The sequence below is a fragment of the uncultured Nostoc sp. genome (assembly GCF_964245445.1).
Taxonomy (GTDB): domain Bacteria; phylum Cyanobacteriota; class Cyanobacteriia; order Cyanobacteriales; family Nostocaceae; genus Nostoc.
In genome coordinates, this window is sequence record NZ_CAXTNE010000008.1 from 19,038 (window position 1) to 60,681 (window position 41,644).

The window sequence follows — 41,644 nt, forward strand, 5'->3', positions numbered from 1 at the left end:
TGTGTTTAATTCTTGAATATAAGTTACAACTGCTTGTATATCAGTGTCAAAAGCTTGTTTTTGTGTGACAAAAGCTAGTTTTGGAGTCTCAAAAGCTGGTTTTGGAGTCAGAAACTTAGTTTACAAGTCGCAAAACTTGATTTTTGTAGCTAGAACGAAGGGTGATATTTTATCTGGAAGCGTGGGGAATGTGAAGACTTGAGGAAAAGTGCGATCGGGTTAGTGTATTAAAGCTGAGTTTTCTAGGTAAAAGAGTTTGGATTTTAACCGGATATGCACGCAGACGAACGCGGAGAGATTGACGTTTTAATGCGTGTATATGCGGGTTCCACTGTAATTATTATTCTGTATATTTAAAAATATACAAAATAATCTCCAAAATCTTTTATGTATAAGATAGAAGTCAAGATAAATGGGCAATTTATCAATAATTTTTCTAAGTTTTCTATCTATGATTTAGTTTTTATTGACTTAGAATTTTGGCCGCATTATGTAGATGGAAAAGCAATACAAAGAATATATGGTTATACTATTACTCGTATTCTCAAAGCAACTAATCAGCAATATATCAAAGTTAAGTTTTTAGAATTTGAAGTTGAGGAAGAACAACTTGTTAAGGAAATTATGCAAGACATTTCTAGGTTGAAGAATAAAACATTTATTGGCTTTGAGATAAAAGATAGCGATCTTAAAACGCTGAATAATAGATTAAAAGCTCTATCAATCTACTCGAAAATTAATGAAATAAAGTTATTTGATTTTAGAGATTATTCACGAAAATATGGCTATAAAGGTTTAAATGGTTTGTTGAAACACCTTGAAATTAAAGTAAATAAAAAGATTGACGGTAGTTATTTTCGTAAGAATCCCAGAAAAGTATTTTTACGAAAAAGCGGTTGGATAGATATTTTATTAAATATGTTTGAGTATTGTTTAGAAGATGCCGCAGGTTATTTTGAAATTGTGTCAAATTGGAATAAAAAAAATCCTCTAATAACTGAAGATATGATTAAAAGTGAATCATTAAATTACTCTGAGCTAGAGAATAAACCATCAGTCACACTAATACAGCAGGATGCAGAAATATTTTCTATGCAAAACTTCCAAGCTTCATCAGATCAGCTTCTAGGTAGTTTGACAGTCGCAGATTTGGAAGCTTTAATCGTCAAAATCGTTCAGAAAACTTTTAAAGAAGAGATGCAGAAGTTAAAACATGAGCATTTACCAGATCAAATAACACAGATGAATCATCCACTAAAACTTTTTGTATAAATATTTGCATATATTTTAAAATATAAAACTTTATTTAGCTGTATTCCTTTATAAATTATAAATTTATCAGCCGCGATCGCGCAATTTCTCTTCTACCAATAGGACGTACTTGTATGCTGTGAAGTGAAACAATTGCCACAGTCTCGCCATCTAATGTGACAAATTCAACTTCATATCCTTTGCCACCCTGATGTACTAAAACAACTGTACCTATATCACCCTCTTTTAAACTATATTCTGGGATATCACTAGTCAGAATAACCCTATCAAGTTATTGAATCATTCTTCTCTCCGTTTCAATAGGTATGAAGTAACAAATTTAGGAATAGTTTCCCCTTTTTCAATAAACCAAGCCGAACGAATCATGGGGTTTATAACTTATTCTGCAATTATAAATTAGATTATCAGCCGCGATCGCGCACTTTCTCTTCTACCAATGCATGAAGTAACAAACTTAGGATTTGAGCGTTATATTTATTCTAGACCTCAACTATCCAAAATTAATTTATTATGAAATTTCAAGTAATTTTTACCTTTGATTCCGAATATGAAGGCTATGTTGCTGAGGTTCCTGAACTTCCAGGCTGCGTGAGTCAAGGCAAAACACTAGATGAGGCAGTTGAAAATATTAAAGATGCCATTACGGGATATCTCCACGTCCAAGCTAAACATGGCAAACCTTATATTGTTAAAGAATCGCAAGTATTTATCGGGGAAGTTGTAGTATAAATGGGACGTTTATCAAATATCTCTGGAAAAGAAGCTGTAAAGATTTTTGAAAACTTTGGTTATATATTAGATCACCAAACGGGAAGCCACATGATACTTTGGTGTGAATCAAAACCAACTTTATCAATTCCCAATCATCGGGAATTAGCACCAGGGTTACTTAGAAGTTTGATTCGACAGGCAGGAATTACAGTTGATGAATTTATCGAAAACAAATGAACTCAGATATAAGCATCATTATATTAGTCAAAATAACCCTATAAAATTCTTGAATCATCGCTGTTAATTTTACAGCCTTAGCCAATTATAATATACTTAAGATTTTACATAAGGATAGAACCATGACTAACATTCAAAATATGGTTCGCTTAAACTTAGATTTGTCACCTGAACTAAATCAGATACTAGACGAACTAGCAAATAAAATAGGCACAAGTAAAGGTGATGTTTTACGTCAGGCTATAACCTTGATGCAAATTATGGTTATAGCTAAAGAGGAAACCAAAAAATTAGGAGTCCCAGAAGCAAATCAATTGATAGTGAATGAAATCATCCTCTCATCTGAACAGCAGCCAAAACCTCATCCACTAGACACATTTATGGAAAAGCTTGGCCCTTGGGAAGATGAACGTACTGCTGAGGAAATAGTCAAAGACATTTATGATAGCCGTACTATTTCTAACAATGACATTAGTCTATGACTTATTTACTTGATACCGATACTTGCATTTATTGGATTAAAGATATCAATTCAGTTAGAACTAAAGTTAGAGAAATAGGATGGGAGCAAATTTATATATGTAGCATCACAGTTGCTGAGTTATATTTTGGTGCTTATAATTCTCAACGAGTAGTGGAAAATTTAACTCGTGCAGAAAACTTCATTCAAAACTTACCCGTCGTACCTTTAACTGATTCTGCTCTCAGAAAGTATGGTGAACTAAAGGCAGAATTCCGTAGAATAGGACAAACAATTGCTGAATTTGATTTACTAATTGCTAGTGTTGCAGTTGCAGAAAATTATACTTTAGTAACAAATAATACTCGCCATTACGAACGTATCAATGGATTAAAATTGGAAAACTGGATTATGCCTTAGAAACTCAACATTAGTTAGTCCCGATTATTTGACTGTATGCCATTCTAAATTAGATTATCAGCCGCGATCGCGCAATTTCTCTCTTACCAGAAACCATATTTTTAACCCTATTGAGATATTGCAATTAAATGATATTGATTAACTACTTTTGAAGTCCATATCACTAACTAGGACACTCTGACATATCTCATATACATTGATGTTTATTCGTGATCAGGATTTAGCTGGTAATAGTTAGGAAAAGCATATAATTTGAGATAAATTGTCATTCTATGCTAAATCAACGCTTTTATCACATTGGCTTTGGACAAGACGATTTAGGTTCATCGCCTCCCACCATTGCCCTATTATCTGGCGATCCAGAGCGCTCGCGTCTAATTGCCCAAACTTATTTACAAGATGTGCGCTTGTTGTCAGAGAATCGCGGACTCAATAGCTACATAGGATACTTACCTAATGGTCGTACCATTTTATCAGCTACTAGTGGTATGGGTGCGCCTTCATTAAGTATCATTGTCAATGAGTTAGTACAAGTAGGAATCCGGCAAATTATTCGCATTGGAACTTGTGGTTCCATTCAACCTTATATACCAGTCGGTAGCGTTGTTATTAGCAGTGCAGCATTGTGTCGTCAAGGTGCAGCAAATGATATTGCGCCTGTGGAATATCCAGCCGCAGCCGATCCTTTTCTGACAGTCGCTTTAATTAAAGCTGCGCGAGAATTAAAGGTTGAACATTACATAGGAATTACGGCATCAGTTGATACTTTTTACGAAGGACAAGAACGCACTGATTCAGCGAATTCAAATTTAATGCGATCGCTGCATGGTATTACAGAAGAATATCGGCGATTAAATATCTTAAATTATGAGATGGAATGCGGCACACTATTCAAAATGGCAGGAGTGTATAATTTTGCAGCTGCTGCTGTTTGTGGTGTAGTTGCTGGGCGTACTGTTAGTGAAAATATCATCTTAGAACAAAAGGATATTGCTGTTACAAATGCGATCACAACTGCTGTACATGCAGCAGGAACCCTTGAATAATCACAAATGTATCTTATTTAACTTCTTAGTCTGCTATATTTAATATGCTCTAAATAGTTTTATCATGTCTTTACCTAATCTTTAATTTATCAATTAGTAATTATAGATAGTATGTATTGAGTAAAATGCAATTTTATCTTCTGGAAAAATTTAAATAAACAAAAAAGCACTAATTAACTTAAAATTACAAAAAGTATGTGATTAACATAAACAATGTTTGTCACAAAAACAACAGCCTTTATTTTAAGTTTTTTTGTAATAAAGGTTATAATAACTTGCTTTTCCTATTAAAACTATGGATTTATAGCACCCATTTGTTGCAGCTACTATGATGAATTAAGCTATTAAAAGATATCAGCATAATTGGAGAAAAGTATAACATGAAGAATGCTTGGAGGCGTTGGATTACGACCGTTAACCTAACTGCGATGTCTACGACGGTCTACGCCTACGCACTAATGCCAACGCTGATATTTTTAGCATTCTCTCATCGGGCAACAGCTGACGATCCAGGAGCATGTTACATGATAACCTCCTCTGGTAAAACCGTTGGATTGGGAAGGCTTTGTGGCAATATACCCGTAGCTTCAGAGAACAGAGTTTTTCGAGTCCCAATCAAACGCCGCTTTGGTGGAACTCCTGTGATTGATGTCACCTTCAACGACAAAAAAACCTTTGAAATGATTGTAGATACGGGTTCCAGTGAAACTATTATCACTCAAGGGATGGCGAATACACTTGAACTCCAGCCTACAGGTACAATGCAAGCCCAAATTGCCGATGGTAGCCAAGTAGAATTTCCAACCAGTCAGGTAAAATCTATTGCAGTAGGTGGAGTTACAACCAATAATCTTCAGGTAGCGATCGCACCAAAAGCAAGCATCGGCTTACTGGGTCACGATTTCTTTGGCAGCTATGATATCAAGATTCTGGAAAAAGAGGTCGAATTTCATCACCGCTAATGTCCGCAGCTAAAAACGTAGTATCCTACATTTTGGTATCTATAAAAGGATGGGGTTTCTACCCAAATTTTCCATGACTAAGCTGATTGAATACGAAGAAGCCAGCGACGAAGTACGTGCAGTATATGACGACATCCGCGCTACACGCCAGAATGACTATATCAATAACTTTTGGAAAGCTATAGCCAATCATCCCCCTACTTTGCAACGAACTTGGCAAGCGGTGAAGGAAGTGATGACTGGCCCCGGTGAGATTGATCCACTGATGCGCGAACTAATTTACATCGCCGTGAGTGCGACGAATGGCTGTGAGTATTGCATCGCCTCGCACACAGCAGGGGCGCTGGCCAAGGGTATGAATGATACCATGTTCGGGGAACTCATGGCGATCGCAGCCACTGCCAACATGACCAATCGCCTTGCCAACGGCTATCAAATTCCAGTGGACGAGAAATTTAAGACGTAGGAGTATAGCCTTGTCCATCCCTGCTTAGGGACTTCCAAATAAAAAAATACTCAAAAAACTGGCGAAAAAACTCTCTCCTCCTTATTCCTCTGTGTTCTCTGTGTCTCTGTGGTTCGTTTATTTGGATAATTTATTTCTTGGAAGTCCCTTAAGAAAAGGTTTAGCAGAATAATTTACTATGCCCAAAGTTCAGATTAACGGGATTGATTTGTTCTACGACATTAAGGGAAAGGGTGAGCCTTTGCTATTAATAGCTGGCTTCCTTTGCGATCATACATATTGGTCGCTGATTATGCCATCGCTAGTTTCGCAGTATCAAGTAATTCGCTTAGACAACCGAGGTATGGGGCGAAGTTCTGCTCCGGAAAACCCCTATAGTCTGAAACAGATGGCCAATGACGTTGCAGCATTGCTCGATCACATTGCGATCGATAAGGTGCATTTAGCAGGTCATTCAATGGGTGGCCAGATAGCCCAAGAGTTAGTGTTAGCACATCCTGAAAAGGTAGAAAGTCTGATACTACTTTCGTCCTTGGCAAAGGGTGATGGATTATTTAACAGCATTATCGAGACTTGGGGCGACCTCTGCAAAAATGTAGACTTGAAACTTTATGAAAAAGTCGTATTACCTTGGATATTTACAGATACGTTCTACTCGATTCCTGGGATGATCGAAGGTTTGATTGAATTTGCAATCAGATATCCTTTCCCACCTGCGGCTCATTCACTCTATCATCACAGCCGAGCCATGCTTGACTTTGACACAATAGATCGTCTTCAACAAATTCATTGTCCTACCCTAGTTCTAGTTGGTAAACAAGACATTCTCACCCCGCTAAAGTTTTCCCAGCAACTTGCTCAAGGCATTCCCAACGCTGAACTTTTAGTCCTCAACGATGGGGGTCATGGCTTCTTAATTGAGTCCCCGGATGCTGTGGTTTCAGCTATGCTTAATTTCCTGCGGAAGTTGAAGCCAGTTTACACTATATAATTAATAAAACTGGTTCTACCGCTCCATTTCTGGTTTATCGTTACCCACATTTTTGTAGCACAAAGTGTCGTGCTCACCCGATATCTCGCCCCAAACTTAAGTTCTGGGCTAATAGCTAAAGTCCACTCTAGTGGATTGAAATTTTCCCTCTTACATAAGATAGCCTTCTACATGGCTGAAAATTTTGTATTTAGTCCTCTTGAGAGGACTTTAGCTATTAGCCTTGGAATTTATTCCGAGGCGGGAATAGTAACAAAGCCCAAGATTTAAAAAATGTTAGTAATGACAAAGTATTAAAGGCAGAGTTTAATTTTTGAAAAATAGACAGGCTAATTCAAATATTCAGCGAGTTTCTAATTTAGCAACTCGCGCCTCTAATTTGTTGACTTGTTGCTTCAATTCAACCACCAAAGTTGCAAGCCGATCAAACATCGGATCTTGCTGTGATAAGTTCCTTCTGGAACCAGTTGACTGCCGTGGGGTAAGTGTTGTTCTTGGGGATGGAGACTGGCGGCTTCGACCAAGTTGAGACTCTAACTGATTTAATCGTGACTCGACACGATTTAAGTCCGCTTCCAGGTTGTAGATGCGAGACTCTACTTGCTGGGATGAAGCAGTGTTTCCAAATAACCCACCCCAGAGAATTGTTGCTAAAATCCCGGCAAATATTAGCACTTGGATTTTTTTCATAACAGTCTATTTAGATAGGATGTGTTGGTATGGCTACAGAGTATAAGTCTGTAGTCACTTCACTTATTTATCCTTTACTAAATTAGAAAATAACTTCTGCCAATCGATAGAGTTAACAGTATTATCTCCCTGTTTCACTTCAAATGTGATATTACAAGCTTTTTCTATCTTTAAAGCTTGCACACAAAGTTCTGCTACATCCTCACGGCTAATTTTGCCCTTAATATTATCACCTTGCTCGAATATTAATTCCTTACCTCCTACTTCTTCTGTTAAAGCACAAGGTCTAATAATCGTATAAGGAATTCCGCTTTCTCTTAAACTATCTTCTCCCTTCAACTTCCAAGTTAAAATTCCTCCCAATTGGTCATTTAATTTCACTGCTGGCGGTTCTTCATCTAAATTAATGCCAGGGCGTCCGGGACGAGTTACGCCTGCTGAACTGACGAGGATAAATTGTGGTATTGTCCCACCATAAGCTTTAATTGATTCCAACTGCAAAGCAAAACCACCTGGAGAAAATTTGGGATTCAAAGCGCCATCGTGTTCAAATTTGCTCAACATCAGTTGGAATGAACAAACTCTATTCTGCTCAAGTGGCGGCGCATCTTTGACAGTTTTTGCCCGAAAGACGGGAATCAAATCTGCAAAGGGAATGTGAACATCTATCCAGGTCTTAGCTACGGTATCGAAAGAATAGCTATAGCCAATACCATCCCATTTTGTATCTGTCCGCAGGAATATTTTATAACGCTGACCGTCACCTTTGACGCGCAATTTCACACCTTCGCAATCAGATAAGTTGAAGGGTGGATCAAAATTCTTGGTTCTAATAGAAGCAAATCCGCCAGAGTTAGCTGTGGAGACATTACCAGCAAACAAAGCTGTATTTTCTACTAATTGGATATTACTGGCACTCACGCCACCCATGACAACATCATCCAGCGCGCCCCAGTAATCTTTTAATTCTGCTGATGGCTTGGTGAAATCAAATATCGGTTTTTCGTTTGCTTGGGGTAAATATTTTGCCGCCGCTTGGACTAAGTTTTTAACACCTTGATATTCTACATTTTCTGGGGTGTCGCCAACAATTTCTGGCTGGTAAAATTTAACCCCTTGATAATATTTGGCTCTATCTGCTGTGTCTCCCTCAACTGGTTGCACGCGCACTGCTGTGCAACAAACTACAGCTTGGATATCAGCCATAACTAAAGAAGTTAAAGTTTCTGGTTGGGTGATATCCGCAACTACTAAGTCTATATCATTACCAAGAATTGACCGGGCTTTGTCAATGTCTCGAACTAGGGCGCGAACTTTATAACCTTGTTGGAGTGATCGCTGCACCACTCGTTTACCTACACCACCTGTTGCACCTGCTACTAATATTACACCCACATTTCTTCCTCCATTGGGTCTATCTTGATTATCCTTAGGACGGCCTTGGATTAACTGCTGTACCCAGTTAAAGAAAGGAATTACCTCAAAGTAAGTCAGAGTTTCGATAAACCTGCCTAAATCCCATTGAGAACGATTTTTGTCAGTCATATTTGCGTCCTCATAACTTTCTTAAGTTTAGCCCAATGTTTATTTCTCCAAATCCTCCGGTACTCAGAGCTTGGATAATGCTGAATTGCTTTAATTTAGGGGAAAGGGTACAGGAGATACCTGTAATCTATTCCCTTCAATGAGGAACACTAGCTACAATTAAGCCAAATCTTTGGCATTGCATGCGACGCCAAATAGCCCGTCGTAGACATCGCTCAATCACGTTAGGATACTTAATGAGGTGTTCCTAATCAAACGGTAATTTATTTATGAGCCAACTTGAAGACATTCAAGCTGAGTACGAAAAGTTTCCAGAAGAATTAGAGAGTGTAATTATTAGCACCGTGAACGCACAGTCAATACCCAATGCTAGTTATGCTCCCTTTGTAATAGATGATTCTAAAAACATCTACATTTACGTCAGTGGTCTTTCAACTCATACCAAAAATCTCTATGACAATCCTCATGTTAGTGTCTTGTTTATCGAGGATGAAGCCAAGAGTAATCTAATTTTTGCCCGTCGTCGTTTGAGTTTTGATTGTACGGCAAATTTGATAGAGCGTGAAACTGACAAGTGGAATCAAATTGTTGAGCAATTTCAAGGGCGGTTTGGTCAAATTATCGAGGTTTTGCGCGGCTTGTCTGACTTTCGGATTTTCCAGCTAACTCCAAGTGAAGGTCGTTTTGTAGTTGGTTTTGGGGCAGCCTATCACATTAGTGGTGATAACCTAAATCAAGTTGTTCAGATCACAGGAGATAGTAATCAAAAGCAAGGATGAATTGTATGCGAATTAAATATGAAATAGTTTAGGAAACAAAAAGTTTACTTACTCCGATATTTCTCGGTAAGCTTAACTTTATACCTCGTAATTTTGCCTTCGGGTAAAGTGCCATTAAACTATACTTTTTAATTTTATGCTTCAGTTTCAACCTCCTGGCTTTGGACATAAACTTATCCATACATCCTTGGGGGCAATGGTTTACTATACCCAAACGAATGCACCTTGGGCGTTTTCTGATACTGAAGATTTACCTCCACTACTGTTTCTCCATAACTTTGGTGGTGGGGCGTCTGCGTATGAATGGTCTAAAGTTTACCCGGCTTTTGCCTCTAATTACCACATTTTAGCTCCCGATCTAATCGGCTGGGGAGAATCGGCTCATCCAGTCCGGGATTATAAAATTAGGGATTATCTCAGCACGATCGCAGAGTTTATCATTGAAACTTGTCGTCGACCAGTGACGGTGGTTGCCTCGTCTTTAACAGCCGCTTTTGTTATTCGCCTAGCTATTGTTCAACCCAATTTATTCAAAGCGCTGTTTTTGGTGTCCCCCTCTGGATTTGATGATTTTGGGCAGGGTGCTGGACGCAGACTTCCGCTTTCTGTGATCAATGCGCCTCTGTTGGACAATTTTATTTATATGCTTGGTGCTGAAAATGAAATTGCAGTCCGAAATTTTTTACAAAGTTTTCTGTTTGCCAAGCCACAACGAGTATCTCAAGAAATGGTGGAGGCTTATTTAACCTCTGCACAACAGCCTAATGCCAAATTTGCCGCTTTGTCATTTTTGCGGGGCGATCTTTACTTTGATCTGAGTTTATATATTAAACAACTGACAATTCCCACGGTCATTTTTTGGGGAGAAAAGGCACAATTTACCAGCATCAAATTAGGACGACGCTTGGCAAATTTAAATCCAAGTGCAATTCAAGATTTTTATGCGATCGCAGATGCAGGAGTATTACCTCATTTGGAAATGCCAGAGGTTGTGATTGGTTTATTGCAAAGGTATCTTGGGGGAGTGAGGAGTAGGGAGTGGGGAGCAGGGGGAGCAGGGAAGGCAGGGGGAGAATAACAAATGACAAATGACAAATGACAAATGCCTACTTAGAAATTAACTGTGCATTTAATGCTTTAGCGATGCGATCGCCAGAAGCTTCTAAGTGGGCTAGGGTGTAAATATCAAGACTTTCACTCAGTTGTTTGAGTTTGACATTAATGGCTTTTTGCAGTTGGCGCAATTTATACCAAGCCAGTGTCCGACCATCTTCAGGTGTATCAGTAGTACCCAACATCATCTCTAGCAAAATATTCAGATGTTCCCGTTGCAATGAACGGCGGATGCTAGAAATTGGCTTTGGTTCTCTTGGGGTTAAAACTTCTGTCCAGATGCCTGTTTGCAGGGTGTCGAACAGTTCTGGGATGGAAAGTGCTTCTCCAGGCAGAGTTTTTAATTCTATATCTTGTAAACGATTCAGGCGATCGCTGTCTAACAGCGATCGCAGTACTGCACTTTGGAAACCCAAAATGCGATCGTGAATTGGATAATCAAGGCGGTTGTTAGGTACAGAACTACCCCAGTGTTCCCAGCGCGATGGTGCTAGTTGATTCAACAATTGTGGTGAAAAACTGAAAGCATTCTCAGAAAATACATACTCTTGTAACTTTGTCAATGCTTGACGTTGTTTTAAAAGTGAAACTGGTATAAATGTCCAAGAAGCATCATCACTAGCATGGAGACGCCGAAACGATTGTCCACCGATGTATTTAGAAAGTAAGGTGGCGTTGCGAAAATAATATTTAAGTACTCTATTGAATGAGACGCGCAGGTTACTATAACTTTCTCCAATCGATAGATAACCCTTGTCAAGGCGTTGCCACATAAAACGGGCATTATCCATTTGCCACTGCGAATAAAGTAGCACATCACTACTCATGTCCCAGACATTTGCCAAAGGATTAATGTCCCAGATATCTTCATCAGTTGCATAAGATAATTCTGGTTGAGGCGACACCAGTGCAATCTGCTCCAAAAAAGTTTTTTCTGATTCTGGAATGATTCCCTCAAGTGTTACTGATGGGCTTCTTTTATAACCATACTCAATTGCCCATTCGTCATAGGGCCCAACAACTCCTGGGAAATAGTCACCTTGTTGTATTCCTTGTGGTGCAATATTCACAGGTAGATAGTCCATGATCGAACCCACTAAACCTTTAGTGCGAGTGATTTGAGTATTATTTAATTCTTCGGGCGCTAACATGGTGCTGCCGTGAAAGTTGTGGCGCAAACCGAGAGTATGCCCGACTTCGTGAGCAATGAGAGAACGCAAATATTGATGCACATACTTCTTCATAGTTTCACTACTGGGTGTAGTGTTTGGCAAAATTGACAACACCAACGCCCCCATTGCGGCTTGATCTGAAGACTCCATGCTATAGCAGAAGTCATTGTCTACTAAATGTTGTTCAGGAAAAGCTTTAAAACCTTTTGAGAACATTGCAGATAAATTACCTGGGCATGGGTTTTTGCCCAGTTGAGAAAAATGTCCATCCGTAAAAGATGAATTTGCTTCCATCAGTGCGTGATATTCTTGCTGAATTGAACGCACCATATTGGCATCTACAATAATATCTGCATCCAATATTTCCCCGGTGAGTGGGTTAACGCGTACTGGGCCTCTGGCAAAACCTGCATCTAAAGAATTGAACCAGCGAACAGTGTTGTAATGTACATCTGCGGGTTGCCAATCAGCATCATCTGGCATTTGCTGCACTTCAATAGCATTTTGAAATCCAGCTTTTTCAAACGCTTTGTTCCACATCAAAATACCTTCACGAATCGCATCGCGGTACTCTAGCGGCACAGCATTTTCAATCCAAAACACAATTGGCTTTTTGGGTGGAGATAAGGGGGCGTTAGGATCTGATGGCTCTAGATGCCAACGATTGATGTAACGGACAAATGATTCATGAGCATTATTATTAGATAAATTTTGGAAAGCAGTAATAAAATATCCTACTCTGTCATCTGCAAGTCTAGGAATATAACCAGTGTTTTCTCTAAGCTGAGAAAAACTGTAGTGTACCTTCAGAGTAAGTGCCCTGCTATCGGGTACTGTGACTAAATTTGCTCCTTCTAGTGATGAAAACCCGTAAACAGAATCAACTTCTACATTTTCTGTAAAGCTGTTAACATCACCAAAATAAGACTTTCTTGCATCCAAGTGATAATCAGCCTGCAAAGAGTATTTTAATAAGGTAGTTAAGCCGGGAAAATCCTGCATTAGCAGTTCATCCAGGCTAATTAAAATATTTTTACTGTGTGAATTGATAGTGTATATTTCGAGTGAATAAAGAACTGAGTCGCTAAAAGAACGAGCAAGCGATCGCTGTTCTGGTCTACCTTTTGCGCGGAATTTAACATTACGAACAACAAAGTGCAATCTATTCTTTACTCGTTGGAAATAGAAGATAAAATCAGATAGTGGTAATCCACTATAAATTCCCTTTTCTCCGACGCCAGATTCCAATGTAACTATAGCTAGATAGTCTTTATTTAGCTGCTCTGGTTTAATTTCTAAGTAAATTTTGCCCGAATCGCCACTGCAATAAAGTGTAAAGAGTCCCTCTAGTTTATCTATTCTTTTGACAATCTCATTAAATCGGCAAAAATCTTTTTTTCTACTTTTAGTAAGATTATTGTCAGTACTTGCTAAGTTTTCAACAGTTGGAAGTGCATTTAATTGTTGCACATCAATATTTGAAAGTTGGTTTGCTCCTGCGTAATCACTTGATATGAGCAAGTTATACAATAATACTATACAGATTGCGAATTTCCTTATCCAGTCTTTCATCCTTTGGCTTTCCAGCTGAACCAGTTCTCGTGTTGAGGAAAAAATGTGGATTAATTTGCCGTCTGCAAGCCCTTTAATATCTAGGGATTACGGTATAAATCCACTCATTTAGACAAAACTTTGTCTCTAGCCTAAAAGTCGTCTTACTATTGATTGTTATTAGTAGCTATTTATTTTTATGCATCAAGTATCTGTTTATTAAGATAGATAATTTATCTAACCAAAGATACATGTTTTATTAATTTATATCTGTATTAAAGACCAAATGTAGCATTAAAAATGTATTTAGTGCTACATTTGTCGGCTAAAGTAATCTCAAGCATCATTTATAAACAGAAAGATAGACTCCTAAAAAAGCTGTTCATGTGAGTGATTGACGTATTCTTGCCCAAAGGAGCCTTGAGGATATTATCCTGTAATTGCTTCAAATCAATTACAGGATAATATCCCGCTACTGGTTGCAGTTTGGAGGCGGTTGTTGGAGAAACTTTAGCACCGAATAAATTCAGATTTCAGAATGGCAATATCACCCAAGTTTTCTTAGTTTTTGTAAGCGATTATCGCTTGGAGTTGTTGTAGCTTTTTGAACATAATGATTTTCTTTAATAGATTGAAAAAATGGGAGCATCCCAATGCAAGTAAATTTCCCAAAATCGTACAAGTCAATTGCGAATGAAGTGTAAAGTCAACGGCATAGCTTTGCTTAACGCGCTAGCTTTTCTAAGAGTTGTAAAATGAAGCGATCGCAACATCTGTACTTTGCCATTGCTTTGTTTCACTGCGTTCCGCTCGCAATGACCAATTAGCGTCAAACAAATCACCTCTTCCCAAAGATTTAAAATATATTTCTTTTGTATAACTAAAATATGCCTTTTGCTAGAAGGATAATTACCTTTCTATAGTTAATCTTTAATTTGTAGTCAAAAAAAAGCTAATTGGCATGATAAATTTGATTTATAGGACGATTGGTAACATCAGTTCCCTACTTAAAGGACTTCAGGTAAAATCTTTTTTGGCTGTGGTCGTAGTTGGTTTTCTAGTGCTGACGACAAATGTTAGTGATGGATCAAATGACAAAGGCTTAAAGGAGAGAGTTCGCCAACAGGTAGAGCAAAATGATGCCCAAAGACCGAAAACAGTAGGGCAGTGGTTTAAGGATGCTCGTGAAACGGAAGATTCTCCTGGTGAAAGACTTCAGAAGATTGGGCAGCAGTCAGGAGAAGCCCTTAAAGAGTTTGGAGGTGGATACGTAAAGGGCGCTAAAGAAACTGCTAGTGATGTAGGCGACAGTGCGGCAGAGGCAGCCAGAGATGTCTCAAACAAAGTTGGACGTTAAATGCGTTACGATATCCTATTGGCAGCAAGTACTAATAACTTTTCGCAAATAAAAGAGTAATAATAGGGGCGCTGGTGTATAACCACCGAATTCTAATAGTTGGGTAACGCGCTTACCATTGCTTGCTGATCATAGATTGTAGTCTTTCTCACTTGCATAAAATATAGTCCTTTAGTAGGGGCGTACAATTAGCTGTGCGCCTCTACTGCAATATTCAGATTAATACAAGATAAGAAATTATTATTTATACCTACTCATTCAGCTGCTATCAAGCGGTTATGTATAGCTTTTTACTAAAATAAAGTAATTATTTAACAGCTATTTATGGCGCAAGAGCTTATAGCAGTCCTATTTGATTCGTGAAAAATATAAAATTTGAAAACGTAGACGCAAAGCGGCTTGCCGCAGGCTACCGCAAAGTATTGGCTTTGGGCGCAAAGGAAGAAAGAAGAAAGAGATATATAATTTTCACAAATGATTTAGGACTGCTATAGAATACAATTATTTTTACTTTTGACTTCAGCCTTGCGGTACTAGCCATGCGATCGCTCATTTCTAATTCAGGCAGTTTTACAATCAAACAATCAGGTTTGATTATCACTTTGATTGATTTAAAGTTGACTTTTTTACCAAGGCGATCGCAGCTATATAATGACAGATAAGACAGTTAAGAAATTGATTGCAAGAAAAGAATCGAGCCTTAAGCATTAACTAGATAATTAAGGCTTTTAGTTAGCAAGCCCCTGATGATTTGAAGGCTTACGCACTCTAAAAATTTCTGCTTGCGTGAATTAACGAAACTACATCTTTTTATGAAACTTGTATCTCTTGTAGCTTTGCCACCATTTCAGCACGCGCCGAAACCTTCAACTTACGAAACATCCTCTTCAAAGCTTGTTTAACGGAATTTTGTGTAATCCAAAGTTTTTCCCCAATTTCCGCGTTCGTTAACCCCTGCGCCACTAATTCGGCAATTTCTAACTCACGCGCTGTTAGAGGATTTACTAAAAGAGAATGGGATATTTTTGGTTTTGTCCGTAGATTTGCCATTTTTGCTGATAAATGAATGCATAAGGCACTCAAATCAGCTAAATCGTTGCCATTAAAAGCAGGATTTCCCTTGTCACGAGCCAAGTTAAGCGTTCCCACAAGACGACCATCGCAAACAATTGGCCCAGTCATTACGTGTTCGTGATCGGAACGTGAGCAAAAATGCTTCCAGTCTCCTGGCGATAATAATAACTGTTCATGGGCGGGAGCGTGACGCTCAACCACGTAGCGCCCGACTGGATTGCTTTCTAAGCATACTGCCGGAATGCCCTGAACATCGATTTGGGCCGTTGGTTGCTCATCTAGGAAATAAATGCCCCAATTTTGCACACCAAAATGCTCACCAATTTTATCCGTGAGAGCTAGCCTTAATTCTTGCTCATTTTGGACATTGGCGATCGCATCAAATACAGTGTGGAGAGAATTAACCATAAGTGTACCCAGTTGGGGACTATCCAAGCCTCAACAATTACTTCTATGCTAATACCAAGGAAACTAAAACGCTAATTACAGTAGCGACTAGGAGAAGCACATGACAGTTACACAACTCTCTGCTCAGGAACTTTTCCGGGCTGCTTATGAGAACCGCTACACTTGGGACAAGAATTTCCCTGGTTATACCGCAAATATTACCTTTAAGCATGATAATAAAGTGTTTACAGGCAAAGTAATCATCAACGCCAATCTCAAAGCGGAAGTTTTGGATGTAGATGACGAGTCGGCCAAGCAAGCAATTCATGGTCAAGCATGGGAGATAGCAATTCACCGCATCCGCCGCAGCTTTGAAGACACTCACAGCGCCAATACGTTTAGCTATGGTAAAACTGATGAAACTGGTGCGGTTGAGCTTTTAATTGGTGGTAAGGCTGAGGGCGATAAATACAAAGTCCGCAATAATGAAGTATGCCATGTTCACCGTCTAATTCACGGTATTTATGTTACAATTGACACCTTTAGCAGTCACGACACTGGGGAAGGCTACCTATCCCACCGCTATGACTCTGTGTACCATGACCCCAAGACTGGAGAACAAAAGGGCGGTAGAAGCGAATTTACCGATGAATATGAAAAAGTTGGAGACTATTTTATTCTAAATCGTCGGGAGATTCGCACCGAGACAGCAGGACAAGTTTCTATTCAAGAATTTATCTTCTCTGAAATTAAGTTGTTGGAACCTGTTGCTGCTTAATATGTATTTTGTAATCTAAAAATCAGCGTAGGCTGCGCCTACGCTTTTTTTTGATATTGGGGTGCGAGTAGCAACGGAACAGAAAAGCGGGATAAGAAAATAAAATCAAAAATATTGGCAAAATTCAAATCACACTTCAATTGGTACAGGTTTCTCCGTGGCGATCGCGTTCGCGTAAGCGTCCGCTCTGCGGAAGCGCTGCCGCCCACGGCAGATCGCTTGGGTTAAAAGCGGCTCATCAAATCCAAGCGCGTAACTTTCTGTACGGATGCTTACTTCACCCCGGATACAGAAGAAGGCCGCCCGCCGATGCCTGTTCGATAGGAGCGCGTGGTTAGGCCTTTGGGGTGGACGATGGAAGTGGACAGACTTCCATAGCTTGAATCAAGCCGTGTTCAAGGGTGAATCGATGGCCCACGTGCTCATCGGCAAGAACTGCTCCATCCAAGTCACGCACGACCTGATGCACATCGACCAAAATGCGCCCGGCCTCCTCCGAGTAAAAGGAAATCGGCTCGACGTGCGGATTGATCTCGCTCCATTGCTCCGTCCAGTAAGCGCGAACTTCTTCAGACCCACGGACAAAACCGCCTTTGAACGCTTTTGGCCAAGTCACGTCCGGAGTCATGAGGGCAAGGGCAGCGTCAATGTCTCGCGCGTTGAAGGCTGCGTAAGCCGCACGGAGCAGTTCGATTAGGAGTGCAGGTTGATCTGACATTTATAGGTATGGTGAAGGAGATGCAGTAAAAACTAATAATTTATTGTACAGAGTTTAGTAGATTCAGTCATTAGTTAAATACAGATAAATTAAAAGGTGAAAAAGGAAAAGGGATGAACAAGTCGCCTACTAGGGATGAGGTTTTTACCTTTCTCCCTCGCCCCTTGTCAATAAATAAACTATCTCTTAAATAAGTCAGAAAGCTAATGCGTTATCAAGTTTAAAATTAATCTTGCTTGAAACCACAACCCAAACATCGCATACAAACAAAGAAAGCCGCTAAAACTGAGATTATCTCAAATAGCAATTGAAATGACAAAGGAGCCAGAGCAAATCCCCAAACCAGAACAATTGTCCCAACTACCATAGCCGCAATGCGATGAATTTCCTCCTTAGTTCTTAAAGCAAAGAAGAAAGTTGCTAACCCAATTAATAAAAAGACTAAGCTACTCATAAAGATATTTATTAATTAGAAGTGAAAGTAAATCATGCAAAGCTACAATGCTGACAAAGATTGCAAATGCCAATTATCTAAAATTTAGCATATAAAGATTTTACAGCCTAGCCTACGTTCGGAGACATTTGTGATTAAATATCAATGTGGTTCAGTTTCAAGCGATATAGAAAGCACTAATCTCCTAGCCCTGTAAACAGTAAAAAATTCGTTTTTGATGATTTAATCTGCAATTGTTATTACAACATTTGTCTTACTTGCATTAAGTATTAATGTTTGTTTAATTTGAGTTTAAATCAATGGTGAGTCCTGGTTTACTGTTGTTTATAGAATCTTTGAGTGTGGTTTTTGGTTCCAATATTGGCACAACTAGTAATGCTAGCGATGTTTACAACAGACTACGCCTACGCATTTTTGCCCTGCGCTGTCCGTCTTCGTGCATTGGAACGGCTAATCCCTGATTAAAAAACCAAAATCGGCAGACCTAAAGAGTGTAGGTGGGGTGCTGACAGAAGTAATGGTGATTTTGAGTTATTCTCACTGACCTAATTTATTCTACTTGACTTATCAATGTTTCCTGACCTATGTCAGCATTTTTTGTTTTAAAAACCAGTTAAGAAGCGCATTTTCAAGCTCCTAGCGATTTTTTCGGAGTTTATCTCTGATTATTTACTCAGATGATCTCCATTTGCGGTGTACTCTCAATATACGGTAACTATCACACTCGACCATTGAGATAAATTACACCCAGAGGTGAATACCATGAAAAATTATGCTGATCAACAGGAATTTATATTAAGTCAAATCACAAATAAATATTTTCAGCGCCGAGATTTCAGTGGATGCGACTTGCGTGGAATCGACCTGAAAGGAATTGATTTAAGTGGTGTTAACTTCATAGGAGCGGATTTGCGTGATGCAAATTTATGTGGCTGTATCCTAACTCGTGCTAATTTAAGTGGCGCAAATCTGATGCAAGCTAGCTTACGCGAAGCTAATTTGTATGAAGCATCTTTGTGCGAAGCTAATTTGATTAATGCTGATTTAACACGAACAAATTTGTGCGGAACTTTCTTATGGCGGGCAAAATTCACAGGTAGTAATCTTTGGGGTGCTTCTTTATGTGATGTGGATTTGAGAGAAGCAGACTTAAGTGAAGCCAAATTAATTGAAGCATCACTGATTGAAGCTAATTTAGTTAGAGCAAATCTCACAGGAGCAAAGCTATGTGGAGCAAAATTACTAGAAGCTAATTTAACTGAGGCCAACTTAACAGGTGCAGACCTGACATGGGCAAATTTAACCAAGGCAAACTTGAATAAGGCAAATCTTTGGGAGACAAACCTGATTTATGCCAAGCTCGGAGATACTATCATGCCTGATGGCACAATTGAGCAACCTCAGATAGTTATTTATTAGTCATTTGTCATTTGTCATTTATCATTTGTCAGCAGAGAAAAACTTTCTGTTTGCTCCAATGCCCATGACTAATCAGTAATCACTAAAATTCACGTTGTGAGAAGATAAAAATAGCGATCGCTAACAACATAGCACTATAAAGTAAGCCATAGCCAGCATTTGTAATCAATACAGTTGTGTCAGGTAGTGCTTGCAGACCATAAACGGCATCGTTTTTTAAATCTAATCGAGATAAATCTGGTAAGATGAGAAACAAACCTTGAGTTAGACGTTCCATACCAGGGTTGCGGCTCAGGCGACCAAGTTGTACTAAATCTTGAGTAATGTTTCCGATTAAATATACCGCAAAGGTTAAAACAGTTGCCAGTAAAGAAGCAGTGAAAACACCGAAGGTAATAGCCACAGCCGTGATTAATGACAACTGCAAAAATAAGAAGATTGCAGCAATTAAAATGCTGGTCGTTGAATGAGAAATGTTACCCAATTGCACAAAGAATAGATAAATTGCTGTCATCGTGGCGACAAGCACAGCTAGTACTGTGGATAAACCCAAGTATTTGCCGACGATAATTTCGCTGCGGCTGACAGGTTTAGCAATTAATACCAAAATAGTGCGTTTTTCAATTTCTTTATTAACCAGTCCCGTACCAATAAATATCGTCACAATTAACCCGATGGCATTCATCGCCGCCATCCCAAAATCTAAAAAGATTTTGTCTTCAGTCGTTGCTGCAAATTCAGGAAGGACACGGAAAGCAATGGCGATTATCAGCGCATAAAAACCAATAATAAATAGGATGCGATCGCGTACCACTTCCTGAAACACATTCTTTGCCAATACAAAAATTCTGTTAATAGCCATTTGTTATTAGTCATTAGTCATTAGTCATTAGTCATTAGTCATTGGTCATTGATTCTTGTTCCCCTGCTCCTCCCCCTGCTGCAAAGGCGGTGTTCCAACAAAAAGTTTACTACCGCGATCGCATTCAATTTCTGCAACTGTAATTTTATTGTCTGAATTGCTAGTTGCAGCAACTGGTTCAATGCGACAAGATTTTTTCAAGTAATAGCCTCGTGGGTTAGAACTCGGACCCATCCAAATACTTAATAAATCTAATATATATCCAGACCTATATCCAGGCTTAATATTAGTTACAAGCGGTTCAACACGCCATAGTTCTTTCTCTTCATATTTACCCAAGTTCTTTTGAATTACTCCTCTACCCAGAGTTACTACCCGAGGTTCAATATCTTTTTTCGGTATCAGCCATTTCTCCACTTCCGACCAAGGTCTTTTAGCTATTTCTTCTATTACTAGCGGTTGAAGTTTTTCTAGAATTATAGCGCCGTTTCGTGGGATTTTTAGGCGTTTTTCTGTACTGACAAGAACGGTACTACCTTTAAAAGTATCTGCTTGTAAACTGGGATATTGTTGGAACCAATTATTCATCACAAAGTGAAACTGAATCCAGCAACTTAGCAGCATACTACTAGCAACTAAAATTATGATTCTTTGGCGGTCTTGTGGTTTAGGAATTCTAGCTTTTGCATCGGTATCATTTCCTTCAATAAATTCTGGTATAGCCGTAATTAGCGCTGAAATTGTCGGCCAAAAAACGATTGTTCTTGGTGTAATGACATCCTGTTGATCTCCAAATGCAAAAACACTCACTAAGAATCCAGTAATCACTGCCCCGACTGGCATAAAAGTACCAGGAACCCTCAAAGGATCTTCAGTTGTATACCAAGCTGTGCCAGCAATTAAAAATAACCAACCGAAAAAGGCAATTATATCTTTTATATAACCTATAGCAAAATATGAAACTATCCAAGAAAAAATACTCAAATAAATAAATGTTTGCCAAGAATAAGCTTTAGGTGGAACTAATATCTTTCTAATTCCTGCATAAAGCCCTTCAGTAAATTTAAAAACCCCAAATACATCTTTAAATAATGTATTCATATTCTTACCTCCACTTGATTAATCAATCACTATTCTTCCTTTAAATTAAGTAAAATCTTGCTACTTTGAGCGAAAGAATAAAATAATACTTATAGCACTATAACTTAGAGAATTCGCAATTAATGTCGTAATCACTAAATTGGTATTTTGTAATTTAGCAGTGCTAAAAGTACGCCATCGCCGCCGTTGAGATGTTTGAGGCTCATCTTCTTTTTTAGCAACTGGCTCACTCAATGATAGTAGTAATACCCTTAAAATGAAAAACTTCATTATAAAAGTAGCAAAGAAAATTATGCAAGCAGTTAAAATGAGTAAAATTTGTGTATTTGCTAATTTAAAATTATTAAAAAACATATAGCTAATTAATTCTGATTTCATCTGGATCGGTAACATTGGTTCTGCTACAAAAAATACGAACCAACCAATTACACTAGAAAACAGATTCATAGAGATAGCATAAAAAATGCTAGTTTTTTTGTCAAATTTTAGTCGATTGTGCAAAACATACGCTTCAATGGGGATAGCAATCAGTACAAATAAAAAGTCAAACAGAATTCCACCAATAGGAAAAATTCTGGGAAGCATCCAATTTTCAGGCATAAATGGTCAAGGTTAAGGGTTAACTGTAGAGAGTATAACTGGGATAGTGAGGGTGATGGTGGAAATTATCTGATTGTTTTTGTCCTTTACTATATTGGTATGCAATATGATATTGTCGAGATTATTTATACATTATACGGATGCATGAGAGGAGCAGTTTCTCTACCTAAGATTACAAGACGTTAGGTAAGATTAAAGACTGCCACTTATAGCTTTTCGAGAAATGACAAGGAACGGTATTGGTATTCGCACGGCGCAAGTGCGTCAAGAACGGCTCGTCGGTCAAATTCACGTCTACGATGGTCTGGGTAAAGGTAAGTCTCAAGCAGCTTTGGGGGTGGTTTTGCGCTCTATTGGCTTAGGGATCAATACGCCTAGCAATTCTAACCGCGTTTTATTGCTGCGGTTTTTAAAAGGGCCTGAACGTGATTATGACGAAGATGGCGCGATCGCAGCTTTGCAACGCGGATTTCCTCATTTAATTGACCAGGTTCGCACTGGGAGAGCCGAATTTTTTGGTCATGAGGAAATTACCACTTTTGACCGAGATGAAGCGATGCGGGGTTGGGATGTAGCTAAAGGCGCGATCGCTAGTGGTTTATATTCAGTTGTTGTCTTAGATGAAATTAACCCGGTTCTGGATTTGGGTTTGCTACCAGTAGATGAAGTGGTACGGACATTAAAATCTAAACCCCAAGAGTTGGAAATCATCGCCACCGGACGCGCCGCACCGCAAAAGTTGCTTGATATTGCAGATTTGCACTCAGAAATGAAACCTCATCACCACCCAACAGCTAAAGCTCTCTTCCTTGAAGGGATTGAAATTTATACTGGTGCTGGTAAAGGCAAGTCTACTAGTGCTTTGGGCAAGGCCTTACAAGCTATTGGTAGGGGAATTAATCATCCTGGGTCTACCCGTGTGCTGATTATGCAGTGGCTTAAAGGTGGTACTGGCTACACAGAAGACGCTGCGATCGCTGCCTTACAGCAGTCATATCCAGAAGTGGTGGATCATCAGCGCTGCGGTGGAGATGCGATCGTCTGGCGAAATTCCCGGCAAGAATTAGATTATGTAGAAGCCGAAAGGGGTTGGGAAATCGCTAAAGTTGCGATCGCCTCTGGATTATATAAAACTATTATTCTTGATGAACTAAATCCTACTGTTGATCTAGAATTACTCCCCGTTGAACCGATTGTCCAAGCTTTACTCCGCAAACCTCGCGACACCGAAATCATTATCACTGGTCGTTGCCAAAATCCACCCGCATACTTCGACTTGGCTAGCATCCACTCAGAGGTTTATTGCCACAAACACTATGCAAATCAAGGTGTAGAACTTAAACGAGGGGTAGATTTTTAAGCGTTGCTGATTAGTTTATATGCTAGATTTTTTAGGAAAATAACAAATTTGTTTACCAAAATGGTAAACTTATATTAGTCTAGTAACGCATGGAAATCACCTTCGCTAAAAACAAACTGCAAAACCTATGCGAACAAGAAGACGCAGCAATAACAAAATTGGGTGCAAAATGTGCAAAGAAATTGACAGCCCGATTGGCTGACCTTAGAGCTGTTAGTTGTGTCAAGGAATTATTTGCAGGTCGTCCCCATCCCTTAAAAGGAGATCGGGCAGGTGAATTTGCAGTAGACCTAGAAGGTGCTAAAAGACTTGTATTTAAGCCAGATAATGACCCCATTCCCCTTAGCGATGATGGAAGCATAGATTGGTCAAAAGTTACTGCTGTTTGTATTGTTTTTATTGGAGATTACCATGATTGAGACAACCCGTACCTTTACTCCAGATTGGGTATCTCCTCCCGGTGATACCATCGCTGATATCTTAGAAGAGCGTGATTGGACACAAGTACAGTTAGCAGACCGATTAGGCTACACTACCAAACATATCAGCCTACTGATCAACGGCAAAGCACCCATCAATGAAGAAACAGCCCTGAAGCTAGAACGGGTTTTAGGGAGTACAACTGCATTTTGGCTTAATCGTGAAGCCCAATATCGGGCTGGTTTAGCACGGATAGAAGAAGAAAATCGCTTAAAGGGGTGGACATCTTGGTTAGATCAGTTACCAGTCAAAGAATTGATGAACCAAGGTGTAATTCCTAAGTGCCGTTTAATTGCCAAGAATAAGCCTGATTTGGTAAAAAAGTTACTGCAATTTTTCGGTGTTGCCTCGCCGGAAGATTGGCAGAATTATTATGCAGGTATGGAAGTTGCTTTTCGTCGTACACGCGAAGAGCAAAGTGATGTTGGTGCTATTTCCACTTGGTTACGGTTGGGGGAAATAAGAGCAGAACAACTAGACTGTCCCAAGTACAGTAAACCAAAATTTGAAAAGGCGGTGCGGCAAATTCGCACTTTGACGGTGTTACCGCCAGAGGAGTTTGAACCACAGATGCAAAAGTTGTGCTGGGAAGCAGGGGTTGTGCTTGTTTTAATACCATCAATAAAGAAAGCGCACGTCAGTGGTGTCGCACGGTGGTTAAACCCTCATAAGGCACTGATTCAACTTTCGCTTTATGGTAAAACCAATGACCGCTTCTGGTTTAATTTTTTCCATGAAGCAGCACATATTTTGCTACATGATAAAGAAAATATTTTTCTCGATGAATGGAATAACGGGGAAAGTTTGAAATCGGAGCAGGAACACCAAGCAGATAAGTGGTCGCGGGAATTTTTGATTCTACCTGAGTATGAGGGGGAATTAACGAAGCTTAAATCTGAAATTGATGTGATTGATTTTGCGGAACGTATCAGTATTCATCCTGATATAGTTGTAGGTCGGCTGCAACATGATCATCTAATTGATCCGTCTTGGATGAATGGTTTAAAGGTGAGAAAGAGCATTTTCAAGGCATAGAATAAGCAGATGATAATCCAAGCCGATACATTTAAAATAGGCTGGAAATGTGTCGATTTTGGCTCACTAACAGGAATTTTTACTTTTGGGTAGTTGAATATTTATTTTGCACAAAGCGATCGCGTCCTGCTTCCTTTGCTTGATACAACGCCCAATCTGCGGCGGAAATCATTTCTTCTATATCAGAATCTGGCTGAGGAATTTCTGTTGTAAACCCAGCACTCAGGGTAACATGAGGACTAACTTGAGAATTTTTATGAGGAATTGCTAGTGTTCGGACAGCATCACAAATTTTTTCGGCAACATGAGTCGCCCCCTCGGTGTCTGTGTTAGATAAAATTACAGCAAATTCTTCCCCGCCATAACGGGCAACTAAATCTCCGGGACGTTTAATAATATCTTTGAGCGCTTTAGCAATTTCTTGAAGACAGCGATCGCCTACCCGATGACCATAAGTATCGTTATATAATTTGAAGAAATCAACATCGCAAAGAATCAGCGAAAGGGGGCATTTATCCCGTTTCATGCGCTGCCATTCTTGGTTCAAATACTCTTCAAACCCTCGGCGGTTAGCTACTTGAGTTAATCCATCGATAGTAGCTAATCGCTGCAATTCCACATTAAGGGCTTCCAGTTTTTGCTGTAACTGAGATTGCTCAATCAAGCGTTTTACCCGTTGTCGCAAAACTGCCCAGTGGATCGGTTTGGTAACATAATCCATTGCCCCCACAGCAAATGCCCGGTCAACTGACTCTTGATCTTCAAGTCCTGTAACCATTAAAACTGGAGTGTACTTGCTGCATTCAAAACTCTGTAACTGAGTGCAACACTCGAACCCATCCATATCTGGCATCATGGCATCAAGAAGTACTATATTAGGATGCAATTGCTTAAAAACTTTTATTGCCTCTATGCCATTTTGAGCTTCCGCTATTTGATAGCCTTCCCGCTCTAAGAAATGCCGTAGTATCAGGCGGATAAAAGGTTCATCATCAACAATTAGAACTAAAGATTGGCTTTCTTGAGCATCGGCTTTCATGGTACATCCTTCGCAAGTTCTTTTTCTAAGGCAGCTTTAACTTGTTCATACTCCTGATATAGTTGTGAGATTAATTCTAGGCTGTTTTCTAATTTACTGCCGCATCCCTGTGCTTCTAACACCTTGCAAAGCTGTGATAGGGCGATCGCTCCAACAGAAGCACTGCTAGACTTAAGTTGGTGGGCTGTGTTCAATAGAGTCTGGGCATCCTGAGTTGTGATAGCTGTGCTGATATCTTGCACCAATCTCGGTGTCTCTGTAAGATAACACTCAATCAGTTCAACAAATGCCACACGATCTCCTCGCAGCATATTCTGCAAAGATTGGAGAATTTTGGCATCGATTTTGGCGGTTTTTGATGTCTGGTTTTGCTCTGATTGTAGGATATTTTGCGAAGGTTGCAATTCTAAGCACATCACCTTACCTTGTTTTCCTCTGGAAGTGAATTCAGAACTTTTTTGGGGTGGGCATTTGCTGAGTGCCTCAGCTAACTCTTGAAGCTGAATAGGTTTGCTAATGTAGTCATCCATACCAGCAGCAAGACAGACTTCGCGATCGCCCCGCATTGCATTGGCAGTTATCGCAATGATATAGGGACGAAAACCCACTCCCCATTCTTGACAGATTCTTCGAGTTGCTTCTAACCCATCCATTTTGGGCATGTGGACATCCATCAACACTAGGTCATAGGGCTGTTTTTGCAAAGCCTTTAGCACTTCTAACCCATTAGTTACAACATCCGCCACATAACCAATTTTCTGGAGCATCAGTAGGGCAACTTTTTGATTGACAATCGTATCTTCTGCCAGAAGAATCCGCAGTGGCAGTCGATGGGCTAAATGCCGATCAACCAAGGGAAAATGAGAAATACTTACCGGGATTGGCTGATTTGCCAAAACACGGGTAATAACATCGTAGAGTTGAGACTGTTTGATCGGTTTACTCAAAGAGGCAGCAAACTGGACATCATTAAAATCAGAGGAAGTTTCTACTTTACCCAAAGAGGTCATAATCACCAAAGGCAAGTTTTGACAACCAAATTGCTTGCGGATTTGACGAGCTAGGGTTATGCCATCCATTTCCGGCATCTGCATATCTAAAATGGCAATATCAAACTGCGTTCCTTTAGCAAGTTGAGCTAAAGCTGCTTTACCAGATTTGGCAGCATAAACTTGCATCTTCAAAGACTCTGCTTGTAAGGTGAGAATTTGGCGATTGATCAGATTGTCATCCACAATCAACAGACGCTTAGATGCAAGCTGCACTGGCGAACTGCTTAATTCAGCTTGTTCTGACACAGCAGCCACTTTCGTACTAATAGTGAAGTAAAATGTTGAACCTTGGGAAAATTTTCCAGCTTTCCATAGAGGTTTAGGATTGCCACCGACAAACCCTTGACTTTCCACCCAAAGAGTGCCGCCCATCATCTGACTGAGCCGCTTACTTATGGCCAGTCCCAATCCTGTGCCACCATAGCGTCGAGTCATGGAGACATCAGCCTGAGTGAAGGGTTGAAATAACTGCTCTATCTTCTCTGGTGCGATACCAATACCTGTATCTTTAATAGCAAATTGAATTTCGTATAGAAGTTGCGGCTCTCCAACAGGTATAGAAGACTGGGGACTGGGGACTGGGGACTGGGAAGAAGTTTCTTGATCCAAATCCCCATTACTCCTTATCTTCAATCCCCGATCCCAAGTCCCCAGATCGACAGAGAGTAGCACTTCTCCATTTTCAGTAAATTTAATGGCATTGTTGAGAAGATTCATCAAGACTTGGCGCAGACGTGTCATATCGCCGATGATCTGAGTAGGAACTTGCGGCTGGATTAGGTAAGCTAGTTCGATATCCTTTTGGGCAGCTTTATGAGCTAATAGGGAAATAGCCTGCTCCACACAAGCTCTCAAATCAAAAGGCTGTTCTTCTAATTCCAGTTTGCCCGACTCAATTTTAGAGAAATCTAGAATGTCGTTGATGATGTTGAGCAAAGCATCTCCGCTACTGCGAACTATTTCTACTAAGTCTTGCTGTTCAGGCGTGAGGTCAGTATCCAGCAATAGATCAGTCATGCCAATAACAGCATTCATTGGAGTCCGAATTTCGTGACTCATCATCGCCAAAAACTCACTTTTTGCCCGATTTGCGGCTTCTGCCTCACGTTTTGCCTGCTCTAAGGCAAAGTTTTTCAAGGTAAGTTCTTCACGTTGGCGGGTTTCTTGTTCCAGTAAGTGAGCCTGTGCTAGAGCAATACCCAGTTGAGCCGCCACTGCTTGTAGTAATTCGATTTCGTCTTGTGTCCACTGGCGAAAATAGCTGTACTGATGTAAGCCGATCGCACCATTGGGTTCTGCTTGATAGGAGGTGCGAATTGACAGCATAGACTTCAGCCCAATTTGTTGGCAGATAGGTTCAACCGCCTGGAGTAAAGGATCAAGGTAGACATTGGGAGAAGCGATCGCTATTTCTTGTGCCATCATCTGCTCGGCATGAGGATTATTGGTCATGGGAATTTCCAATTTCAACATGGAGCAATAACCAGGGAGTGTACTATACTCTGCTACAAGGGGAATTTGGGGTGTGGGGTCGCTAATAAAAGAATGGATCAGACAGCGCTCAACTCCAAATGCTTTGCCAATTTGGGTAGCAGCCGTCTCAAATATTTTTCTGCTATCAAGACTTTGACGAATTTCTTGAGTAATTTGTTCAAGTAGTAGAGTTCGATGCAATTGCCGTTGCAGTGCTTCTTTGGCTTGTTTGTTTTCGGTAATATCGTGATTAATGCCCACAGTGGCAACAGTTTTCCCCTGTTCATCCTGTAAAGAGATTATGATTGTTTCGGAAATCCCCTCAGTACCATCTTTGCGAATAAAGTATATCTCCCCTGACCAGCGTCCTTCTTGGTTGAGTCTTTCGAGAATTTTGTTGGTCAGCACTGCGGCTTCTTCCGGTTTATGCAAAATACTGGGAGTTTTAGCTAGAACCTCTGCTTTGCTATAGCCAAACATGTTTTCGGCAGCAGGATTCCAGTCAATAATATTTCCGGTTAAATCTGTGATAATTACGCCATCATGCATGTTTTCAAAGGTGAGGGCTTGCCGATGCAGACTGGCTTCAGCAAGCTTGCGTAAGCTAATATCTGTCTGAATTCCAATGAAGTGGGTTAATTTACCATTTTCGTCATGAATGGGAGAAATACTCAATTCATTCCAGAATAAAGTGCCATCTTTGCGATAGTTGCGGAGAACAACTTTGCAACTTATTCCAGTTTTAATAGATGAGCGCAGTTCTTTGAGTGCTGGTTGCTGGTTATCTGTGCGTTGCAAAAATCGACAGTTTTGCCCAATCACATCGGTAGCACTGTAGCCTGTTATTTGCTCAAAAGCTGGGTTGACGTAAATAACTGGATGATGGGCGAGTCTAGCATCGGCAATAATAATTCCATTACTGGTAGCAGCAAGTGCCCTCTCCCTTAGTCTCAAGGTTTCTTCAACCACCTTCAAATCAGTAATGTCAAACATAAACCCCCTTAGCATAGTAGGACTTCCTGCTTCCTCAACCACGCTAACAACATCTCGAAGCCAAACAACTCGCCCATCGGCTGCTAACATCCGGTATTCCAATTTGTGATTTTCGCACCTAGCAGTTGCTTCTTGACAAAAACGAACAGACTTTTCCAAGTCATCTGGATGTAGATGATTGCTCCAAAAATTTTCTTCGTACCACTCTGCGATCGGATAATTTAGCAAGTCTACCGCTTGCGGCCCAACGTAAATAAATCGCCAAATTTTCAAGTCTAATTCCCAAGGGATGACTTTGACAGTTTCCAATAACTGCCGCAAACGATTTTCGCTGGTGCGGAGGGAAATTTCTACCTGTTTCTGTTGAAAAATTTTGTGAGTTAAATCCTGATTTTCTGCTGTTATCTGCTGGTTATTTGCTTGCAATATTAAGGTAAAATAGATTGATAATGTCAGCGCGACAATAACCAATAACCCTGCAATCAATAGAAATTGTGTTAATAAACTCGAAGTTTGGATTAAAAGTCTCTGCCAGAGTATGACTACAGAAATTGAGAAGAAAATTACTAGCAACAGCGCTAGTAATTTTCGTTTGCGGAAAAAATTCACAGCTTTTAACCAGTTATGTCGGTGCTGTTTGACCACTTATTAACCCTCCAGCACTTTCAGGGTTTATTGCACTAACTTTTACTTTTAAGTAATTTGAAATATCAATAGCAAGGGGGCAATTACGGAATTTACTTATAGGTTAGATATTTGGATATTATCTTGTCAGAAAAAGTTAATAACTTCTGGTTATAATTATCGTTTTTTTGATAGCAGCAAATTGTCTGTATTAGTACACCGGGCGCGGAAATAGACATACCCTTTCAAATGGCGCAAGAGGTTGGAATACAATTATGCGTGACTTCCCCAAAGGGGCTGACTTCCACCTTGCGGTACTAGGCTTTTGGATGAGACGCGATCGCAATGGCATACCCGCCGCCGTAGGCGATCGCTAATATGCCACTGACGCGAATAAACTTAAAGTTACTGGCTTACTAACACTCTACGTGCAAAGGCTTACTGGCTCGGCAACTCGGATTTGAAAACGTAAAATACAAAGATTGATATGCTCGTTGACAACTCCAGAATTTTTAAGTGAAGCGTGAATTGTAATCTCGAGTTGTAAGCGATGTCTTTGATGGGCTACGCCTACACATTTTTAATTTTTTATCGAGGAAGGCAAAGGGCAGTTCTAGCTTACAGAAAACTGCCCTGTTTCAAGATAGGTTTAGTGCCTATACTTATACTTTAAATCACAGCTTCTTGGCGTTGACAATCAAAAACAACCATGTAAGAAGCATTTGGTATTTCCTGGGGGAGGTGCCGCATATACCCTTCGGCATCAGAACGGCTGCGGAAGCGAGCAACAATCTCTCGTTGCGTATTAGGAAGTAGACGAGCGATCGCCCAAGAATTGAGGCGTTCTTTATAAGCAATAGCCTGATTGTCTGATTTAGAAGCTTTGTAATCCGTATTTTCTGGCATAATTATGTTAACCGTATGAAGTTTAATGAAGGGCGTTAATTAGTTTCTAGGTAGGAATGCACTAACCCTTTTTTTAATGCTGCTGCCACCTTGTTATTCGATTATTGAAAAATTGTCAACACTGAGCGCTATATTTTAGACCACTGAAGTTAGAATTTTCAGGTGGCAATGAATCTCAAAGCCTTAATGTGTAATTGTTTCTAGAGCATAACAATGCTCAAGCAGAAAGTTTGGCAAATATTGGGTTTGTATGATTTATAAGGATACACATAAGTAAAATCTGTATCAGTGTTAAAATGAACGCAAACGTCTTAAAAAATACTATTAAAAAAATTATATTTCAAAGTTCTCAAAGCACTTAAAAACGAAAACAACACAAAAAAGCGTGCATTCTGACTGAAGGCGGAGCAAGAGTTGCTCCACCCCTGAATTCTTTATCAATTTTACCTATTTCTCCCTTCACCACTCCTTATCTAGTAGGGATTCAAATTCAGCTTGTAAGGCGGTTATATCCGCCAATCTTGCGACTAGTAAATTATCCTTACCAGCATCAGTTAAACGTATTTTCCAATAACGAATGCTGTCTGAGTTATTCAACCAAAACTGAATCACGGTATCTACCACTTGATCCAGATTCCAATCCCACTTTGCTGGAACTGATTCCACTGATTCTAGAAACGTATCTAGTGTACAGGTATGCATTCCCAAGTATTCCACGCCTTGGCGGGGTGGTTTTTGCCCATTTTGCTGTTGGTGATTAAAAAACTGCAAAAGTGGAGATACTCCGACAATATCAAAAGTATATCTCATGCTACCACTCCCAATTTTAAATTAATTGCAGTAAAACTTTAGTTTTTTCTAACATAACGTCTAAGAAGTAGCTAAAGCATCTATACAAAGTATAATTTATATCTATATTATAACATTAAACCTTAGTCAATAATTAGCACTGACAAGCCTTGAGTGCTAATTTACTTTAGGAGTTTGATTTATTATTAAAGAGCTTTAGTAATTAATTAAAAGGTATATATAGGAATTGTAAATTATTTATTTACTAAAGAACTTAATTAATAAATATCTCCATATTCTCAAAGGAAGGGCTACCATTAGATAAGCACACTTGCTCACGAATGGCTTTCAGCATTGCTTGCCATACTTTCGTAATTCGCCAATCTCGAAAATAATCATAAAATGTTTTCCAAGGAGGAAAGTTATCGGGCAGTAATCTCCTTTTCCCTGCCACTGCGTTGAATATAGAAGATGGCATTGATGATTTATCTTATATTGACTTGGCGTGGACGACCACTAGGCTTTGGAACAAAAATTAACGGCTTTATAATTTCTTATTCTTTATCTGTCAAATCAGTATCGTATGGTTTTCGCCTCATGTGTTCACTCTAGCGCACGAGCTAAACTTTATACTTTTTAGACATGCTCTAAATCCTAATTGAGTGGGAAAAAATCACCAATAAATAGTATTTTTTCAGCTAAATACATTTTTTTAGGTGAAGCTGGTAACATATTCGTTGTAGTTTGCATTTACGAGTGAAAACGTAAAAACACTCATTGACTGAGGTGATTGTTCTCTTGTGGCTAAGTAGAACAATTGCCTATTTTGTATGTCTTAAGAGTGACGGGATGAGGGGGCTAGCACTGCAATCGTTAAAGTACTGGGACAAATATAATTGTCATAATCAATCCCTGTGGTTAGTGATTAATTATAGCGATCGCTTATACGGAACTGCGATCGCTTCTCTACTGGATAAAATTTCCCAGATCACTATCCCGTTAGACCACGGTTATCAAGAAAAAACACCTCAAGCAGGAGAAAGAGTTAGTTTATCCCCAATTTGTTTTATTCGGTTGATGGTTAAGAAGCTTGCTGCACCTTCTTAGATGTCAAATGGGTTCTATAAAGAATTTTTAAGAAATTAACATTCTTCAGAAAAGGAAAGACGTAATGCTGAAGTAATCCTCACAAGTTCAAAATCATAGATTTTGTAGTTTCCAAACACACAAGCGTGTTAGGAGAGAATTATGGCATCAGGAATGATGATCGAAGGCAAATGGACAACCGATGGAAATAAATCAGATAAGGGCAGTAATTTCAATGAGACGCCGACAACGTTTCGCTATCGTGTAACCGCCGATGGTTCTAGCGCGTTTAAGGCAGAAGCAGGACGCTATCACCTCTACGTTTCCTTATCGTGTCCGTGGACGCATTGCACCTTAATTATGCGAGAACTCAAAGGTTTGAATGATGCAATCTCAATCTCTATCGTCGATCCGATTATGAGCGACTTGGGATAGATGTTTACTGAAGCACCGGGAGCTATTCCTGACTGGGTGAATCACACTCAATATTTGCAAGATATTTATCTGAAAGCCAATCCCAAATACATGTCCTCAGTTCAAAGCGACTTGCAACCTAGACTATACTAAGCGCAGCTATTACATCAGTATGACTGATATTAATCCAAATCGAATTGTGTCGAAGGGGCCGATCATTGATTTTGACCAACGGCACGACCGCGTAGGCGTAGCCCGTCGTAGACATCGCTTCGCTAAGGCTCCCGTTGCGTTCGCTGCTTATTCACAACCATAGCCATGAAAAGAAATTGCACAATCCAACTGGAGTAACGCCATGAATCTTGTATCAGGTATCCACCATGTTGCAGTGGTAACAGCAGATATCGACCGTTTTATCGACTTCTATACTGATGTATTCGAGATGCCAGTAATCTTTCAAGAGACAACCCCAGCCTTTCGTCACGTACTTCTACGGGCTAGCTCTTCTGATAGTAAATTGGCGTCAGTTTGTAAGTATGCAAAGATCAGGGGGACAAGGAAGTAATTTTTTTCACTTATCTCCCCCTGCTCTGATACCTGAGCGACGAACTCAAATTGCTAGTTAGTTCAGGAAATTTGGAGTACCTTTACCACCATCCTTACCTACAGCAGGAATTTCTAGTAGGTTATCGGCAGCTTTGCCAGTACCATCATTGACAACATACATAGAGTTACCTAGATGTCCATTAGGAACGAACAGTTGCGGGTGGTCAAAGGGCGCTTTCTCAGAGACGACTCGCTCATCAGTGAGTCCTTTCAGGAAAGCCACCAAGTCATCTTTTTCAGTTTCGCTTAATCCCAATGGGCGGAGAACCCCTTCCTGGCGGAAATCTCCACCACGATTATAGAAGTCCACCACTTGCGGCAAAGTCAAATAGCCACCATTGTGGAAGTAAGGAGCTGTGAGTTCTATATTGCGTAGTCCAGGAACCTTAAACTGTCCGTCTGCAACTACTGTGTCATTGGAACTAACTGTAATATTGGGGCTTGAACCAAGAAGTAGTGGGAATTTCCCCAAAGCAGCTACCCCCGACTCCGAAAGCGGATTACCAAATGGGTCTTTACCACCAACACTGATGTCTTCTAAGGTGGGTCTAACACCGATATTGAAGAAACCTCTGTCCGAGATGGTTCTAGGAGTGGTAGTGGTGGCTCTGAGTCTTTGGTTCTTGACGTTGCTAACCGAGGCGCTGGTGAGTTCTAACCCACTATGGCAGAAGATGCAGGCAGCTTTGCCCTCGAATAGTTGTTTGCCTCGTTGCTGCTGCACGGTGAGGGCGGTGGTATTTCCTTCTAAGAAGCGATCGTAGGGCGTATCATTGGCAATGAGTGTAGACTCGTACAATTGAATTGCAAGCCCAAAGAATAGCGAAAAGTTATAATCCAACAGCGTGTACTCATTGGTGTTGGAAGAGTTATCAGGGCTGTTGACAAAAGTCCGTTCACCTTGAGCATCTACTTGGATGAGTTGATTAGAGTTCCACCACTCTGGCTTAAAGGCATCTTGAATCAGCTGCTCGTAGGTTTCCTTCAGTCCAGGCTGAGGATATCTACTGTCTGCACCTAAAACGCTGTCTTGCGGATGCACAACCTGTTTGCCTAGTGGTGTAAGTCCAGATAACTTTTGCCCCAGGACTCTAGGGAGCTTTGTACCCCCAATTGACAGAATATTTTCCAGCGAACCCAGCGAGTTGTTGACAACTATAAGTTTGCTGAGGTCAATTTGACCAAACTTATTACCAATTTCTTGAAAAGTACGGCCATCAGCAGACGACTCGAAGGAACTGAGGGGCGGACCGACCGCTTGGGAAGCCAAAGACGAATTATTCAGGCTGACTTTGACAAATTTAAGCTGATTTGAGTTTTCTGCTTTCACCACAGAGGCGTTAGGGTCTCTTAAACCGAAAGGATTCACCCCATTAAAGATATCCTGTGCCCTTCCATCCCAGAAGTTGCGGAAGTTAAATGCTGCATTAATTACGGTTGGCGTATTACGCGGCTGGACACGGCGCACATTGATACCTCCCACTTTAAACACTGGATCTGGCTCACTTGTTTCTAGGTCTCTTGAGCTACCAGCTATAACACCAACAAATTTTGTATTGGCGACTCCTTGAGAGGAGCTAACATCGTTACTGTCAGATACCACAGTCGTAGAATCATTTGGATTTGACAGCTTGTGAAAGGGAAAATCTGCTTTTGTTAGCTGGTAGTTTGGCCCGCCACCTGTATTAAAAATTATATCGGGATTCCCAGTACGAGCAGCGTTAATCCGCAAAAGCCCAGGAGCAATCTGATTTATGGATCTATTGTCGGCTCCAGCATGGAAGTGACAAGTAGCACAGGATGTCACTCCGTCGCTTCCAACTTGTAAATCCCAAAAAAGAGTCTTTCCTAACTTGATTGCAGCTGCTTTGTTTTTTACAAAGTCTCCAAGATTGTCAGGTTCTGGAACCGATACGCTCTTGAGCGAAACTGGAGGCGACCCCGTAACCTGCGCGGATACACTATTTCCAGCAATTACTGCTACCATAATAATCACAGCAATTGTTATAGTCTTGGAAAATCTTGTTCCTAGTTGGTTAAGCTTGCCAAAGCTAAGTCTCCACCATTGGCAGTTTATTTTTGTCATCAAAGATTTGAGCAAAATTCGACCTCTTGAGGTCAGTAAGAAGTAAATTGATAAGCTAGTAATAAAGGTTACTAAGCTTATTATTGGTATAATTACCATGAGTTTTGTCATTAAATAACACCGAAACAATCGGAATACATCTTGTGACTGATTACTAACTCACATTCTTTTTACAAATGCACCTCCCTTATACAAAGCAGTAGTTGCTCCCACAATTGTTACGCAATGCCAGATCAAGTAAACCTCAATTAATGCTCGTCAAGCTAGTACCTGCATAACTTACATTGGGCACACAAGTTTTATGCAGAACCAGCCAATTTTTTACAAAACTTCATAAAAAATCTTGTTTGATAATTTGACAGCGTAGTGTTTGTTGAGTTTTCAGTTCCATCTCATAAGTTTTTCGCAGACGACACGCAATATTTATAAAAGTTCGCTGCGCTATAGCCAATGTTTTCTCCGTAACCCGAAAATGAGGACGGGTCGCACAATGACTGGGGTCATCGTGTTCATTGCAGTTTTTTGTAGGCGCTCGAAATTTTGGTTCTTCAGTACCTAGAATGACGATTTTTCGTTCAAATTAGATTAATAGGATTAGGGCGTGTTTTCAGAGATTATTTATAAATTGTTTTGACGGTTGGTATCTTTTTTCAAGGCTTGTGCCTAAACTATAAACTCTGCTACTCGCTGCATGAATACCTTACTTGCCTCTTGCCGAATGTTGCACTAGCCAGCAATGTAAGCCCACCATTAAAATTGTCAATGGCATCATCAACATTGGAATAATTTCTAAACTATGCAAGCTTCTATACCAATAGAAACCAACAGGAGTAGCCCAGTTAGCACTACTACTGGATTTTGGAGCGATCGCCCCAAATTTTCTAACGCAGTTGTATTTGTTGAAGTCGATACCCTTAGCGTCATTGGTGTGTAGCGGTAAATCATCGCACCCAAGACACTTACAATCAATAGGCTGACGATGCTGGCTAACACCCAATAAACCTGTCGCCAGTTCATGCCAAGTGATAGCAAAGTAGTGGCGATTGTGGGCCCAGATAATGCGCCAATGCTCTTGGAGTAATGCAATCCACAACCTCAAAGTGATGTTTCATTGAAAGAATTAAGCCATCTTTACTTTGGGACTTATTAACAAACATTTAGTGCATCTAGCTGTTAAAAGAGTTCGCTAATTCTCGACCGATTAATCCTATCTGTTGGCGCTCCTGGCAATAAGATTCCTTAACAAGCAAAGGAAACACCAGGTATGTCATCCCAAGCTGAAGAATTTACTATTGGTGTCGAAGAGGAATATCAAATTATCATGGATTTTTTCGATATTGGCATTTAACCCATCGTATTAACTGATTGCTGCGCTAGTACAGCAGGCTTACAAGCACACCTGGCAGGTTTGGCAGTACTCAGTCGGAATATTGGTGCTTTTCGTCTGCGTGAGGCAGGTCTTTCAGAGGGTTTTTTAGCTGCACCACTTGTCTCTACTCAAAGTGTTATTGATGGCTAAAATTCAGTATGCTCTAACAGGAATCGCTGATTATGCTGAAAATTTTAGTCACGGGTGCTACAGGAAATGTCGGTCAAGAAGTTCTGAGCTTAATGCAATCCCACGATTGTAACGTCTGTGCCGCAGTGAGAAATCCAAACAGCGCTAAACGCCTTTTAAGCAACAATATTCAGTGCGTCCCCTTCGACTTTACAAATCCTGACACCTTTGATTATGCTTTTTTTGAAGTCAATAAACTTTTTTTAGTGCGCCCGCCTGCCCTTACTAATATTCGTCTTCAAATTGCCCCAGCCCTAAATGCTGCAAAACTTGCAGGCGTTGAGCACATTGTGTTTCTTTCAATACTAGGAGCTGAACGCAACCGTTTTCTACCCCACTCTCAAATTGAACGTTATATCAACCAATTGGGTATTAAAGCTACCTTTTTACGGGCCAGCTTTTTTATGCAAAATCTTAATACCACACATAGAGAAGACATCAAAGTTCATAGTGAATTACTTCTTCCGGCTGGTAATGGTAAAACAAGTTTTATTGATGTGCGGGATATTGCTGCCGTTGCAGTTCGTACTTTAATTGAAGATGGGCATCAGGGAAGAGCATATCCCCTTACGGGTGCAGAAGCCTTAACCTATTACGAAGTTGCAGACATCTTCACATCAGTTTTAGGTAAACGGGTACGCTATAATCCTTCTGTGATAAACTTTGTTCGACAAATGCGCTCCAAAAGGTTGCCAATAGACTTTATTTTAGTAATGCTAGCAATCTACACAACTGCTCGATTAGGATTAGCAGGCAACATCACATCTGATACAGAGCAATTACTCAATCGTTCACCTCTGACCATACGGCAGTATATCAAGGACTATCGCCAGTTTTGGTTATAAGTTAATGTAGTACATCTAATTGACTAAAATTTATTTATTTGTTGCTATGTCATTAATTCAAAATTATATTAAGAAGGTTTTCTTAAAATCACTATTTAGCTTATTAATTGGCAAGGATAAACTTAGATTTTATGAAACTATTGATTGGTCACAGTCAAGTGCTGGCTTCCATAGAACAGATTTCAACTATCCACTTTATTACAGCAGCCAAAACTTTCATGGTATTTCAGGCGGTTACTTAAATCCTGTGGCTGCTATCACCTACGATCCTGTAACAGCTTTGGCTTCTCCACCTCATGAAGCTTGGACTCGTCAACAGCTCATTTCCAAGATTTTGGGTCAGCCACAAACTGTTCTTGATTTAGGCTGTGGTACTGGTTCTACAACGTTACTATTAAAGCAAGCTTTTCGTAGCGCAGTCGTCACTGGCTTAGATTTGTCCCCTTATATGCTAGTTTTAGCTAACCATAAAGCACAGCAGCAACAGTTGAATATTCGCTGGCTACATGGTTTATCTGAGGACACTGGTTTTGAGACAGCTACTTTTGATTTAATAACTGCCTCCTTTTTATTACACGAAACACCACCTCAAATTACTCAATTAATTTTACAAGAATGCTTCCGTTTAGTTAAACCAGGAGGACAATTAATTCTTTTGGATGGGAATCAAAAAAGGCTCTCTCATCTCCAATGGCTGATCAAAATTTTTCAAGAACCTTATTCAAAATTGTATGCTGCTGGTAATTTAGATGTATGGATGAAGACTGCTAGATTTGAGCAGGTGCAAACAAAGCCTGTGGGTTGGCTCAACCAATTAACACAAGGTATTAAGCCAAATAATTTCACTTCTTGCCGTGAAACCACGTAAATTTTTATTCTGAGATGAACATAGGAATAATCGAGCCAAAAAATAGTGGGTTTTTAGAAGTGATGCCAGAGGGAGAAGGCAGCGACTATTGGCAGATTGCCGCTGTACACATCAATGGCCAAGCCTTTTGCCCTAGCCCTCGCCTTTATCGCAGTGAGCAGGTGGCATTAGCGCAAGCTGCACAAATTTATGATTGGCTAGCTGACCATGAGCCACAAATTAGCGGTGGTGGTTGCTACTGCTTTGAGTTGAAACTGGCACTGTGGCATCAACCGAAAGTATATTAGTTGCCCAATTTATCCAACTTTGACTCGAAAATAATTTTAAAAGTGCGATCGCTGAATAATGTTGACAGTATGTATTTATCATCAGACATCACAATCAACCCCACGAGTTATATTAATTCGCAATTCGCAATGGGCAGCTCTTAGAGACGCTATTGCGTAGCTTGCTTCTCCGTAGGAGTACGCCCTGCTTTGCTAACGCAATGACGCTCGCGGACTCGCTAACGCAATTAAGAAACTTAGATGCAGCAAGACTTTCCTGATTTACATTGTTGCCTCATTTTGGAGAATTAGTATTAGGTGAGGTTGATTGTGATGTTAGAGTTTGATGAGGTCAGCCCAGACAGATTTGAGCAGATGATCGAGATTGCGCCCAATTGGGTGGGGTAGATGGGGTAATTTGTGGAGATGTATGTTATTGTCAGTATTTTTGCCAACTTCTTAAGCTAGAGTTAAAAAACTTTAATATTTGTAATATTTAAAATCAAAAGTTATTTTGCTCTGGTTGTTGAATCATTCCGACGAGAGAACAACAGAGATTGTAAAAGAGGTTAGATGTAATTTAACAACAACCTTTTAAGCCTTAGTTTATGCAGCAGAATTTTTTGATATCAGTCGAGGAAAAAGAAAAAATATTCCATACAGAACTAGTCAAATATGGTGTGGGATATGAACAAGCTCGAAAAGCAGCACAAATTTTAGCTTGCAGTCAACCAGATGAGCTTTTATCACAGCAAGACAGACAAACAGTTATACAAGCATGTAACAAATGGTCAACAGAGCGTAAACGCTACAAACGCATTACATCTATTTTAGATTCTTGAAGGCATTAAGCAGGTACTGTATAGAAATTTCAATTAATCACGATATACAAACTAACGACTTGCTATTCGCTAATTCAACAAAAGCAAGCATTTTTAACACAAGGTAGAACAGAAGATGGAATCTACGCAAGACAAATGGGCATTAGTCACAGGTGGGAACCGAGGGATTGGGTTTGCGATCGCTCAAGGTCTACTAGCAAAAGGCTATTCGATAATTATCACTTCGCGTTTGCTTGATAACGCAAAACTTGCGGCCCAGAAGCTTCAACCAAAGGTAATTCCTGTCGAATTGGATGTCACTGATGATCACTCTATCAATGAAGCATTAAAAACCCTGCACCAAAAGATTGATCGGTTAGACGTTTTGATCAATAATGCTGGCGTGTATCCAGACAAGGATGTAAATATTCTTACCATTGACCGTAAGTTACTTGATTCCACAATGAATGCCAACACCTTTGGCTCAATTCGGATGGTGCAGGCATTTTTGCCCCTGTTGGAAAAATCCCCTGATGCTAGAGTTGTTAACGTTTCAAGCGGATATGGAGCATTAGGAGGCTTGTCTTACGATGTCCCAAGTTACTGCCTTACTGCCTATCAAAGCTAGCATTGAATGGCGCAACGATCATGCTTGCACAAGCTTTGCAATCCCTTGGGATCGTCGTCAATTCCATTTGCCCGGGGTGGGTCAGAACAGATATGGGTGGTTCATCAGCACCACGAGAGCCAGAACAAGGAGCCGACACTGCAATCTGACTTTTCACGGGATGTGGAAAAGGGGAGTTGGTTCGCGGAGGATTTACGCGAACCTATACCAGAGAATTAACTTGTGATTTTAGATATTGTCGTAGTAGGTGTGTCAATGAGTGCAAATGAAAATCTTAGAGAAGAATCTGTATGATGAGTGTAACTTTGGAGACAAACGTTTAACCCAAAGAGCAGCATTTATAGGTGAACTATTATTGGTAAAATATGGTCAGCCTTTATCAAAAATATTTAAAACTGCTAGCAACCTCAAACGTGGTTACGAATTTTTCGCTAATCCAAAAACCAATTTTGAAAAGTTGACTCAACCTTACTTTAAACAAACAGCCCAAGAAATAAAGGGAGCAACGCGATTTGGTGAGGTAGGATCAAAAACCAGCGATCGCTAACAA

General features: G+C 40.0%; 46 protein-coding genes. 28 read left to right on the forward strand and 18 right to left on the reverse strand.

The window, feature by feature from the left end:
- Positions 1-387 precede the first annotated feature (387 nt).
- Positions 388-1,272, forward strand: coding sequence for a hypothetical protein (locus ACFE90_RS02540; protein WP_375497433.1), 885 nt, complete (start codon positions 388-390; stop codon positions 1,270-1,272).
- Between the two features lie 55 nt (positions 1,273-1,327).
- On the opposite strand, the gene ACFE90_RS02545 is transcribed toward ACFE90_RS02540, so the two are convergent.
- Both ACFE90_RS02545 and ACFE90_RS02550 read right to left on the reverse strand, forming a co-directional pair.
- On the reverse strand, positions 1,328-1,531 hold the full coding sequence (locus ACFE90_RS02545; RefSeq protein WP_375497523.1) for a DUF4926 domain-containing protein: 204 nt from the start codon (positions 1,529-1,531) through the stop codon (positions 1,328-1,330).
- Positions 1,532-1,551: 20 nt separating this feature from the next.
- Positions 1,552-1,638, reverse strand: a complete 87-nt coding sequence (locus ACFE90_RS02550) for a hypothetical protein (RefSeq protein ID WP_375497525.1) — start codon at positions 1,636-1,638, stop codon at positions 1,552-1,554.
- Between the two features lie 144 nt (positions 1,639-1,782).
- On the opposite strand from ACFE90_RS02550, the gene ACFE90_RS02555 reads away from it, so the two are divergent.
- The 8 genes from ACFE90_RS02555 to ACFE90_RS02590 all read left to right on the forward strand — a co-directional run bounded on the left by ACFE90_RS02555 (position 1,783) and on the right by ACFE90_RS02590 (position 6,565).
- On the forward strand, positions 1,783-2,001 hold the full coding sequence (locus tag ACFE90_RS02555; protein ID WP_375497435.1) for a type II toxin-antitoxin system HicB family antitoxin: 219 nt from the start codon (positions 1,783-1,785) through the stop codon (positions 1,999-2,001).
- Positions 2,002-2,220, forward strand: coding sequence for a type II toxin-antitoxin system HicA family toxin (locus tag ACFE90_RS02560; RefSeq protein ID WP_375497437.1), 219 nt, complete (start codon positions 2,002-2,004; stop codon positions 2,218-2,220).
- Between the two features lie 122 nt (positions 2,221-2,342).
- A complete protein-coding gene (locus tag ACFE90_RS02565) occupies positions 2,343-2,702 on the forward strand; it encodes a hypothetical protein (RefSeq protein WP_375497439.1) in 360 nt (119 codons plus the stop codon).
- Positions 2,699-3,100 (forward strand): type II toxin-antitoxin system VapC family toxin, encoded by a 402-nt coding sequence (locus tag ACFE90_RS02570; protein WP_375497441.1) that lies wholly within the window; start codon positions 2,699-2,701, stop codon positions 3,098-3,100. Before ACFE90_RS02565 ends, ACFE90_RS02570 begins: the two co-directional genes overlap by 4 nt.
- A gap of 272 nt (positions 3,101-3,372) precedes the next feature.
- Complete coding sequence (locus ACFE90_RS02575; RefSeq protein WP_375497443.1) at positions 3,373-4,146, forward strand: nucleoside phosphorylase; 774 nt, start codon at positions 3,373-3,375, stop codon at positions 4,144-4,146.
- Between the two features lie 380 nt (positions 4,147-4,526).
- Complete coding sequence (locus ACFE90_RS02580; RefSeq protein ID WP_375497445.1) at positions 4,527-5,108, forward strand: TIGR02281 family clan AA aspartic protease; 582 nt, start codon at positions 4,527-4,529, stop codon at positions 5,106-5,108.
- Between the two features lie 73 nt (positions 5,109-5,181).
- Positions 5,182-5,574, forward strand: a complete 393-nt coding sequence (locus ACFE90_RS02585) for a carboxymuconolactone decarboxylase family protein (protein WP_375497447.1) — start codon at positions 5,182-5,184, stop codon at positions 5,572-5,574.
- Between the two features lie 178 nt (positions 5,575-5,752).
- The gene (locus ACFE90_RS02590) at positions 5,753-6,565 is read left to right on the forward strand and encodes an alpha/beta fold hydrolase (protein ID WP_375497449.1); all 813 of its coding nucleotides are present in this window, start codon (positions 5,753-5,755) and stop codon (positions 6,563-6,565) included.
- Positions 6,566-6,907: 342 nt separating this feature from the next.
- Here the strand turns inward: ACFE90_RS02590 and ACFE90_RS02595 are convergent, their stop codons facing one another.
- Together ACFE90_RS02595 and ACFE90_RS02600 are read right to left on the reverse strand one after the other, a co-directional pair.
- The gene (locus ACFE90_RS02595; RefSeq protein WP_375497451.1) at positions 6,908-7,255 is read right to left on the reverse strand and encodes a hypothetical protein; all 348 of its coding nucleotides are present in this window, start codon (positions 7,253-7,255) and stop codon (positions 6,908-6,910) included.
- Between the two features lie 63 nt (positions 7,256-7,318).
- A complete protein-coding gene (locus ACFE90_RS02600; protein WP_375497453.1) occupies positions 7,319-8,800 on the reverse strand; it encodes a CIA30 family protein in 1,482 nt (493 codons plus the stop codon).
- A gap of 269 nt (positions 8,801-9,069) precedes the next feature.
- On the opposite strand from ACFE90_RS02600, the gene ACFE90_RS02605 reads away from it, so the two are divergent.
- Together ACFE90_RS02605 and ACFE90_RS02610 are read left to right on the forward strand one after the other, a co-directional pair.
- The gene (locus ACFE90_RS02605) at positions 9,070-9,579 is read left to right on the forward strand and encodes a HugZ family protein (protein ID WP_375497455.1); all 510 of its coding nucleotides are present in this window, start codon (positions 9,070-9,072) and stop codon (positions 9,577-9,579) included.
- 136 nt (positions 9,580-9,715) lie between these two features.
- Positions 9,716-10,657, forward strand: coding sequence for an alpha/beta fold hydrolase (locus ACFE90_RS02610; protein ID WP_375497457.1), 942 nt, complete (start codon positions 9,716-9,718; stop codon positions 10,655-10,657).
- Between the two features lie 28 nt (positions 10,658-10,685).
- Here the strand turns inward: ACFE90_RS02610 and ACFE90_RS02615 are convergent, their stop codons facing one another.
- Complete coding sequence (locus ACFE90_RS02615) at positions 10,686-13,436, reverse strand: zinc-dependent metalloprotease (protein ID WP_375497459.1); 2,751 nt, start codon at positions 13,434-13,436, stop codon at positions 10,686-10,688.
- 940 nt (positions 13,437-14,376) lie between these two features.
- Here ACFE90_RS02615 and ACFE90_RS02620 point away from each other — a divergent pair.
- Positions 14,377-14,772 carry a hypothetical protein gene (locus ACFE90_RS02620; protein ID WP_375497461.1) on the forward strand — a complete coding sequence of 132 codons (396 nt, stop codon included), beginning with the start codon at positions 14,377-14,379 and terminating at the stop codon, positions 14,770-14,772.
- 810 nt (positions 14,773-15,582) lie between these two features.
- Here ACFE90_RS02620 and ACFE90_RS02625 read toward each other — a convergent pair.
- Positions 15,583-16,254, reverse strand: coding sequence for a LuxR C-terminal-related transcriptional regulator (locus ACFE90_RS02625; RefSeq protein WP_375497463.1), 672 nt, complete (start codon positions 16,252-16,254; stop codon positions 15,583-15,585).
- Positions 16,255-16,354: 100 nt separating this feature from the next.
- Here ACFE90_RS02625 and ACFE90_RS02630 point away from each other — a divergent pair, with 100 nt between their 5' ends.
- Positions 16,355-17,011, forward strand: a complete 657-nt coding sequence (locus tag ACFE90_RS02630) for a DUF3386 domain-containing protein (RefSeq protein WP_375497465.1) — start codon at positions 16,355-16,357, stop codon at positions 17,009-17,011.
- A gap of 334 nt (positions 17,012-17,345) precedes the next feature.
- On the opposite strand, the gene ACFE90_RS02635 is transcribed toward ACFE90_RS02630, so the two are convergent.
- Both ACFE90_RS02635 and ACFE90_RS02640 read right to left on the reverse strand, forming a co-directional pair.
- Entirely contained in the window at positions 17,346-17,729 is a 384-nt protein-coding gene (locus tag ACFE90_RS02635; protein ID WP_375497467.1) for a nuclear transport factor 2 family protein, read from the reverse strand.
- A 226-nt stretch (positions 17,730-17,955) separates the two neighbouring features.
- Positions 17,956-18,183 carry a hypothetical protein gene (locus ACFE90_RS02640; RefSeq protein ID WP_375497469.1) on the reverse strand — a complete coding sequence of 76 codons (228 nt, stop codon included), beginning with the start codon at positions 18,181-18,183 and terminating at the stop codon, positions 17,956-17,958.
- Positions 18,184-18,482: 299 nt separating this feature from the next.
- Here ACFE90_RS02640 and ACFE90_RS02645 point away from each other — a divergent pair, with 299 nt between their 5' ends.
- Together ACFE90_RS02645 and ACFE90_RS02650 are read left to right on the forward strand one after the other, a co-directional pair.
- A complete protein-coding gene (locus tag ACFE90_RS02645; RefSeq protein WP_375497471.1) occupies positions 18,483-18,644 on the forward strand; it encodes a hypothetical protein in 162 nt (53 codons plus the stop codon).
- Between the two features lie 301 nt (positions 18,645-18,945).
- Complete coding sequence (locus tag ACFE90_RS02650; RefSeq protein ID WP_375497473.1) at positions 18,946-19,602, forward strand: pentapeptide repeat-containing protein; 657 nt, start codon at positions 18,946-18,948, stop codon at positions 19,600-19,602.
- An 82-nt stretch (positions 19,603-19,684) separates the two neighbouring features.
- On the opposite strand, the gene ACFE90_RS02655 is transcribed toward ACFE90_RS02650, so the two are convergent.
- The 3 genes from ACFE90_RS02655 to fraC are packed head-to-tail and all read right to left on the reverse strand — an operon-like array spanning position 19,685 to position 22,165.
- Positions 19,685-20,464 carry an ABC transporter permease gene (locus tag ACFE90_RS02655; protein WP_375497475.1) on the reverse strand — a complete coding sequence of 260 codons (780 nt, stop codon included), beginning with the start codon at positions 20,462-20,464 and terminating at the stop codon, positions 19,685-19,687.
- 45 nt (positions 20,465-20,509) lie between these two features.
- Complete coding sequence (fraD, locus tag ACFE90_RS02660) at positions 20,510-21,565, reverse strand: septal junction protein FraD (protein WP_375497477.1); 1,056 nt, start codon at positions 21,563-21,565, stop codon at positions 20,510-20,512.
- A gap of 60 nt (positions 21,566-21,625) precedes the next feature.
- Positions 21,626-22,165 (reverse strand): filament integrity protein FraC, encoded by a 540-nt coding sequence (gene fraC / locus ACFE90_RS02665; RefSeq protein WP_375497479.1) that lies wholly within the window; start codon positions 22,163-22,165, stop codon positions 21,626-21,628.
- 223 nt (positions 22,166-22,388) lie between these two features.
- Between fraC and ACFE90_RS02670 the strand changes: the two genes are divergently transcribed.
- The 3 genes from ACFE90_RS02670 (at position 22,389) to ACFE90_RS02680 (ending at position 25,040) form a co-directional block, all read left to right on the forward strand.
- Positions 22,389-23,525 carry a cob(I)yrinic acid a,c-diamide adenosyltransferase gene (locus tag ACFE90_RS02670; RefSeq protein WP_375497481.1) on the forward strand — a complete coding sequence of 379 codons (1,137 nt, stop codon included), beginning with the start codon at positions 22,389-22,391 and terminating at the stop codon, positions 23,523-23,525.
- 89 nt (positions 23,526-23,614) lie between these two features.
- Positions 23,615-23,944, forward strand: a complete 330-nt coding sequence (locus ACFE90_RS02675) for a type II toxin-antitoxin system RelE/ParE family toxin (protein ID WP_375497483.1) — start codon at positions 23,615-23,617, stop codon at positions 23,942-23,944.
- A complete protein-coding gene (locus ACFE90_RS02680; RefSeq protein ID WP_375497485.1) occupies positions 23,937-25,040 on the forward strand; it encodes a helix-turn-helix domain-containing protein in 1,104 nt (367 codons plus the stop codon). Before ACFE90_RS02675 ends, ACFE90_RS02680 begins: the two co-directional genes overlap by 8 nt.
- A gap of 79 nt (positions 25,041-25,119) precedes the next feature.
- Here ACFE90_RS02680 and ACFE90_RS02685 read toward each other — a convergent pair whose 3' ends face one another.
- The 5 genes from ACFE90_RS02685 to ACFE90_RS02705 form a co-directional block, all read right to left on the reverse strand.
- A complete protein-coding gene (locus ACFE90_RS02685) occupies positions 25,120-26,079 on the reverse strand; it encodes a diguanylate cyclase domain-containing protein (RefSeq protein WP_375497487.1) in 960 nt (319 codons plus the stop codon).
- Positions 26,076-30,242, reverse strand: a complete 4,167-nt coding sequence (locus ACFE90_RS02690; protein WP_375497489.1) for a PAS domain S-box protein — start codon at positions 30,240-30,242, stop codon at positions 26,076-26,078. Before ACFE90_RS02690 ends, ACFE90_RS02685 begins: the two co-directional genes overlap by 4 nt.
- Positions 30,243-30,890: 648 nt before the next feature.
- Positions 30,891-31,127 (reverse strand): hypothetical protein, encoded by a 237-nt coding sequence (locus ACFE90_RS02695; protein WP_375497491.1) that lies wholly within the window; start codon positions 31,125-31,127, stop codon positions 30,891-30,893.
- 459 nt (positions 31,128-31,586) lie between these two features.
- Positions 31,587-31,937, reverse strand: a complete 351-nt coding sequence (locus tag ACFE90_RS02700) for a hypothetical protein (protein WP_375497493.1) — start codon at positions 31,935-31,937, stop codon at positions 31,587-31,589.
- A gap of 253 nt (positions 31,938-32,190) precedes the next feature.
- Positions 32,191-32,394 carry a hypothetical protein gene (locus ACFE90_RS02705; RefSeq protein ID WP_375497495.1) on the reverse strand — a complete coding sequence of 68 codons (204 nt, stop codon included), beginning with the start codon at positions 32,392-32,394 and terminating at the stop codon, positions 32,191-32,193.
- A 371-nt stretch (positions 32,395-32,765) separates the two neighbouring features.
- On the opposite strand from ACFE90_RS02705, the gene ACFE90_RS02710 reads away from it, so the two are divergent.
- The 3 genes from ACFE90_RS02710 to ACFE90_RS02720 all read left to right on the forward strand — a co-directional run bounded on the left by ACFE90_RS02710 (position 32,766) and on the right by ACFE90_RS02720 (position 33,981).
- Positions 32,766-33,023, forward strand: coding sequence for a hypothetical protein (locus ACFE90_RS02710; RefSeq protein WP_375497497.1), 258 nt, complete (start codon positions 32,766-32,768; stop codon positions 33,021-33,023).
- A 156-nt stretch (positions 33,024-33,179) separates the two neighbouring features.
- Positions 33,180-33,437, forward strand: coding sequence for a hypothetical protein (locus ACFE90_RS02715; RefSeq protein ID WP_375497499.1), 258 nt, complete (start codon positions 33,180-33,182; stop codon positions 33,435-33,437).
- A gap of 334 nt (positions 33,438-33,771) precedes the next feature.
- Positions 33,772-33,981 carry a VOC family protein gene (locus tag ACFE90_RS02720; protein ID WP_375497501.1) on the forward strand — a complete coding sequence of 70 codons (210 nt, stop codon included), beginning with the start codon at positions 33,772-33,774 and terminating at the stop codon, positions 33,979-33,981.
- A 57-nt stretch (positions 33,982-34,038) separates the two neighbouring features.
- Here ACFE90_RS02720 and ACFE90_RS02725 read toward each other — a convergent pair whose 3' ends face one another.
- The gene (locus ACFE90_RS02725; protein WP_375497503.1) at positions 34,039-36,108 is read right to left on the reverse strand and encodes a cytochrome-c peroxidase; all 2,070 of its coding nucleotides are present in this window, start codon (positions 36,106-36,108) and stop codon (positions 34,039-34,041) included.
- A 789-nt stretch (positions 36,109-36,897) separates the two neighbouring features.
- Complete coding sequence (locus ACFE90_RS02730; protein WP_375497505.1) at positions 36,898-37,194, reverse strand: hypothetical protein; 297 nt, start codon at positions 37,192-37,194, stop codon at positions 36,898-36,900.
- A 465-nt stretch (positions 37,195-37,659) separates the two neighbouring features.
- Between ACFE90_RS02730 and ACFE90_RS02735 the strand changes: the two genes are divergently transcribed.
- The 7 genes from ACFE90_RS02735 (at position 37,660) to ACFE90_RS02765 (ending at position 41,641) form a co-directional block, all read left to right on the forward strand.
- On the forward strand, positions 37,660-38,511 hold the full coding sequence (locus tag ACFE90_RS02735) for an SDR family oxidoreductase (RefSeq protein ID WP_375497507.1): 852 nt from the start codon (positions 37,660-37,662) through the stop codon (positions 38,509-38,511).
- Positions 38,512-38,530: 19 nt separating this feature from the next.
- Positions 38,531-39,379 carry a class I SAM-dependent methyltransferase gene (locus tag ACFE90_RS02740; protein ID WP_375497509.1) on the forward strand — a complete coding sequence of 283 codons (849 nt, stop codon included), beginning with the start codon at positions 38,531-38,533 and terminating at the stop codon, positions 39,377-39,379.
- Positions 39,380-39,393: 14 nt separating this feature from the next.
- On the forward strand, positions 39,394-39,666 hold the full coding sequence (locus tag ACFE90_RS02745; protein ID WP_375497511.1) for a hypothetical protein: 273 nt from the start codon (positions 39,394-39,396) through the stop codon (positions 39,664-39,666).
- Between the two features lie 587 nt (positions 39,667-40,253).
- On the forward strand, positions 40,254-40,487 hold the full coding sequence (locus ACFE90_RS02750) for a hypothetical protein (RefSeq protein ID WP_375497513.1): 234 nt from the start codon (positions 40,254-40,256) through the stop codon (positions 40,485-40,487).
- 115 nt (positions 40,488-40,602) lie between these two features.
- Entirely contained in the window at positions 40,603-41,094 is a 492-nt protein-coding gene (locus ACFE90_RS02755) for an SDR family NAD(P)-dependent oxidoreductase (RefSeq protein WP_375497515.1), read from the forward strand.
- 20 nt (positions 41,095-41,114) lie between these two features.
- Positions 41,115-41,243, forward strand: a complete 129-nt coding sequence (locus ACFE90_RS02760) for a hypothetical protein (RefSeq protein WP_375497517.1) — start codon at positions 41,115-41,117, stop codon at positions 41,241-41,243.
- Positions 41,244-41,359: 116 nt separating this feature from the next.
- Positions 41,360-41,641, forward strand: a complete 282-nt coding sequence (locus tag ACFE90_RS02765) for a transposase DNA-binding-containing protein (RefSeq protein WP_375497519.1) — start codon at positions 41,360-41,362, stop codon at positions 41,639-41,641.
- The last annotated feature ends 3 nt before the right edge of the window (positions 41,642-41,644 follow it).

Excerpts from the sequence above, each read along its gene's own strand:
- ACFE90_RS02605 (WP_375497455.1), top strand. The coding sequence starts at position 9,070 with ATGAGCCAACTTGAAGACATTCAAGCTGAGTACGAAAAGTTTCCAGAA.
- ACFE90_RS02650 (WP_375497473.1), top strand. The coding sequence starts at position 18,946 with ATGAAAAATTATGCTGATCAACAGGAATTTATATTAAGTCAAATCACA.
- ACFE90_RS02580 (WP_375497445.1), top strand. The coding sequence starts at position 4,527 with ATGAAGAATGCTTGGAGGCGTTGGATTACGACCGTTAACCTAACTGCG.
- ACFE90_RS02615 (WP_375497459.1), bottom strand. The coding sequence starts at position 13,436 with ATGAAAGACTGGATAAGGAAATTCGCAATCTGTATAGTATTATTGTAT.
- ACFE90_RS02635 (WP_375497467.1), bottom strand. The coding sequence starts at position 17,729 with ATGTCAGATCAACCTGCACTCCTAATCGAACTGCTCCGTGCGGCTTAC.
- ACFE90_RS02700 (WP_375497493.1), bottom strand. The coding sequence starts at position 31,937 with ATGAGATATACTTTTGATATTGTCGGAGTATCTCCACTTTTGCAGTTT.
- ACFE90_RS02595 (WP_375497451.1), bottom strand. The coding sequence starts at position 7,255 with ATGAAAAAAATCCAAGTGCTAATATTTGCCGGGATTTTAGCAACAATT.
- ACFE90_RS02705 (WP_375497495.1), bottom strand. The coding sequence starts at position 32,394 with ATGCCATCTTCTATATTCAACGCAGTGGCAGGGAAAAGGAGATTACTG.
- ACFE90_RS02645 (WP_375497471.1), top strand. The coding sequence starts at position 18,483 with ATGGTGAGTCCTGGTTTACTGTTGTTTATAGAATCTTTGAGTGTGGTT.
- ACFE90_RS02640 (WP_375497469.1), bottom strand. The coding sequence starts at position 18,183 with ATGAGTAGCTTAGTCTTTTTATTAATTGGGTTAGCAACTTTCTTCTTT.
- ACFE90_RS02675 (WP_375497483.1), top strand. The coding sequence starts at position 23,615 with ATGGAAATCACCTTCGCTAAAAACAAACTGCAAAACCTATGCGAACAA.
- fraD (WP_375497477.1), bottom strand. The coding sequence starts at position 21,565 with ATGAATACATTATTTAAAGATGTATTTGGGGTTTTTAAATTTACTGAA.
- ACFE90_RS02765 (WP_375497519.1), top strand. The coding sequence starts at position 41,360 with ATGAAAATCTTAGAGAAGAATCTGTATGATGAGTGTAACTTTGGAGAC.
- ACFE90_RS02600 (WP_375497453.1), bottom strand. The coding sequence starts at position 8,800 with ATGACTGACAAAAATCGTTCTCAATGGGATTTAGGCAGGTTTATCGAA.
- ACFE90_RS02755 (WP_375497515.1), top strand. The coding sequence starts at position 40,603 with ATGGAATCTACGCAAGACAAATGGGCATTAGTCACAGGTGGGAACCGA.
- ACFE90_RS02735 (WP_375497507.1), top strand. The coding sequence starts at position 37,660 with ATGCTGAAAATTTTAGTCACGGGTGCTACAGGAAATGTCGGTCAAGAA.
- ACFE90_RS02750 (WP_375497513.1), top strand. The coding sequence starts at position 40,254 with ATGCAGCAGAATTTTTTGATATCAGTCGAGGAAAAAGAAAAAATATTC.
- ACFE90_RS02625 (WP_375497463.1), bottom strand. The coding sequence starts at position 16,254 with ATGGTTAATTCTCTCCACACTGTATTTGATGCGATCGCCAATGTCCAA.
- ACFE90_RS02565 (WP_375497439.1), top strand. The coding sequence starts at position 2,343 with ATGACTAACATTCAAAATATGGTTCGCTTAAACTTAGATTTGTCACCT.
- ACFE90_RS02655 (WP_375497475.1), bottom strand. The coding sequence starts at position 20,464 with ATGGCTATTAACAGAATTTTTGTATTGGCAAAGAATGTGTTTCAGGAA.
- ACFE90_RS02590 (WP_375497449.1), top strand. The coding sequence starts at position 5,753 with ATGCCCAAAGTTCAGATTAACGGGATTGATTTGTTCTACGACATTAAG.
- fraC (WP_375497479.1), bottom strand. The coding sequence starts at position 22,165 with ATGCCTGAAAATTGGATGCTTCCCAGAATTTTTCCTATTGGTGGAATT.
- ACFE90_RS02575 (WP_375497443.1), top strand. The coding sequence starts at position 3,373 with ATGCTAAATCAACGCTTTTATCACATTGGCTTTGGACAAGACGATTTA.
- ACFE90_RS02560 (WP_375497437.1), top strand. The coding sequence starts at position 2,002 with ATGGGACGTTTATCAAATATCTCTGGAAAAGAAGCTGTAAAGATTTTT.
- ACFE90_RS02695 (WP_375497491.1), bottom strand. The coding sequence starts at position 31,127 with ATGCCAGAAAATACGGATTACAAAGCTTCTAAATCAGACAATCAGGCT.
- ACFE90_RS02620 (WP_375497461.1), top strand. The coding sequence starts at position 14,377 with ATGATAAATTTGATTTATAGGACGATTGGTAACATCAGTTCCCTACTT.
- ACFE90_RS02685 (WP_375497487.1), bottom strand. The coding sequence starts at position 26,079 with ATGAAAGCCGATGCTCAAGAAAGCCAATCTTTAGTTCTAATTGTTGAT.
- ACFE90_RS02680 (WP_375497485.1), top strand. The coding sequence starts at position 23,937 with ATGATTGAGACAACCCGTACCTTTACTCCAGATTGGGTATCTCCTCCC.
- ACFE90_RS02555 (WP_375497435.1), top strand. The coding sequence starts at position 1,783 with ATGAAATTTCAAGTAATTTTTACCTTTGATTCCGAATATGAAGGCTAT.
- ACFE90_RS02760 (WP_375497517.1), top strand. The coding sequence starts at position 41,115 with ATGCTTGCACAAGCTTTGCAATCCCTTGGGATCGTCGTCAATTCCATT.
- ACFE90_RS02630 (WP_375497465.1), top strand. The coding sequence starts at position 16,355 with ATGACAGTTACACAACTCTCTGCTCAGGAACTTTTCCGGGCTGCTTAT.
- ACFE90_RS02610 (WP_375497457.1), top strand. The coding sequence starts at position 9,716 with ATGCTTCAGTTTCAACCTCCTGGCTTTGGACATAAACTTATCCATACA.
- ACFE90_RS02585 (WP_375497447.1), top strand. The coding sequence starts at position 5,182 with ATGACTAAGCTGATTGAATACGAAGAAGCCAGCGACGAAGTACGTGCA.
- ACFE90_RS02540 (WP_375497433.1), top strand. The coding sequence starts at position 388 with ATGTATAAGATAGAAGTCAAGATAAATGGGCAATTTATCAATAATTTT.
- ACFE90_RS02570 (WP_375497441.1), top strand. The coding sequence starts at position 2,699 with ATGACTTATTTACTTGATACCGATACTTGCATTTATTGGATTAAAGAT.
- ACFE90_RS02720 (WP_375497501.1), top strand. The coding sequence starts at position 33,772 with ATGAATCTTGTATCAGGTATCCACCATGTTGCAGTGGTAACAGCAGAT.
- ACFE90_RS02550 (WP_375497525.1), bottom strand. The coding sequence starts at position 1,638 with ATGATTCGTTCGGCTTGGTTTATTGAAAAAGGGGAAACTATTCCTAAA.
- ACFE90_RS02725 (WP_375497503.1), bottom strand. The coding sequence starts at position 36,108 with ATGACAAAAATAAACTGCCAATGGTGGAGACTTAGCTTTGGCAAGCTT.
- ACFE90_RS02715 (WP_375497499.1), top strand. The coding sequence starts at position 33,180 with ATGATCGAAGGCAAATGGACAACCGATGGAAATAAATCAGATAAGGGC.
- ACFE90_RS02670 (WP_375497481.1), top strand. The coding sequence starts at position 22,389 with ATGACAAGGAACGGTATTGGTATTCGCACGGCGCAAGTGCGTCAAGAA.
- ACFE90_RS02710 (WP_375497497.1), top strand. The coding sequence starts at position 32,766 with ATGAGGGGGCTAGCACTGCAATCGTTAAAGTACTGGGACAAATATAAT.
- ACFE90_RS02745 (WP_375497511.1), top strand. The coding sequence starts at position 39,394 with ATGAACATAGGAATAATCGAGCCAAAAAATAGTGGGTTTTTAGAAGTG.